This is a genomic window from Streptomyces sp. NPDC033131, from assembly GCF_055578365.1.
The window spans coordinates 1-51,064 of sequence record NZ_JBVIPA010000051.1 but is presented as its reverse complement, the minus strand read 5'-3'; the positions used below and the strand labels follow the sequence as shown (position 1 = coordinate 51,064).

Annotated in this window: 38 protein-coding genes and 1 pseudogene; 23 read left to right on the top strand and 16 right to left on the bottom strand. The window is 71.4% G+C overall.

Annotation, left to right across the window (positions count from 1 at the left end):
* The first annotated feature begins 381 nt into the window (after positions 1–381).
* Both ACZ5XS_RS39775 and ptsP read left to right on the top strand, forming a co-directional pair.
* Positions 382–831 (top strand): PTS sugar transporter subunit IIA, encoded by a 450-nt coding sequence (locus ACZ5XS_RS39775; protein ID WP_468659850.1) that lies wholly within the window; start codon positions 382–384, stop codon positions 829–831.
* A 79-nt stretch (positions 832–910) separates the two neighbouring features.
* Positions 911–2,581: a phosphoenolpyruvate--protein phosphotransferase gene (ptsP, locus tag ACZ5XS_RS39770; protein ID WP_468659848.1), complete on the top strand. Its 1,671-nt coding sequence runs from the start codon at positions 911–913 to the stop codon at positions 2,579–2,581.
* 70 nt (positions 2,582–2,651) lie between these two features.
* On the opposite strand, the gene ACZ5XS_RS39765 is transcribed toward ptsP, so the two are convergent.
* A complete protein-coding gene (locus tag ACZ5XS_RS39765; RefSeq protein WP_468659846.1) occupies positions 2,652–3,545 on the bottom strand; it encodes a hypothetical protein in 894 nt (297 codons plus the stop codon).
* Between the two features lie 110 nt (positions 3,546–3,655).
* A complete protein-coding gene (locus tag ACZ5XS_RS39760) occupies positions 3,656–5,623 on the bottom strand; it encodes an acetoacetate--CoA ligase (protein WP_468659844.1) in 1,968 nt (655 codons plus the stop codon).
* A 212-nt stretch (positions 5,624–5,835) separates the two neighbouring features.
* On the opposite strand from ACZ5XS_RS39760, the gene ACZ5XS_RS39755 reads away from it, so the two are divergent.
* Positions 5,836–8,202, top strand: a complete 2,367-nt coding sequence (locus tag ACZ5XS_RS39755) for a glycoside hydrolase family 31 protein (RefSeq protein WP_468659842.1) — start codon at positions 5,836–5,838, stop codon at positions 8,200–8,202.
* Positions 8,203–8,204: 2 nt separating this feature from the next.
* On the opposite strand, the gene ACZ5XS_RS39750 is transcribed toward ACZ5XS_RS39755, so the two are convergent.
* Positions 8,205–8,741, bottom strand: coding sequence for an NUDIX domain-containing protein (locus ACZ5XS_RS39750; protein ID WP_468659840.1), 537 nt, complete (start codon positions 8,739–8,741; stop codon positions 8,205–8,207).
* A 68-nt stretch (positions 8,742–8,809) separates the two neighbouring features.
* On the bottom strand, positions 8,810–9,619 hold the full coding sequence (locus ACZ5XS_RS39745; protein ID WP_468659838.1) for a M15 family metallopeptidase: 810 nt from the start codon (positions 9,617–9,619) through the stop codon (positions 8,810–8,812).
* A 172-nt stretch (positions 9,620–9,791) separates the two neighbouring features.
* On the opposite strand from ACZ5XS_RS39745, the gene ACZ5XS_RS39740 reads away from it, so the two are divergent.
* The 5 genes from ACZ5XS_RS39740 (at position 9,792) to glpK (ending at position 15,888) form a co-directional block, all read left to right on the top strand.
* The gene (locus ACZ5XS_RS39740; protein ID WP_468659854.1) at positions 9,792–10,217 is read left to right on the top strand and encodes a Zn-ribbon domain-containing OB-fold protein; all 426 of its coding nucleotides are present in this window, start codon (positions 9,792–9,794) and stop codon (positions 10,215–10,217) included.
* A complete protein-coding gene (locus ACZ5XS_RS39735) occupies positions 10,214–11,404 on the top strand; it encodes a lipid-transfer protein (RefSeq protein WP_468659836.1) in 1,191 nt (396 codons plus the stop codon). Before ACZ5XS_RS39740 ends, ACZ5XS_RS39735 begins: the two co-directional genes overlap by 4 nt.
* Before the next feature lie 147 nt (positions 11,405–11,551).
* Entirely contained in the window at positions 11,552–13,177 is a 1,626-nt protein-coding gene (locus ACZ5XS_RS39730) for an EAL domain-containing protein (protein WP_468659834.1), read from the top strand.
* Positions 13,178–13,535: 358 nt separating this feature from the next.
* A complete protein-coding gene (locus tag ACZ5XS_RS39725) occupies positions 13,536–14,285 on the top strand; it encodes an MIP/aquaporin family protein (protein ID WP_468659832.1) in 750 nt (249 codons plus the stop codon).
* Between the two features lie 85 nt (positions 14,286–14,370).
* Positions 14,371–15,888, top strand: a complete 1,518-nt coding sequence (gene glpK, locus ACZ5XS_RS39720; protein ID WP_468659830.1) for a glycerol kinase GlpK — start codon at positions 14,371–14,373, stop codon at positions 15,886–15,888.
* 113 nt (positions 15,889–16,001) lie between these two features.
* Here the strand turns inward: glpK and ACZ5XS_RS39715 are convergent, their stop codons facing one another.
* The 6 genes and pseudogenes from ACZ5XS_RS39715 to ACZ5XS_RS39690 form a co-directional block, all read right to left on the bottom strand.
* Positions 16,002–16,607 carry a GTP-binding protein gene (locus tag ACZ5XS_RS39715; protein WP_468659828.1) on the bottom strand — a complete coding sequence of 202 codons (606 nt, stop codon included), beginning with the start codon at positions 16,605–16,607 and terminating at the stop codon, positions 16,002–16,004.
* A pseudogene (locus tag ACZ5XS_RS39710) lies at positions 16,588–16,787 on the bottom strand (hypothetical protein); the annotation flags it as partial. The gene ACZ5XS_RS39715 and the pseudogene ACZ5XS_RS39710, both read right to left, overlap by 20 nt.
* A 339-nt stretch (positions 16,788–17,126) precedes the next feature.
* Complete coding sequence (locus ACZ5XS_RS39705) at positions 17,127–18,329, bottom strand: IS110 family RNA-guided transposase (RefSeq protein ID WP_468659826.1); 1,203 nt, start codon at positions 18,327–18,329, stop codon at positions 17,127–17,129.
* A gap of 462 nt (positions 18,330–18,791) precedes the next feature.
* Positions 18,792–19,187 (bottom strand): DUF742 domain-containing protein, encoded by a 396-nt coding sequence (locus tag ACZ5XS_RS39700; protein WP_468659824.1) that lies wholly within the window; start codon positions 19,185–19,187, stop codon positions 18,792–18,794.
* Positions 19,188–19,196: 9 nt separating this feature from the next.
* A complete protein-coding gene (locus ACZ5XS_RS39695; protein WP_468659822.1) occupies positions 19,197–19,631 on the bottom strand; it encodes a roadblock/LC7 domain-containing protein in 435 nt (144 codons plus the stop codon).
* The gene (locus ACZ5XS_RS39690) at positions 19,628–22,651 is read right to left on the bottom strand and encodes a sensor histidine kinase (protein ID WP_468659820.1); all 3,024 of its coding nucleotides are present in this window, start codon (positions 22,649–22,651) and stop codon (positions 19,628–19,630) included. Before ACZ5XS_RS39690 ends, ACZ5XS_RS39695 begins: the two co-directional genes overlap by 4 nt.
* 416 nt (positions 22,652–23,067) lie before the next feature.
* On the opposite strand from ACZ5XS_RS39690, the gene ACZ5XS_RS39685 reads away from it, so the two are divergent.
* Complete coding sequence (locus ACZ5XS_RS39685) at positions 23,068–23,649, top strand: hypothetical protein (protein WP_468659852.1); 582 nt, start codon at positions 23,068–23,070, stop codon at positions 23,647–23,649.
* A gap of 61 nt (positions 23,650–23,710) precedes the next feature.
* Here ACZ5XS_RS39685 and ACZ5XS_RS39680 read toward each other — a convergent pair whose 3' ends face one another.
* Complete coding sequence (locus ACZ5XS_RS39680; RefSeq protein WP_468659818.1) at positions 23,711–24,895, bottom strand: NAD(P)/FAD-dependent oxidoreductase; 1,185 nt, start codon at positions 24,893–24,895, stop codon at positions 23,711–23,713.
* Complete coding sequence (locus tag ACZ5XS_RS39675; protein WP_468659817.1) at positions 24,892–25,215, bottom strand: bifunctional 3-phenylpropionate/cinnamic acid dioxygenase ferredoxin subunit; 324 nt, start codon at positions 25,213–25,215, stop codon at positions 24,892–24,894. The genes ACZ5XS_RS39680 and ACZ5XS_RS39675 overlap by 4 nt, the downstream gene beginning before the upstream one ends.
* 478 nt (positions 25,216–25,693) lie before the next feature.
* Here ACZ5XS_RS39675 and ACZ5XS_RS39670 point away from each other — a divergent pair, with 478 nt between their 5' ends.
* The 9 genes from ACZ5XS_RS39670 to ACZ5XS_RS39630 all read left to right on the top strand — a co-directional run bounded on the left by ACZ5XS_RS39670 (position 25,694) and on the right by ACZ5XS_RS39630 (position 38,155).
* On the top strand, positions 25,694–26,521 hold the full coding sequence (locus tag ACZ5XS_RS39670; protein ID WP_468659815.1) for an IclR family transcriptional regulator: 828 nt from the start codon (positions 25,694–25,696) through the stop codon (positions 26,519–26,521).
* A 283-nt stretch (positions 26,522–26,804) separates the two neighbouring features.
* Positions 26,805–27,890: an S-(hydroxymethyl)mycothiol dehydrogenase gene (locus tag ACZ5XS_RS39665; protein WP_468659813.1), complete on the top strand. Its 1,086-nt coding sequence runs from the start codon at positions 26,805–26,807 to the stop codon at positions 27,888–27,890.
* A 29-nt stretch (positions 27,891–27,919) separates the two neighbouring features.
* A complete protein-coding gene (locus tag ACZ5XS_RS39660) occupies positions 27,920–28,549 on the top strand; it encodes an MBL fold metallo-hydrolase (RefSeq protein ID WP_468659811.1) in 630 nt (209 codons plus the stop codon).
* A gap of 67 nt (positions 28,550–28,616) precedes the next feature.
* Complete coding sequence (locus ACZ5XS_RS39655) at positions 28,617–31,073, top strand: GcvT family protein (RefSeq protein WP_468659809.1); 2,457 nt, start codon at positions 28,617–28,619, stop codon at positions 31,071–31,073.
* A 61-nt stretch (positions 31,074–31,134) separates the two neighbouring features.
* The gene (gene solA, locus ACZ5XS_RS39650) at positions 31,135–32,289 is read left to right on the top strand and encodes an N-methyl-L-tryptophan oxidase (RefSeq protein WP_468659807.1); all 1,155 of its coding nucleotides are present in this window, start codon (positions 31,135–31,137) and stop codon (positions 32,287–32,289) included.
* A 12-nt stretch (positions 32,290–32,301) separates the two neighbouring features.
* Positions 32,302–33,477, top strand: a complete 1,176-nt coding sequence (locus tag ACZ5XS_RS39645) for an aromatic ring-hydroxylating oxygenase subunit alpha (protein WP_468659805.1) — start codon at positions 32,302–32,304, stop codon at positions 33,475–33,477.
* Entirely contained in the window at positions 33,458–34,924 is a 1,467-nt protein-coding gene (locus tag ACZ5XS_RS39640; RefSeq protein WP_468659803.1) for an aldehyde dehydrogenase family protein, read from the top strand. Before ACZ5XS_RS39645 ends, ACZ5XS_RS39640 begins: the two co-directional genes overlap by 20 nt.
* 107 nt (positions 34,925–35,031) lie before the next feature.
* Positions 35,032–36,588, top strand: a complete 1,557-nt coding sequence (locus ACZ5XS_RS39635) for an APC family permease (protein ID WP_468659801.1) — start codon at positions 35,032–35,034, stop codon at positions 36,586–36,588.
* A 16-nt stretch (positions 36,589–36,604) separates the two neighbouring features.
* Positions 36,605–38,155, top strand: a complete 1,551-nt coding sequence (locus ACZ5XS_RS39630; protein ID WP_468659799.1) for a GMC family oxidoreductase — start codon at positions 36,605–36,607, stop codon at positions 38,153–38,155.
* A 75-nt stretch (positions 38,156–38,230) separates the two neighbouring features.
* On the opposite strand, the gene ACZ5XS_RS39625 is transcribed toward ACZ5XS_RS39630, so the two are convergent.
* The 4 genes from ACZ5XS_RS39625 to ACZ5XS_RS39610 form a co-directional block, all read right to left on the bottom strand.
* Complete coding sequence (locus ACZ5XS_RS39625) at positions 38,231–42,853, bottom strand: hypothetical protein (protein WP_468659798.1); 4,623 nt, start codon at positions 42,851–42,853, stop codon at positions 38,231–38,233.
* A gap of 47 nt (positions 42,854–42,900) precedes the next feature.
* Positions 42,901–43,791 (bottom strand): hypothetical protein, encoded by an 891-nt coding sequence (locus ACZ5XS_RS39620; protein WP_468659796.1) that lies wholly within the window; start codon positions 43,789–43,791, stop codon positions 42,901–42,903.
* Positions 43,792–43,894: 103 nt separating this feature from the next.
* Positions 43,895–45,421: a hypothetical protein gene (locus ACZ5XS_RS39615; protein ID WP_468659794.1), complete on the bottom strand. Its 1,527-nt coding sequence runs from the start codon at positions 45,419–45,421 to the stop codon at positions 43,895–43,897.
* Positions 45,422–45,522: 101 nt separating this feature from the next.
* Entirely contained in the window at positions 45,523–46,218 is a 696-nt protein-coding gene (locus tag ACZ5XS_RS39610) for a GntR family transcriptional regulator (protein ID WP_468659792.1), read from the bottom strand.
* Positions 46,219–46,388: 170 nt separating this feature from the next.
* Between ACZ5XS_RS39610 and ACZ5XS_RS39605 the strand changes: the two genes are divergently transcribed.
* Genes ACZ5XS_RS39605 through ACZ5XS_RS39585 form a run of 5 tightly spaced genes read left to right on the top strand, consistent with a single transcriptional unit; the run spans position 46,389 to position 50,798 of the window.
* On the top strand, positions 46,389–47,690 hold the full coding sequence (locus ACZ5XS_RS39605) for an MFS transporter (RefSeq protein WP_468659790.1): 1,302 nt from the start codon (positions 46,389–46,391) through the stop codon (positions 47,688–47,690).
* The gene (locus ACZ5XS_RS39600; RefSeq protein ID WP_468659788.1) at positions 47,687–48,532 is read left to right on the top strand and encodes a putative hydro-lyase; all 846 of its coding nucleotides are present in this window, start codon (positions 47,687–47,689) and stop codon (positions 48,530–48,532) included. Before ACZ5XS_RS39605 ends, ACZ5XS_RS39600 begins: the two co-directional genes overlap by 4 nt.
* A gap of 18 nt (positions 48,533–48,550) precedes the next feature.
* A complete protein-coding gene (locus tag ACZ5XS_RS39595) occupies positions 48,551–49,309 on the top strand; it encodes a LamB/YcsF family protein (protein WP_468659786.1) in 759 nt (252 codons plus the stop codon).
* A complete protein-coding gene (pxpB, locus tag ACZ5XS_RS39590; RefSeq protein ID WP_468659784.1) occupies positions 49,306–49,932 on the top strand; it encodes a 5-oxoprolinase subunit PxpB in 627 nt (208 codons plus the stop codon). Before ACZ5XS_RS39595 ends, pxpB begins: the two co-directional genes overlap by 4 nt.
* Positions 49,929–50,798, top strand: coding sequence for a 5-oxoprolinase subunit C family protein (locus tag ACZ5XS_RS39585; RefSeq protein WP_468659782.1), 870 nt, complete (start codon positions 49,929–49,931; stop codon positions 50,796–50,798). The genes pxpB and ACZ5XS_RS39585 overlap by 4 nt, the downstream gene beginning before the upstream one ends.
* Positions 50,799–51,064: the final 266 nt, after the last annotated feature.

The following is a 51,064-nucleotide window of genomic DNA, read 5'->3' as shown; positions in this document are numbered from 1 at the left end:
TTTTGGCACGCTGTTGAGTTCTCAAGGAACGGACGCTTCCTTTGTACTCACCCTCTCGGGCTTTCCTCCGGGCTTCCCTTCGGTCTTGCGTTTCCAACTCTAGCAGTGATTTTCCGGCCCTCTGACCACCGTCCTGCAGGCATGCAGAAGGTGACCCCGAGATAGGATCTGCCAAGTTGGGTGCTGCCAGGCAAGGACGCTAAGTGTGCGTCGCTCAGCCCCGAGCAGGAGTACGACTGTACACGGGGCCGCGGAGCAGGTGCAAATCGATTTGGAGGTGTGGTCTAGACCTCTAATCGGGAGCTACCCTGCTGATCAGCGCGCCGTCCGGGACAGGCAGTGACGGTGTCCATATAGATCTCCACCCCTGGGAGGCTTCCCATGACCACCGTGACGTCCCCTCTTGCTGGACGCGCCATCGGACTGGCAGCGGTGCCCGATCCGGTCTTCTCCGGGGCCATGGTCGGCCCCGGCACGGCCATCGACCCCGTGCGTGAGCCTTCCGAGGCTGTCGCGCCCATGGACGGAGTCATCGTCTCGCTGCATCCGCACGCTTTCGTCGTCGTCGACGAGACAGGACACGGCGTACTCACCCACCTCGGTATCGACACGGTGCAGCTCAACGGTCAGGGCTTCGAGTTGCTCGTGAACAAGGGCGACACCGTCACGCGTGGCCAGAGCGTGGTGCGCTGGAATCCGGCGGCGGTCGAGGCCGCCGGCAAGTCTCCGGTCTGCCCGATCGTGGCACTCGAGGCCACGGCCGAGGCGCTCGCCGAGCTCCGCGAGGACGGCGACGTGAAGTCCGGCGACAGTCTCTTCGTCTGGAAGTGACGTCGGCGCCGTCCGATGACGGCAAGTAGGGGACAACCACCGCGGCGGCGGGACCCGCCGCACTATCGGGACGGGTGAGATGGAGACAACGCTGCGAGGCGTCGGCGTGAGCCATGGTGTGGCGATCGGCGAGGTTCGGCACATGGGAACGGCGGTGCTGGAACCGCCTGCCAAGCAGAGCCCACCGGAGGACGCGGGGCGTGAACAGGGGCGCGCCCGCAAAGCCGTCGAGGCTGTGGCGGCCGACCTGATGGCACGCGGGAACCTGGCCGGGGGTGAAGCCCAGGCGGTGCTCGAGGCGCAGGCCATGATGGCTCAGGACCCCGAGCTGATGGCGGACGTGGAGCGGCGTATCACCGTCGGGAGCACGGCCGAGCGTGCGGTGTACGACGCTTTCGCCGCTTACCGGGCCCTGCTCGCCGGAGCTGGTGAGTACCTGGCCGGTCGTGTGGCCGACCTCGATGACGTGCGGAATCGTATCGTCGCACGCTTGCTCGGGGTGCCTATGCCGGGTGTCCCGGACAGCGACGAGCCGTACGTCCTCATTGCGCGGGACCTCGCGCCGGCCGACACCGCGCTTCTGGACCCGACGCTGGTCCTCGGCTTCGTCACCGAGGAGGGCGGGCCGACGAGCCACAGTGCGATTCTCGCCCGGGCGCTCGGCGTCCCGGCAGTGGTGGCGCTGCCCGGAGCGAGTGAGCTGGCCGAGGGCACGATGATCGCGGTGGATGGGAGCACCGGCGAGATCTTCGTGAACCCCACTGGGGAACGGAAGACGCAGATGGCGGCCGAGGCTGCCCAGCGCAAGGCCGCGCTGGCCGCCTCCACGGGGCCGGGCGTCACCTCCGACGGTCACAAGGTGCCGCTGCTCGCGAACATCGGCGGTCCGGCCGACGTGCCGGCGGCCGTCGAGGCCGGGGCGGAGGGTGTCGGTCTGTTCCGTACCGAGTTCCTGTTCCTCGACGACAGCAAGAACGCTCCGTCGGAGGAGAAGCAGGTCGACGCCTACCGTCAGGTGCTCGAGGCGTTCCCTGAGGGACGTGTCGTGGTGCGTGTGCTGGACGCGGGGGCGGACAAGCCGCTGGACTTTCTCACGCCGGCCGATGAGCCGAACCCGGCGTTGGGCGTGCGTGGCCTGCGGTCGCTGCTCGACCACCCCGATGTGCTCCGCACGCAGCTGACCGCGCTCGCCAAGGCTGCCGAGGGGCTGCCGGTGTACCTCGAGGTCATGGCTCCGATGGTGGCGGACCGTGCCGACGCGAGGGCGTTCGCGGACGCGTGCCGTGAAGCCGGGCTGCGGGCGAAGTTCGGCGCGATGGTGGAGATCCCGTCGGCCGCGCTGCGGGCGCGCTCGATTCTGCAGGAGGTCGAGTTCCTGTCCCTGGGGACCAACGACCTCGCGCAGTACACCTTCGCCGCTGACCGTCAGGTGGGTGCGGTGTCCCGTCTGCAGGATCCCTGGCAGCCCGCGCTGCTCGACCTGGTCGCGCTGTCCGCCGACGCGGCGAAGGCCGAGGGCAAGAGCTGTGGGGTCTGCGGCGAGGCCGCGTCCGACCCGCTGCTCGCCTGTGTGCTGACCGGTCTGGGCGTCACCTCTCTTTCCATGGGTGCGGCGTCGATCCCTTACGTTCGGGGGACGCTGGCGAAGTACACGCTGGCGCAGTGTGAGCGGGCCGCGGCTGCCGCGCGGGCTTCGGACAGTGCTGAGGAAGCGCGCACCGCGGCACAGGCCGTGTTGTCCGGCGAGTAACAGTCGGCCCGGCCATCCTGGCCGTGTCGTGAGGGGCGCTCCACCTGCGGGTGGGGCGCCCCTCCTGCGTTCAGTGGTGGTGTCCCGGCGTCTGCCCCATGTCACCGAGCTCGGGCGGCACGCAGTAGTCGACGTCCGATTCGGGGGAGATGAGGTCACCGGAGTCGATGTCGGTGCAGTAGGCGTCGAAGACTTCTCCGGCAGTGAGGGGTTCGAGGCCCTCTCCGCGCATGCGCCAGCCGTAGATGCGGTCCGGGGCGCCGGGGGTGCTGGTGCGCATGACGAGGCCGCCAGGTCCGTGGGTGGCGAGGCCGAGGGCAAGGACGGTGGTGAATTCGAGGGCTTCGGCCTCGTCGAGGTGCGTGGTGCCGTCGCTCTCCTTCTCTGTGCGGAGAACGGACACGAGTGCTTCCGGGGCGCCCGTGACGTTGCAGACGAGGTGGCGGTCTCCGCTCTCGGCTGTTTCGAGGATGCGGACGAGGAGATGGGAGGCGCGGACGAAGGCTGCCCGGCCGATGTCCTCGCCGCAGGCGGCACAGGCGCCGAGGCGCGCCAGCAGGGTGCTCGCGTACTCCCAGGTCGCCTGCCGGACGGCTTCGTCGACGAGGGCCGGTACGAGGTCGGCCAAGGGCCGGCCGTCGTAGGGGATGGTCGGGCCCGTTGCCGCGAGGTCCGCTGTGAAGCGGGTGCGGCTGGACTGGACGTCCGGGTCGAGGCCTGCGGCCGTGCAGAACTCGGCGTACTCCTGTGGGTCGAAGAGGGCGACGGTGGTGTGGCTGCCCTGCGCGGCGCGGGTTTGGAGGAGGTCTTCGACTTGTCGCAGGTAGGTCCTGTGGTCGTCGAAGGTGAAGCTGGGGTAGCGCCGCATGGCGTGGAAGTCGTGCTCGTCGGTCAGCAGGCCGATGGTGCCGGCGATTTCGCGGCGCAGGACGCGTCGCATGGTCTGGTGGTCGGTGTGCGCCATGGTTCCCCCTGTGTGCGGTCGATCAATGCTCACTCACAGTAATCGGCGGCACTGACAACGGTGTCCGCGTCGGGGCGGTCGTGGACGGTCTCGGGCTGGGGATGTGTGGATCAGGCGTGTTTGTGGGCCAGGTCCTCGTAGAAGCGGAGCAGGTCGAGGTTGTCGATGGAGCCTGGGTTGATGGCCTTTTCCAAGGGGGTCCCCTGGAGCAGGCGCTTCACGGGGACCTCGATGCGTTTGCCGGTGAGGGTGTGCGGGATGCCGGGCACCTCGATGACCTCGTCGGGGACGTGGCGGGGGGAGAGCTGTTCGCGGATGGTCTGCTTGATGCGGTTCAGTAGGGTCTCGTCGAGGGTGGCTTCCGGGATCAGGTGTACGAAGAGAGGCATCCAGTAGCCGCCGTCGGGCTGTTCGATGCCGATGACGAGCGATTCCTTGATCTCGGGCAGACGTTCGACGGCTTCGTAGATGTCGGCCGAGCCCATGCGGACGCCCTGGCGGTTGAGCGTCGAGTCGGAGCGGCCGTGGATGACGACCGAGCCGCGCGAGGTGACGGTGATCCAGTCGCCGTGGCGCCACACTCCGGGATAGGTGTCGAAGTAGCTGTCGTGGTACCGGCTGCCGTCCGGGTCGTTCCAGAAGCGGATCGGCATGGACGGCATGGGATTGGTGACGACGAGCTCGCCGACCTCGTCGGTCAGGGGCTGTCCGCTGGGGTCCCAGGACTGCAGGTCCGTGCCCAGTCCGGGGGCCTGGAGCTCGCCGATGTACACGGGGAGGGTCGGTACGGCTCCGGCGAAGCAGGAGCAGACGTCCGTGCCGCCGCTGACGGACGCGATCCACAGGTCCTCGCGGACCTCGTCGTGCAGCCAGCGGAAGCCGTCGGGCGGCAGGGGCGAGCCGGTGGTGGCGACGCACCGCACCCTGGAGAGGTCGTGGTCGCGGCCGGGGTGCACGCCGGCCTTGCGGCAGGCCATGACGTACGCGGCCGAGGTGCCGTAGAGGGTGGCCTGCGTGCGTTCGGCGACCCGCCACTGGGCGCCTGTGTCCGGGTAGCCGGGGCTGCCGTCGTAGAGCACGATCGTGGTGCCCGTGAGGAGGCCGGAGACGAGGAAGTTCCACATCATCCAGCCGGTGGACGTGTACCAGAAGAAGCGGTCCTCAGGGCCCAGGTCGCAGTGCAGGCCGAGCTGCTTGAGGTGCTCCACGAGGATGCCGCCCTGGGACTGGACGATGGCCTTGGGCAGGCCGGTCGTGCCCGAGGAGTAGAGCACCCAGAGGGGGTGGTCGAAGGGGACCTGCTCGAAGACGGGCTCCGTGTCGGCGGCCGTCAGGGCCGACCACTCCAGGGCGCCTTCGGGAGCCTCGGTGCCGAGGAGGGGGATGTGGACGACGGCGCGCAGGGTGGGCAGTTCGCGGCGCAGCTCGGCGACCGTGTCGCGGCGGTCGTGCTCCTTGCCGCCGTAGCGGTAGCCGTCGACGGTGAAGAGGATCACCGGTTCCACCTGCTGGAAGCGGTCCAGGACGCTCCGGGCGCCGAAGTCGGGGGCACAGGAGGTCCACACCCCGCCTACGGCGGCGGTGGCCAGGAGGGCGACGACGGCCTGCGGGATGTTGGGGAGGTAGCCGCTGACGCGGTCACCGGGGCGAACGCCGAGCGTGCGCAGCTCGGCGGCCAGGGCGCCGACCTGACGGCGCAGTTCGGACCAGGTCACGGGGACCGGGTCGTGGGTTTCGTCGACGTGGAGGAGGGCCGGTTCGTCCGCGCGGGTCTCGGCGGCCCGCAGGGCGTGCTCGGCGTAGTTCACGGTCGCTCCGGGGAACCACCGGGCGCCGGGCATCGAGCGGTCCCCGAGTACGCGCGCGTAGGGGGTCGAGAACCGTACGTCGAACCACTCCGTGACGGCTTTCCAGAACGTGTCGAGCTCGTCGACGGACCAGCGGTGCAGTGCGGGGTAGCCGCCGTCTGAAGGGGCGCCGTGGCGTTCCGCCGCCCAGGTCTGGAATCTGGTGACCTGGGCCTGGGCGATGCGTTCCGGATCGGGCTGCCAGAGCGGCTGCGGGTTCATGGTCGGCATGGGGCGGCTCCCGGACTGTGCGCGTCGTGTGCGTCCTCCGCGCACGGGCTGGGTGTGCGCGTGACGCGGCTGACACGGACGATGCCATGTGATCAATTCCAACACCAGGGGGCGCCGCACATAGTCCGTGTCGTGAAGATGTGGTCCCGGCACGGGTGAACGGCAGTTGAACGAGACGCATATGTGGGCCGGTCGATGGCAGGCTGAGCAGCATGGACGGTCGTGACCTGGTGCGTTCGGTGAAGGCAGTCGGTTCGGCGGGGGCGGCCCAGGGGTTGCGTACCGTGCGAGCCGCGTGGCGCAGGAGGCGTGCCGATGCCTCCGGGCTGCCGCCGCGCGGGGCCGAACGGGCTCGGGTGCCCGGCCCCGTGCGGGACGTGGAGCCGGGTCCGGGAGGCGGTCTTCTCCGGTTCAGCCGTTCCGAGCTGCGGATCACCGTCGCGGTGAACGGAGCCGTGTTCTGGGGCTGGGACGGGGCCGGTCCCGAGCCGTCGTACGCGCTCGCCGACCGGTGTCCGGAGCCGGACCCGCGGGCGCTGCTGGAACCGGACAAGGACGGCGGCTGGCGGGTCGTGGCCGAGCGGGTGACGGTCGTCGTCTCGCGGCACGGCGCGATCGAGGTGCTCACGCCCGGAGGAGTGACGCTGCGCCGGGATCTGCCGCCCCGGTGGTGGGATCCGGTCGGCGGCGGGCCGGCGCGGTGGATGCAGCGCTCGGAGGTCGCCTCGGACGCGCGGTTCTTCGGACTCGGCGGGCGTGCTTCGGGGCCCCGGCTGCGGGACGGGGCGTACCGGCTCTGGAACACGGATCCGGGCCGGCCGTTCGGCCCGGACGACGATCCGCTGTACGTGACGATGCCGGTGCAGCTGGTGGTGGCCGACGCGGGGACGCATCTGGTGTTCCACGACACCTCGTGGGACGGCACGGTGACGCTGCGGGAGGGCGAGGAGGGCGCCGGGTCCGGTCATGACCGGGCAGGCACGTGCGAGCTGCGGATGGACGGGGGGCCGCTGCGTTCCTGGGTGGTGGTGGGCACCCCCGCGCGCGTGCTGCTCGCCTGGGCCTCGCTCACCGGGGCGCCGGCGCTGCCGCCGGCCTGGGCGCTCGGTCATCATCACGCGCGGTGGGGCTTCGGTGATGAGCAGGAGGTCCGACGGATCGTTTCGGGCTATCAGGAGCGGGGGCTGCCCCTCGACGCGGTCCATCTGGACATCGACCACTACGACGCGCACCAGGTGTTCACCGTCGATCAGGATCGTTTCCCCAAGTTGCCGGTGCTGGCCGATGAGTTGGGGCGGGACGGGATCCGGCTGGTGTCGATCGTCGATCCCGCCGTCAAGGCCGAGCCGGGCAGCACCGTGTTCGACAGTGGGACGGCCGAGGACGCGTTCGTGCGGGACGCGGGCGGACGGCTCGTGCGGAGTGTCGTGTGGCCCGGGGAGGCCGCCCATCCGGACTTCACGCACGCGCGCGTGCGTCAGTGGTGGGGGCGCCTCTACGAGGAGCGGCTCGCGCAGGGCTTTTCGGGGTTCTGGCACGACATGAACGAACCCACCTCGTTCACGGCCTTCGGCGAGTCCACGTTGCCGCGGTCGGCCAGGCATTTCCTGGAGGGGCGGGGCGGGGACCATCGTGAGGCGCACAACGTGTACGCGCTGTGCATGGCCCGGGCGGGATACGAGGGGTTGCGCGAACTGGCCCCCCAGAAGCGTCCTTTTGTCTTCTCGCGCTCCGGCTGGGCGGGGATGCAGCGCTACGGCGGGGCGTGGTCCGGCGATGTCGCCACGGGCTGGCCGGGGCTGCGCGCGTCGCTGTCGCTGGTCGTGGGGCTGGGGCTGTGCGGGGTGCCGTATTCCGGGCCGGACGTGGGCGGCTTCGACGGGAGCCCGTCGCCCGAGCTGTATCTGAGATGGTTCCAACTGGGCGCGTATCTGCCGCTCTTCCGCACGCATGCGAGTCTGCGGGCCGGGCGCCGGGAGCCGTGGGAGTTCGGTGCGGAGGTGCTGGAGCACGCGCGCGTGGCGCTGGTCGAACGCCGTCGCCTGTTGCCGTATTTCGTGACGCTCGCGCATCTGGCCCGCCATACGGGGGCTCCCTATGTGCGTCCCCTGTGGTGGTCGGCGCCCGAGGACCGCGCGCTGCGGGACTGTGAGGACGCGTTCGTGCTGGGCGACTGCCTGCTGGTGGCGCCGGTGCTCGATCCGGGCGCGGACCGGCGTGCCGTGCGGTTGCCGCGGGGCCGCTGGTACGACACGGCTACGGGGCGGGCCTACGAGGGGCCGGCGCAGGTCCTGGTGGACGCTCCGCTGTCTCGGATACCCGTGCTCGCGCGGGCGGGCGCCGTCATTCCGGTGCGCGGCGACGACGGCGGGCTGGAACTGGAGGTCTGGGCGCCCGCCCGGGGACGTACCGGGGGCGGGCTGGTGGTGCCGGACGGGGGTGACGGCTGGGAGGAGCCGGAGATCGAGCGCTATGTCACTCGCTGGGAGGGCTCACGGGTGGTCGTCGAGCGGGAGGGTGAGGACGGCGTGAGCGAGCCGCCTCACCCGGTGCGCGTACGCGGGCTGCAGACCGGCTGAGGTCAGAGGTACCGGCCCTCGAACCAGGCCCGGACGGCCAGCGTGTGCAGGGGGAAGGCGAGCTCCTCCGGCCGCCGCAGGAGGTGCCAGCCTTCTGTCTCGTCCGTGGCCTCGGAGGGCGCGAGGCTGTCGGCCGGGCGGTCCGGCAGAGCACCGAACAGCAGGAGGTGCCCGTCGGGCGAGCTCAGCGCGTCGACGAGTCGTACGTCGCGGCTCGCCGCGTCGATGCCGGTCTCCTCCTTGAGTTCACGGACGAGGGCGTGCCGCCAGTCCTCGCGGTCGTCGATGTAGCCGCCGGGCAACGCGATGCCTCCGCGCGCGGGGGCGACGGTCCGGGTGATGACCACCAGAGCGGAGCCCTGGGTGTCGTACACGGGCTGGAGGGCCACCGCGACGGGGAGCGGGTTGCGGTAGGCGACGGTCTTGCAGGCCGGACAGGTGCGGGGCCAGCCGGAGACGCCCGCTCCGTAGGGAGCTCCACAGGCGGAACAGTGGGAGCCGGGCGGGGAGTTGGGGATGGAGTGCTGAGTTTCGGACACGCGGCGGACTGTATCCGATCATCGGAAGGGCGTCTTCCGGAGGTGGCCTCATTGCGGTCGGTCCGGGTTCAACGGCTGTTGGTCAGCGACTTCGCGGACACCGGGAAGTCGAAGTAGGTGTCCGGATAGGGCTCGGGCTTGTAGGTGTAGTGCCACCACTCCTCGGCGAGGTTCACGAAGCCGAGGCTCTCCAGGGTGCTCTTGAGGAGCAGCCGGTTGGTCCGCTGTTCGCCCTGGATGCGCGGGTCGAGGGTGTGCGAGAGGGTGTCGAAGCAGTCGAAGCCGGTGCCCATGTCGACGGAGTTGTCCGGGAAACGCTCGCTCTTGGGGGCGTAACAGGGCGCCAGGGGCTCCCCCGGGACGTACGGCCTGGTCGGCTTCGCGGGGAGCTTCACGATCGTGAGGTCCATGGTCGAGCCGCGGCTGTGACCGGATTTCTCGGCGATGTAACCGTCCTCGAACAGCCGGGTCTTGTCGACGTCCGGGTAGAACTCGCTCTTCATGGCCTGGTCGTCGAGGTCCTTCGCCCAGCGCACGAAGTGGTCCACGGCGTGCTGCGGCCGGTAGCAGTCGTACACCTTGAGGGTGTAGCCCTGGCGCAGGAGGTTCACCTGTGCCCGGTGGAGTGCCTCGGCGGCGGGGCGGGTGAGGATGCACAGCGGTTGGCGGTAGCCGTCGATGCGCTCGCCGACGAAGTTGTGCGGGGTGAAGTAACGCATCTCCTGGAGGATCGTCGGGTCCACGGTTCGCAGGGCCACGAAGGTGTCCGGCGCCTTCGGGTCGGTGCTCGCCCGGGCTGTGGCGGACGCGGTGGCCACGGCCAGCAGGGCGGTGCACAGGGTGACCAGCCCGCGCAGTGTGCTCGTCAGTCGTGTCATGTCTCCTGCGTCTATCAGGAGTGTGTTCCGTGGGGGAAGCGATCGGATGCAGTCCGCCTCGAAGGGAGCACTGCGACGGCGCCCCTGCCCATGCGGCGCCGCCCGTGGCACACTTCTGACGTTCCGTCAGATTCGGTGTCGGGGAGGGACCTTGTCGCGCACTCATACGCCGGTGGTCGAGGGGTGGTTCGCCGGCGACGGGGACGACTTCAGGCTGCTCGGCACGCGTTGCCGCGCATGTGCCTCGGTGTTCTTCCCCCGCGAGGACGACCACTGCCGCAATCCCGGGTGTCCCGGCGGCGACCTGGAGGCGGTTCCGCTCTCCCGGCGCGGACGCATCTGGTCGTACACGGACAGCCAGTACCGACCTCCGTCACCCTATGTGACCGATCCGGAACTTCCGTGGGAGCCGTGCACGTTGATCGCTGTGGAGCTGGAGGCAGAGCGGATGGTGGTGCTGGGACAGGCGGTCCCCGGGATCACCGTCGGTGATCTGGCGGTGGGTATGGAGGTGGAGGTCGTGCCCGGGGTGCTCCATGAGGACGCGGAGACCATCTGGACGACCTGGAAGTGGCGGCCGACGGGGGTGACGGAGTGACAGGTGAGGTGGCGGTGCTCGGCGCGGGCATGCACCCGTGGGGCAAATGGGGGCGCGGCTTCGTCGGGTACGGAGTGGTGGCGGCCCGCGCGGCGCTTGCCGACGCCGGGCTGGAGTGGCGGGACGTCGGCTCGATCGTCGGCGCGGACACCGTGCGCGGGGGCTACCCGGGATATGTGGCGGGGGCGACGTTCGCGAAGGCGCTGGGCTGGCAGGGGGCGCGGGTCACGAGCGTGTACGCGGCGTGCGCGTCCGGGGCGCAGGCCGTCGACGTCGCGCGCGGGCAGATACTGTCCGGTCTCGCGGACGTGGTGCTCGTGGTCGGCGCCGATGCCGCACCGAAGGGGTTCTTCCGGCCGGCGGGCGGAGACCGGCCCGATGATCCGGACTGGCTGCGCTTCCGGGTCCTCGGAGCGACCAACCCCACCTACTTCGGGCTGTACGCGCGCCGACGGATGGCCGTGCACGGCGACACCACGCAGGACTTCGCGCAGGTCAAGGTGAAGAACTCCGCCCTGGGCGCACTCAATCCGCATGCCCGCTACCGCAAGCGGGTCACCGCCGAGGAGGTCGCCGTCTCCGCCGTGGTCGCCGATCCGCTGCGGCTGCTCGACATCTGCGCGACCTCCGACGGCGGCGCAGCCGTGGTGCTGTCCAGCATGGATTTCGCGCGCCGTCACGGGGCGGCCGATCCGGTGCGGATCCGGGCCGTGTCCACGGTGACGCCGCGCTACCCCCAGACCGTGCTGGACCTGCCGGATATCGCGACGGACTCCGCGCCGGCCGCAGGACCCGACGCCGAGACCTTCCGGTCGTCCCTCGCCCGGGCGGCCTACGAGGAGGCCGGCATCGGGCCCGAGGACGTCTCCCTCGCCGAGGTGTACGACCTTTCCACCGCGCTGGAGTTGCAGTGGTACGAGGATCTGGGGCTGTGTGGAGAGGGTGAGGGGGCGAAGCTGCTGCGGGAGGGGACGACGGCCCTGGGCGGGCGTATACCGGTCAACACGAGCGGTGGGCTGGCCTCCTTCGGAGAGGCCGTGCCGGCGCAGGCGATCGCCCAGGTCTGCGAGGTGACCTGGCAGTTGAGGGGGGTGGCGGGTGACCGGCAGGTCGCGGGCGCACGGGTGGGGATCACGGCGAACCAGGGCTTGTTCGGGCACGGTTCGGCGGTGATCGCGGTGCGGTGAGCGGCGAGCGGCCGGAGTCCGGGCGGCCGTCAGCGGGCCACGGTGGGTGCAAGGGCTTTCCCGTACGCTGCGTGACCGGCCGGGAATGCTGTGTGAACGTCTCATGAACTGGGCCTGGGCGTGCGCCGGCGGCGCCATCATGCTCCCGTGCACTCCTGGACGGATACTCTCCGCTTCGCCTTCCAGCCGGTGGTCAATCTGACGACAGGCGGGGTCGCGGGGCTGGAGATACTCGCCCGCCCGGAGTCCGGGGACGTTCTGGCCGAGGCCCGTCGTGACCCCGAACTCGACGGCCGGCTCGCGGTGTTGGCGATGCGTTCGGCGGTTCGCAGGGAGACACTGCTGCCGCTGCACGTCAACGTGTTCGCCGGCACGCTCGCCGACCTCGGCGGACTCACGCCGCTGCACGACGCCGTGCGCCAGGCGGGGCGGCTGCCGTGGGAGGTGACGATCGACGTCGGCCCGCCGTACATCCACGTACCGCAGCGAGCGCTGCTGGAGGCGGTGGCCGGGCTGCGCCGGCAGGGGTTCCGGATCAGCGCGGACGGCGTCGGTGACGGGGACGTACCCCTGCGGCTGCTCACCGACATGGGGCCCGACCTGGTGAAACTCGACGCGTCACTGCTGGCGCGGCCGGCGGCGGTGCGGGCGATGCGGACCCTGTGCGACGAGGTGGGTGCGTTGCTGTGCGTCGAGGGGGTGGAGACCGAACTGCAGTGCGCCGGGGCGCTGGCGGCCGGTGCGCAGCTCGCGCAGGGCGAGTTGTTCGCGCCGCCGTCCAGGCTGCCCGTCGCGGAGGTCTACGTCCCGCCCCGCTCCCCCGAGGTCGTCGGGGCGCCGCGTTCGGGGCCGACGGTTCGGGAGTTCGTACGGCCCGCCGCACTGCTGCCCGTCACCGCGTCCGCGAGCCGGGTGCGGGCGCTGCTGACGGGGTCGCCGGACGTGTCCGGGGTGCTGCTCGTGGACCAGGACGGGGTGCCGGTGCGGTCGGTGCACAGGTCCCGCTTCCTGCTGTCCATGTCGGGGCGCTACGGTCATGCCCTGTACGCCGACCGGCCCGCCGCCAAGCTCGGCGACCCGCCCAGGACGGTGGGCGTGGACGCCACCGCGTGGGAGGTCCTGGACGTGCTGGCGGTCGGCGACCGGGACCGTACGTCGGACGACGTGGCGGTCGTCGACCGGTACGGCCGGTGCGTGGGCGTCGTACGGCTCGCGGACCTGGTCCGGGCGCTGGCCGAGAGCCGGGTCGAGGAGGCGGCCGGGCTCAATCCGCTGACCCGGCTGCCCGGTTCGGACGCGATCACCGGCGAGGTGGACCGGCGGATCGCGGACGGGCGGACGGTCGCGCTGAGTTGGCTGGACGTGGACCACTTCAAGCAGGTCAACGACGGGGCCGGCTTCGCGGCCGGCGACGAGCTGATCCGGTCCGTGGGCCGGGCGCTGCTGCACGCCGTGTCCGGCAGTGCCCGGGTGGGCCACATCGGCGGCGACGACTTCCTGGTGCTCGCCGATCCGGACGGGCTGGAACCGCTGGCCGCCTCCGTGCTGGACGTCCCCTGGTCGGCGGGCGGGCGTGCCGTCACGCTGTCCCTGGCCACGGTGCTGTGCGTGCCGGGCAGTGTGACGGACCACCGGGAAGCGGCGGCCTGTCTGGCACCGCTGAAACGGGCCGCGAAGTCGCTGGACGGGGCGAGTTGGGTGGTGGGGCGCGCCGGGATGCCGGGGCACGAGATCCGTCGGGGGGCGGGTGTGACGGCTGTGCGAGCGGTGTAGGTGAGGGGGAGCGGGGACGGTCGGCGGCGCGTGGGAGGCGGCCGGCAGTCGGTGGCCGCATGCCCCCTCAACCGTTGTCGTCGGCGACCTTGACGCTCTCTGGGCTCCGGTGAACACTTCCGGTGTCAGTCGACATCGCCGTACATTCTCGGCGTATTCAGGCACTGCGCTGCGCGGGCCCATCCGAGCCGAGGCCCGAACCCCGTGGGCGATTCGGCTGCGACGGCACGCTCGTCGCGGACGCCGGGCGGGGCGCGGGACTCTCCCTGCCCTCGGCAGTTCGCCAAGGGAACCGCATCCTGCACGGAGGGCCGGGGCCGCTCGTCACGGGCCCACGGCCCAGGGCCTAGGAGCCGCCATGAGCAACGGAGACATTTTCGTCGGCGAGACCATCGGTACCGCGATCCTGATCCTGTTCGGTGCCGGCGTCTGCGCCGCCGTCACCCTGAGATATTCCAAGGCGAGAGCCTCGGGATGGATCGTGATCGCCTTCGGCTGGGGATTCGGTGTGCTGGCGGGCGCGTACACCGCCGCTCCCCTGTCCGGCGGGCACCTCAACCCGGCCGTCACGCTCGGCATCGCCGTGGACACCGGCGAGTGGGGCAAGGTCTGGGTCTATCTGCTGGGCCAGATGGCGGGCGCCATGCTCGGCGCCGTCCTGTGCTATCTCACGTACTTCGCCCAGTTCCAGGCCAACGTCCGGGAGACGGGGACCACCGAGGGCACGGCGGAGGAACCGCTGCCGACGCTCGGCATCTTCTCCACCATCCCGGAGATCCGGAACCCGGTCGCCAACCTGGTCACGGAGATCATCGCGACGGTCGCGCTCGTCCTGCCGATCCTCGCGTTCGGGCTGACCACGGGGCTCGGTGAGTCCGGGACCCTCGTGCTGATCGTCTCGCTGCTGGTCGTCGGCATCGGTCTGTCCCTCGGCGGGCCCACCGGCTATGCCATCAACCCGGCGCGCGACCTCGGCCCGCGCCTCGTGCACACCTTCCTGCCGATCCCGAACAAGGGCGGCTCCGACTGGGGTTACGCCTGGATCCCGGTCGTCGGCCCGCTGATCGGCGGAGCGCTCGCGGGCCTCATCTACAACGCAGCCTTCTGAGCGGTTTCCGGATGGAGCAGCTTCCGAACCAGCAACCACCGAACAGCTTCGAGCAGCATCCTGAATCCCAGCCCAAGGGGTAGCCATGACGGACAACGCCGCGAAGTACGTCGCCGCAATCGACCAGGGCACCACCTCCAGCCGCTGCATCGTCTTCGACCACGACGGCGCGATCGTCGCCGTCGACCAGCGTGAGCACCGCCAGATCTTCCCCAAGCCGGGCTGGGTGGAGCACGACGCCACCGAGATCTGGTCCAAGGTGCAGGCGGTGGTCGCCGGGGCGATCGCCAAGGCCGGTCTGCGCGCCGACCAGCTCAGTGCGCTGGGAATCACCAACCAGCGCGAGACGACGGTCCTGTGGGACCGCGCCACCGGCAAGCCGGTGCACAACGCGATCGTGTGGCAGGACACGCGTACGGCCGCGCTGTGCAGCCAACTGGGCGGCCCGGACGGGCAGGACCGTTTCCGCGAGCAGACGGGGCTGCCGCTGGCCAGCTACTTCTCCGGGCCCAAGGCGGCCTGGCTGCTCGACAACGTGCCCGGCCTCAGGACACGTGCCGAGCGCGGTGAGATCGCCTTCGGCACGATCGACTCCTGGCTGATCTGGAACCTCACCGGCGGCACGGACGGCGGACAGCACGTCACCGACGTGACCAACGCCGGGCGGACCATGCTGATGAACCTGGAGACCCTTCAGTGGGACGCCTCCATCCTGTCCGCGATGAACGTGCCCGAGGCCGTCCTGCCCGAGATCAGGTCGTCCGCCGAGGTGTACGGCACGGCCGTCGGCCAGCTCGCGGGCGTGCCGGTCGCCTCGGCGCTCGGCGACCAGCAGGCGGCGGTGTTCGGTCAGGCCTGCTACGACGTGGGCACGGCGAAGAACACGTACGGCACGGGCAGCTTCCTGCTGCTCAACACGGGCAACCGGCCGGTGCCCTCGAAGAACGGCCTGCTGACGACGATGGGGTACAAGATCGGCAGTGAGGCGCCGGTGTACTGCCTGGAGGGGTCGATCGCCATCACGGGTGCGCTGGTTCAGTGGTTCCGGGACCAGCTCGGCATCATCCGTACCGCCGACGAGATCGAGCCGCTGGCGGCGAGCGTCGAGGACAACGGCGGCGCGTACATCGTGCCCGCCTTCTCCGGCCTGTACGCGCCGTACTGGCGGTCCGACGCCCGCGGTGTCGTCACCGGGCTCACCCGGTACGTCACCAAGGCGCACCTGGCCCGCGCGGTGCTGGAGGCGACGAGCTGGCAGACGCGGGAGGTCGTGGACGCCATGTTCCAGGACTCCGGGGTGCAGATCACCACCCTGAAGGTGGACGGTGGCATGACGAAGAACAACCTGCTCATGCAGCACCAGGCGGACGTGCTCGGCGTGCCGGTGATCCGGCCCATGGTGTCCGAGACGACCTGTCTGGGCGCCGCGTACGCGGCCGGCCTCGCCACCGGTGTGTGGAACGACCTGGACGAGCTCAAGACGCACTGGCGGAAGGACGTCGAGTGGACGCCCGCCATGGAGGCGTCGGCCCGCGACCGTGAATACCACAACTGGCGCAAGGCCGTTGAGAAGAGCTTCGGCTGGCTGGAGGACGAGAACTGACGGCACCCGCGCGTGGACGACGACGAGGCACACACGCGCGTGCGTCGCCCCCATACGCGGCCCACGGACAGCGGCTCGTACCCCGGTCGGCGGGGGTACGGGCCGCGCCCGTGTCACGTCGTGACGGCCTGGCGGCGCTCCGCCGCGTACGCCATCGCGTGCTGGACCACTCCGATGAGGATCTGCTTGACGGACTCCCGGTCGCGGGCGTCGCACAGCAGGAGCGGTACGCCGTCGTCGAGGTCGAGGGCCTGGCGTACGTCCTGGGCCGGATAGCGGGCCGCTCCCTCGAAGCAGTTGACGCCGACGACGAAGGGTATGGAGCGCCGCTCGAAGTAGTCGACGGCGGCGAAGCAGTCCTCCAGGCGGCGGGTGTCGGCGAGCACGACGGCTCCCAGGGCGCCTTCGGACAGCTCGTCCCACATGAACCAGAACCGCTCCTGGCCGGGCGTGCCGAAGAGGTACAGCACCAGGTCCTCGCGCAGCGTGATGCGGCCGAAGTCCATGGCCACGGTGGTGGTGTTCTTGCCCTCCACGCCGCTCGTGTCGTCGACCGGGCGTCCTGCCTCGGTGAGCAGTTCCTCGGTGCGCAGCGGCCTGATCTCGCTGACCGCACCGACGAGGGTGGTCTTGCCCACGCCGAATCCGCCGGCCACCAGGATCTTGAACGTGACGGGCTCGACCGGGGGCTTGCCGCGCTCAGAACGCCCGAAGATCATCGATCTCTACTCCTGCTTGATGGGGGTCGGGCGGCAGAGGGCCGTAGCCTCCGCCGCCGGGGGTTGCGATGACGAGCGCATCGCCGGGCCGACGTCCGCCGCGTCGCCTCCGGCGAGGCCGCCGCCGGCCGAACCGGCCGCGCGTTCCACGCCGTTGGCGCCCACCGCACCGGGTCGGCCGAGGGCGCTGGTGGCGACGGTCGTCCCCATGCGAACGGCCTCGACAGGCTCCCGGGCGGTGAAGGTGCCGCCTCGGTCGACCCGGAACTGCCAGCCTCTCGTCACGTCTGTCTCTCCGATGGCACTGCTCGGCACCGTGTCCGCAGGCCGGTGGGGGAACTGCTGCGGATGGTCGTCGACGATCGGTCAGATCATAACGGGAGTGCGGTTTCCGTGCCCCGCCCTGTGCGGTGCCCGCCCTGTATCCGGTGGCCGGTCCGCATCCGGTGGCCGAGCGCCTCGGGCAGGGCTGGTCGTGCCTTCACCTCGAGACGCGGGGGGGTGCCTCTATGTCTTTCGTCAAGCGAGGCGTGGGGTTCGGGGCTCGTAGAAGGCGCCGTCGCGGAGCATCGCGAACAGCACGTTGATCCGCTGGCGGGCCAGGCGGAGGAGGGCTTGGGTGTGGGTCTTTCCGCGGGCTCGGCATTTGTCGTAGTAGGTGCGGGAGGCGGGGTCATGCAGGGCGGCGAACGCGGACAGGAACATCGCCCGTTTGAGTTGCCGGTTTCCGCCTCTGGGTGCGTGTTCGCCGTGGATGGAGGTGCCCGAGGACTTCGTCGTAGGGGCGAGGCCGGCGTAGGAGGCCAGGTGGGCGGCGGTGGGGAAGCTGGTGCCGTCGCCGACGGTGACCAGCAAGGTGGCGGCGGTCCTGACCGCGACTCCCGGAATCGAGGTCAGGACCGGGGAAAGAGGGTGAGCCTCCAGCAGCTGCCCGATCTGCGCTTCCAGAGCTCGTCGTTGCTCGTGGACGGCGGCGAGCGAGCGGGCCAGCGACGGGATCACGACGTCGAGGGTGCCGGTCCCGGGGACGACCACGGTCTGTTCGTCGAGCGCGTCGAAGACCTCGTCGATCAGCCGCTGGGCCATGCGCGGGGCCCTGGGCCGGGTCACCTCGACGAGCCGGCGGCGGCCGGCTTTCCGCAGTGCGGCCGGGGATCCGTAGCGTTCCAGCAGCCAGGTCACGGCGGGGTGGTCCAGGCGGGGGCCGAGGACGCGTTCCAGGCTGGGGTGGAACTGGGTGAGCAGGCCGCGTATCCGGTTGGAGGTGCGGGTGGCCTCGGCCGCGAGGTCCTGGTCGAAGCCGACCAGCACGGTCAGTTCGGCGGTGATCTCGTCGGTCAGTTCCAGCGAGCGCAGTGTGTGCGGCATCGTCCGGGCGGCGTCGGCGATCACGGCGGCGTCCTTGGCGTCGGTCTTCGCCTCACCCGGGTAGAGATCGGCGATCCGCCGCATCGAGAGTCCGGGCAGGTAGGCGATCTTGCAGCCGGCGTCGCGGGCGACTGTCAGGGGCAGGGCGCCGATCGAGGCGGGCTGGTCCACGATCACCAGGACGGTGCCGAACTTCGCAGCGAGCTTGTCGATGACGGCCCGCAGCTTCGGCTCGCTGTTGGGCAGCTGCTTGTCGAAGACCTTCTTGCCGGCCGGGGTGAGTCCGTGGCCGTGGTGAGCGGTCTTGCCGACGTCCAGGCCGAGGAACACGCCCACGTCTTCGGTGTCGAACATCGCGCCCTTTCGGAAGAGTTGTACGTGCTGGCCTTGGCAGCGGTGTCGTACTCGCGCATCCACGTTATGCAGACCTGCCGCCCGCGAGCTGTCCGGCATTGCGCCGGACCGGGCGGTGGCCGGGCCTCTCATCAGCGTCTCGGACGGCACCTCCCGGGCCCGGTGACACCACCCCCCAGGTCATACGTTCGACAGGGGGGACCAGTCATGCCGGGCCCGGAGGCCAGCGGCCCTCTTGCAGGACCGCGAAGAAGATAACGGGGGGTCACGTGGCGCGGTGGCTGGGCGGAGGGTGACCCGACGGAACGGGCGCCGAACGCGACCGGGGCATCAGAGCGGTCCTGCGCACCACCGGCCGGCTCCGGTCCGCACCCGCCGGCCGTGCGACTCCCTTCCCCGACGCCGTCCGTGAGCGCCTCGCGGCGCTGACGGAACCGGCTTCCTCGTGGGCGGGGCGGTCGGTCACAGCGCCCTGAGGCCGTTGATCACATCCCGCAGAATGCCTTCGTCCGGCAGTTCGGCAGGGGGCACGGGCCGGTTGACGTGAACGAACTCCCCGGTCACGAGGTCTCCCACGAGGACCCGCACCACGCCGATGGGCAGGTTGAGTTCGGCGGCGAGTTCGGCGACCGACTGAGGGGTGTCACGGCACAGGTCGACGATGTCCACGTGTTCGGGGGACAGCGTGTGATCGCCTTCGGGGTCGTCCGCCTGGGGTTCCGTGACGACCACCGCGATGAGGTCGAGGCGGTGCTGCCCCGTACTGGTGGTGCGGCCGCGCGTCATGGCGTACGGACGGACGACCGGTCCGGCCTCGTCGTCGAACCAGTGACTTCTTCCCTGACCGTCTGAGCTCATGTCATCCCACTACCCGCTCTGAGGCAGATCGGTGCGCGGAGCGGCACCCAGATGCACGCCGACCCGCTTCACCAGGAGCGTCATCTCGTACGCCACCAGGCCCACGTCCGAATCCGCGTCCGAGAGGACGGCCAGGCAGCTGCCGTCGCCGGCCGCCGTGACGAACAGGAAGGCGTCGTCGAGCTCGACGACCGTCTGCCGGACGCTGCCCGCCTCGAAGTGGCGGCCCACGCCCTTGGCGAGGCTGTGGAAGCCGGAGGCGACGGCGGCCAGGTGCTCGCTGTCCTCCCGGGTCAGGTCTTGGGACACGCCGGTCGGCAGGCCGTCTCCGGAGAGCACGAGGGCCTTGCGGATGCTCGCGACGCGGTCCACCAGGTCGTCGAGGAGCCAGTTGAGCTCGCCGTTGTTGCCCGCGGTGTGGCCGGTCGCCTTCGGTGCGGTCATCGACCGTCCCCCTTTGTTCCTTGTGGTGCTGTGCCGCTGTGGGCGTCGTCGCCCGCGGCGTTCTCCTCGCGGCCGCGCTGCCAGCCACGCTGGAGCGAGGCCATACGGCTGCGTACCTCGTCGGCGTCCCGCTCCTCCGGCTCCGCCCTGACGTCGGTGCGCCGCCCGGCGCTCTGCTTCAGCTGCGGGGCGAGGCTGGCCTGGCGTACTCGGCGGGGCAGCGGAGCGGTGCTGGAGCCGGAATCCGGGCTGGAGCCGGAGTCCGTGCCAGGGCCGGATCCGGTTCCCCGTGCCGCGGTGCCGGGGCGCCCGGCGGACGTGCTCGGACCGCTCGACGTGATCTCGGCGCGCCGGGTGCGCCTGGGGAGGCCGGAGGGCTCGGGACGCTCGGCGGACGGAGAGTCGGTGTGGTGTCCGCCGGTTTCGCGGCCGAAGTCGGTCGGTGCTCCGGTGCGGTGGTCGTCGCGTTCACGGCCCGCGCCGGTCGCGGACCCCGTGCGGCGGTCGTCGAAGCCGGGGCCCGCGCCCGTCGGGGAAGCGGTGTGCTGGTCGTCGAGGCGGTCCGTCGTGCCGGGGTTCCGGCGCAGTGCGCTCGCGCCGCGGTGGCGGGTGGGCAGGGGGGCCGGGCCCAGGGGGACGGCCGGCTGGGGGCGCGAACGGCTCGGGCCGGCCGGCTGTTCCCCGTCCGCCTCTTCGCGCCGGCCGCGCTGGTCGGTGACCGGGCGTCCGTGGGAGCTGACCAGCTTGGGTGCGCGGCGGGCGGGCAGCGGGACCGGGGCGTTGTGATCGTCGTCGGCCCGGCCGGCGTCGCGCGGCTCGGCGGACGCGTGCTGCTGCTCGCCGGGCCGGGAGGCCGGCTCGTCGTCCGTACCGGTGAGGGAGCGGCGCGGGCGGAACAGTCCGCCGCGTTCGCTGTCCTCGTCGTCCAGGACACCCGGGAAGCCGGCGAGGTCGTCGAGGTCGACCGGCGCCTCCAGTTCGACCGGGCCGTCCAGGAGTGCGGCCGGCAGGCCGGGCAGCTGCGCCGGCGCCTGGGAGAGGGGGGTGCGGCGGGCCTCCGCCAGCTCGGCCTCCTTGGAGGGCCGGGGCCGGTCGAGGCGGAAGCCGAGGCCGTTGGTGTCCGGGACGTCGTCCGTCAGCAGGGTGTCGGGGATGAAGACGACGGCCGTGGTGCCGCCGTACGGGGACGGCTGCAGGGAGACCCGGACGTGCTGCCGCTGGGCGAGCCGGCTGATCACGAACAGGCCCAGCCGGTCGGTGTCGGAAAGCTCGAACTCCGGTGTCTCGGCGAGCCGGAGGTTGGCGTCCAGGAGGGCGTCGGCGGCCATGCCGAGGCCGCGGTCGTGGATCTCCAGGGTGAAGCCGTTGGCGACGCGCTCGCCGAGCACCTGGACGGCGGTGTGCGGCGGGGAGAACACCGTGGCGTTCTCGAGGAGTTCGGCGACCAGGTGCGTGAGGTCCGCGACCGCCGGGCCGGTGACGGCGACGCGGGGCAGCCGGCGGACCTCGATGCGCTCGTAGTCCTCGACCTCGGCGACGGCGGCGCGTACGACGTCCATCAGCTGGACGGGTTTGCGCCACTGCCGGGAGGGCGCGGCGCCGGAGAGGATCACCAGGCCCTCGGCGTGGCGGCGCATCCGGGTGGTCAGGTGGTCGAGGCGGAAGAGGTCGGCGAGTTCGTCGGTGTCCTCGGTCCGCCGCTCCATGGCGTCGAGCAGGGTGAGCTGCTTGTGCAGGAGGACCTGGCTGCGGCGGGCGAGGTTCACGAAGACCTCGGAGACACCGGCCCGGAGTTCGGCCTGTTTGACGGCGGCCTCGACGGCGGCGCGCTGCAGCGTGTTGAGGGCCTGGCCGACCTCGCCGATCTCGTTCTTGTCGTATTCCAGGCGCGGGACCTCGGTCTCCACGTCGACGTGTTCGCCCGTGGACAGGCGGCGCATCACGCTGGGCAGTCGTACGCCGGACGCCTCGTGGGCCTCCAGGCGCAGTTGCCGCAGGTCGCGGATGAGGCTGCGGCCGACCCGCACGGACAGGAGAAGGGAGAAGAGCAGGGCGACGAGGCCGAGGACGCCGGCGACGGCCGCCTTGACGATGACACCCATGGCGTCGGGGCGGACGCGGTCCTGGTAGCGGTCGCCGGCCTGGTCGTTGAGCGTGGCGAGCTCGTCGAGGGCGCTGCCCGCGGCGGCGTCCCAGCTCTTGGCGCTCACCGCGCCGGGGGTGGTGCCGGGTCCTGCGGAGATGACGGCCTGTTCCGCCGACCGCAAAGGGGCGGTCGTGGCGTTCTTCCAGAAGCGTTCGTAGCGTTCGCGCTCCGCCGCGGGCAGGACCGGCAGGCTGATGTCGTACAGCAGCGTGCGCTGGGCGGAGAGGTCGGAGACCTCGCGGACCTCGTCGCGGGTGAGCTTCCCGACCACCAGGGCGGATCCCAGCAAGGCGTCCTCGCGGGACAGCAGTTCGCGGGCCCGGGTGATGTTCACCAGGGCCCTGGCCTGCTTGTCCAGCTCCACGCTGTCGACTCCGTCGACGGAGGCGAGCAGTGCGTAGCAGGGGTCGACGAGACGGTTGTACTGGTCGAGGGCATAGGACCGGTCGACCGTGCCCTCCTCGACGCTGCGGCGCAGGGAGTCGATGCCGTCGAACGCGTCGAGGACGGCGGTGAGGTGTTCGTCGTCGTCCGGGTCGAGTCCGTCGCGGACGTCGGGGTCCTTCGCGTTCTGGCGGATCTTGACGATGGCCTCGTCGGTGGCACTGCGCGTGCTGCGCAGCGCGGACAGCGCGTCCGAGGCCCGGGGGTCGGCGAGGTAGACGAGGGTCTGCCGGCGTTCCTGCTGGAGGACCCGGACGGTGTCCTCGGTGGGGTAGCCGAGCTTCTCGACGATGGACGACACCTGGAAGAGCTGGGCGACTTCCCGGCCCGTCAGTACCGTGGCGAAGCCCCAGATCGCGATCAGGGACACCAGCGGCACGAGGAGCAGCGCCACGATCTTCCGGCGGATCGACTTCCCGCGAAAGCGCATGGCCTCCCCCAGCTCGACCCCCACCGGCAGGGGTACAGATGTGCGTCAACAAACGGCGCGAGCCTACTACTGACGCACGGGTAACTCGAAGACCCGTCCGGAAGCTGAACTTCCGCGCCGTGGGCGAGACATGGTGAGAAGTCCGCTCATGACAGGAGATTGCCTCCTGTCTTTCCCAGGCAGCTGCCGGTGCGGACGCGATCGGCCCTCCCGGCCAGTTGGCCGGAATTTTGCTTTCGTTGGGAATCTTGGAGGGGATTCGTTCGTCTTCTCCATGGGAGTCGGGACGGAATCGGCCACAGGAGCCGCGACCCGCACCCGGGCGGCGTAAATCAGCGCAAGCCGGGCAGCCACTGGAGAGCCGGGTGTTCGGATCCGGGGCGAGCGGTCTGCAGGCGGTGGGGAGTGACACGGTGATGGGCACGGCGGAGCGACAAGAGACGCTGCCGGACAGCAGGGTGGCGCACGTGGTGGCGCAACGCGCCACCGAGGCGCCGGATCACGACATTCCGACGGACAAGGGCGGGGCGGTGGCGTACCCGAGCGCGGCCGAGCCGGCCGAGCCCGTCGAGCGCGCCGAGGGCCGCGCGGCACAGGAACAGTCCTCCTACCGGCCGTTGTGGATCGAGGAGCCTGCGCAGCGGCGCCGGTTGCCCGATCCCGTGCGGACCTCGGCGGTGCGGGCGGTGCTGATCATCGCCGTGACGCTGATCCAGGCCATGGTGGCCTTCCTGTGCACCGTGGCCGGTTCCTGGCTGGCGTTCCCGATGGTGCTCAGCAGCGTCGCCAGCACGGTGGTGGCCACCTGGGGCGCCCTGGACGTCTGGGTGACCCGTCAGGTGTGGAACCAGCGCCACGGCGTGGTGTCGACGCCCAGCAGCAGTGCGCGTGCCCTGCGACGCGAGCGGCGCAAGGCACGGCGACAGGCACGGGGCGCCGAGCGGGCCCAGGAGCGGATACGCAGGCAGGACGGCGCGGGGCGGCTGTCGCACTCCTGACGATCTGGAAGGCCGGTCCGGCAGTCCGGCGAACGGCCCCGGCCTCCGAGCCCGGTGGCGTTCAGAGTGCGGCCGGCTGGGGCCTGCTCCCTCCGCGTGCGAGTTCCCGTCGCGCCCGCATGAAGGGGCGCGGCCGGTTCACGGAGAGCACCGCGGTCGTACGGCCGTCCCGCTCGTACAGGGCGAGGAAGCCGCCCTCCCCGGGTGCGCCGTCGGTGAGTTCGCCCTCGGCGATGCGGACACCGTCCCCGTCCTGCCGGCGGCCGGCGAACTGGATGCGCGCGCCGTACTGGTCCGACCAGAAGTACGGCAGCGAGCCGGCGGTCTCCCGCGTGCGTCCGGCGAGCAGGTTGGCCACGGCTACCCGGGGTTGTTCCGTCGCGGACGTCCAGTGTTCGGCGCGGGTGCCGCCGACGCGGGCGACATCGCCGACGGCGACCACCTGCGGCAGGGCCGTCGCACAGCCGTCGTCGCACAGCACGCCGTCGTGCAGGGCGAGCGTCGAGCCCGCCAGCCAGGCGGTGTTGGGAGTGGCGCCGATGCCGACGATCACCGTGTCGGCGGGCAGGACACGGCCGTCGGACAGTTCGACGCCGGTGACGGCGCCCGTGCCGCGCAGTGCGGCCACCCCGATGCCCGCGACCAGGACAGCGCCGCCCCGCCGGTGCAGTGCGGCGCACACGGCGGCCATCTCGGGACCGAGTTGGGGCACGAGCGGGAGCGGAGCGGCCTCCACGACGGTGACGCTGTGGCCGAGCGCGGCGCAGGAGGACGCGGTCTCGGCTCCGATGAAGCCTCCTCCGATGACGACGACCTGACGTGGGCCGCCGCCGAGTTCGTCCCGCAGGGCGCGCGCGTCGTCGAGGGTGCGCAGGGTGTGGACCCCGGTGAGGCCGGAGCCGGGAAGGCGGCGGGCCGAGGCGCCGGTGGCGATGACGACGCCGTCGGTGGACACCGTACGGCCGTCGTCGAGCAGTACGGTCCGGCCGCGGGCGTCGAGGCCGCGGGCCCGGGTGCCGAGCAGCCACTCGGCGTCGAGCTCGGTGCTCTCCTCGGCGTCGGTGAGAGCGAGCTGGTCCTCGCCCACGCGGCCGGTGAGGAAGTCCTTGGAGAGGGGAGGCCGGTCGTACGGGCGGTGGGGTTCGTCGCCGACGATCACCAGGCGTCCGTCGAAGCCCTGGGAGCGTAGTTCCCGGGCCGCGTACAGACCGGCCAGGGAGGCGCCGACGACGGTCACGGTCCTCATGCGGCGGTGCCCTCCTCCGCGGCGAGGTGGACATGGATCATGCCGTCGTCGACGCTGACCCGGTGGGTGCGGACCGGCCGCCGGGCCGGGAGGCAGGTCGGTTGTCCGGTACGGAGATCGAATGAAGCCGCGTGCAGCGGGCATTCGACCAGACAGCCCTCCAGCCAGCCCTCGGAGAGGGAGGCGTCCTGATGGGTGCAGGTGTCGTCGATGGCGTACAGCTCGCCGCCCTCGGTGCGGAACACGGCGATGGGCGGTGTCGTCGCGACGCGGACGGACTCGCCTTCGGGGAGGTTCTCGAAGCGGCAGACGGGAATCACGGGCCCCCCTCTCGGTCCGGGACGCTCGGTCCGGACCTGTCTGGTCCAGGTTGATCAGGGAGTGCGGACCGCCATTGGTCCGGCAGCAGAGAGTGCGAAAACGAGAACTGCGCAAGCGAGGAGATCTGCTCAAGTGAGGAGTTCTGCTCGAGCGGGTGGTTCACTCAACGCCGGATCTTCGGCGAACTATGTCGGGGCGTCGCGGATCCTTGTCGGATCTCGTGGGACCCGGTCGGACCTCCTCGGACCCGTCGGAGCTCGCCGGGCCCTCGTCGGATCTTCTTCGGTCCGCGTCGGGTCCGCGCTGATCGGTACCGTTCGGCACCCTCCCGGGCGCCGGACCCTTGGGTAACATGATGTTTCGCATGACGCACGGAAGAGCGTCATGCGCAACAGAATCCGGGCGGGACGACCGTCGCGTCAAGGGTTTCCCGCAGATGCGGCCCGAATAGGGCCCACAGGTGGTGAGAGTTGAGCCATGACCCGCACGCAGAAGCAGTCCGACCGTAGCGAGGAGAAGGCCGCGAACCCGGAGAAGAACGGCAGAGGAGCGGCCAGCGCCGTCCAGTCGGTGGACCGCGCCGTGAGCGTGCTGGAGATCCTGGCCCGGCTCGGTGAGGCGGGGGTCACCGAGCTCGCAGACGAGCTGGACGTGCACAAGTCCACCGCGTTCCGGTTGCTCGGCGTCCTGGAGAACCGCGGCCTGGTGGCCCAGGCCAAGGACCGCGGCAAGTACTACCTGGGTGCCGGCGTCCTCCGGCTGGCGGGGGCGGCGGCGGTACGGCTGGACATCTCGCAGGAGGGCGTCCCGGTCTGCCGGGAACTCGCCGACGAGCTGGGCGAGACGGTGAACATCGCGGTCCTGGACGACGACGCGGCGGTCAACATCATGCAGGCCCGCGGCACCGCGTCCGTGACCGCGCAGAACTGGCTGGGCAGACGCACCCCGCTGCACGCCACCTCCAGCGGCAAGGTGCTGCTCGCGCACATGCCGCCCACCCTGCGCGAGGGCCTGCTCGCGCGCTCCCTGCCGCGCTTCACCGAGCGGACGATCACCGGCGCCTCCGTGCTGCGGTCCGAACTGGAGGCCGTGGTGGAACAGGGCTACGCCCTCACCATCGAGGAACTGGAGCTGGGCCTGGCCGCCGTGGCCGCCCCGGTCCGCTCGCACGACGGCAAGGTCATCGCCGCCCTCAGCGTCTCGGGACCGGTGTACCGCCTGAACAGCGACCGGCTGCCGGAGCTGGCCAAACGCACGGTGGCGGCCGGGTCCGAGCTGTCGCGCCGTATGGGATACGGCTTCTGACGGACCCCTGAACAGACGGACAGGACCAGACCCGCAAGGACCAGACCCGCAACATCAGACCAGCGAGACGGATACGCACGACCAGGTGGCGCACGGCGCGAACCGCGGCGCGGGACCGGGAATCCCCCAGGTCCCGCGCCGCCGTGTGTCCGGCACGTTTCGCCCCTCACGTTCCTTTTGCCAAGGGTTAACTCGCACCTCTTGACGGCCCCCCGAGGCGTTCTCAGTATGTTCCTCATAGCGCAACCCATCGTGCATTGCGCAACAGCAGAGGAGCTTGGTCGTGCCACACGAGGTCCGTGCCGTAGTCGCTGTGAAGAAGGGCGCACCCGTCGAGGTGCAGACGATCGTCGTCCCCGACCCGGGCCCCGGAGAGGTACTTGTCGCCGTGCAGGCCTGCGGGGTCTGCCACACGGACCTGCACTACCGGGAGGGCGCGATCAACGACGACTTCCCGTTCCTGCTCGGCCATGAGGCGGCCGGCACGATCGAGGCGGTCGGAGAGGGCGTCACCGACCTCACACCCGGCGACTACGTGGTCCTCGCGTGGCGCGCGCCCTGCGGCTCCTGCCGTTCCTGTCGCCGCGGCCGCCCCTGGTACTGCTTCGACTCCCGCAACGCCGTCCAGCCGATGACCCTGCTGGACGGCACCCCGCTCAGCAACGCCCTGGGCATCGGCGCCTTCGCCGAGAAGACCCTGGTCGCGGCGGGCCAGGCGGTGAAGATCGACCCGGCCGCCCGCCCCGAGGCCGCGGGCCTGATCGGCTGCGGCGTGATGGCCGGTTACGGCGCCGCGGTCAACACCGGCAAGGTCGGCCGCGGCGACTCGGTGGCCGTCATCGGCTGCGGCGGCGTCGGCAACGCGGCCATCGCGGGCGCCTGCCTCAACGGCGCCATGAAGGTCATCGCCGTCGACATCGACGACAAGAAGCTCGACCAGGCGGAGAAGTTCGGCGCCACGCACACCGTCAACTCCCGCGGCACTGACCCGGTCGAGGCGGTCCGCGCGCTCACCGACGGCCACGGCGTGGACATCGCGATCGACGCGGTGGGCCGTCCGGAGACCTTCAAGCAGGCCTTCTACATGCGCGACCACGCGGGCCTGCTGGTCCAGGTGGGCGTGCCCTCCCCCGAGATGAAGGTCGAGCTCCCGCTGATCGACGTCTTCTCGCGCGGCGGCGCCATCAAGTCGTCCTGGTACGGCGACTGCCTGCCGAGCCGCGACTTCCCCTTCCTGATCGACCAGTACCTGTACGGGCTGCTGGACCTCAACGCCTTCGTCAGCGAGACCATCGCGCTCGACCAGGTCGAGGAGGCCTTCGCCAAGATGCACCGCGGCGAGGTACTGCGCTCGGTGGTGGTCCTGTGAGCGACGAGGGCCACCCGGCTGGTGGTCCGATGAGCGACAGGGGCCACGCGGTACGCGTCGACCGGGTCGTCACCAAGGGCACCTTCAGCCTGGACGGCGAGACCTTCGACGTCGACAACAACGTCTGGCTCGTCGGCGACGACGAGGAAGTGCTGATCGTGGACGCCGCCCATGACGCCCACGCCATCCACGAGGCGGTCGCGGGCCGTCATGTCACCGCCATCGCCTGCACCCACGCCCACGACGACCACGTCGACGCGGCGGCGGAACTCTCCCTCCTCACCGGGGCGCCGGTCCTGCTCCACGCCGGCGACCACGAGCTCTGGTCCCGCATCCACCCCCGCCGCAAACCGGACGGCGAGCTGACCGACGGCCGGATCCTCACCGTCGCCGGCATCGAGGTCCACGTCATCCACAGCCCCGGGCACACCTGGGGCAGTTGCTCGCTGTACGTCCCGTTCCTCGACGCCGTGTTCACCGGCGACACCCTCTTCCACGGCGGCCCCGGCGCCACCGGCCGCTCCTACTCGGACCGCCCCACCATCGAGGCGTCCCTCCGCAACCGGCTGCTCACCCTGCCCGGCGACACAATCGTCCACACCGGGCACGGCCAGGACACGACGATCGCCGCCGAGCGGCCCAACGTGCCCGCCCTCTGAGCACGTCCCCTCAAGCGCCTTCGCTCCGCCTCAAGCGCGTTCACCTCCGTCCCCGGCAAGGAGGGGCATGTCCAGCACGCCCGAAAACCACCCTCACTTCCCCCGCGTGGTCATCGTCGGCGCCGGCATCGTCGGCTGCTCCCTCGCCGACGAACTCACCTCCCGCGGCTGGAGCGACGTCACCGTCCTGGAACAGGGCCCGCTGCCCGCCCCCGGCGGCTCCACCTCGCACGCCCCCGGCCTCGTCTTCCAGACCAGCCCGTCGAAGACGCTCGCCGAGTTCGCCAAGTACACCGTCGAGAAGTTCGTCTCCCTCGAAGTGGACGGTCTCCCCTGCTTCAACCAGGTCGGCGGCCTGGAGCTGGCCACCACCCCGGAGCGCCTGGCCGAACTGCACCGCAGGGCCGGTTACGCCGCCGCCTGGGGAATCCGCGGCGAGGTCGTCAGTGCTGCCCGCTGCAAGGAACTCTGGCCGCTCCTCGACGAGTCCGTGGTGCTCGGCGGCTTCCACACCCCCGACGACGGCCTCGCCCGCGCCCTGCTCGCGTCCCGCGCCCAGATCGCACGGGCCACCGGGAGGGGCGCCCGCTTCCTGGAACGCCACACGGTCACCGGGATCGAGCAGGAGGGCGGCAGGGTCACCGCCGTCGTCACCGACCAGGGCACGTTCCCCGCCGACCACGTCGTCTCCGCGGCCGGTTTCTGGGGCCCGGTCATCGGCCGCATGGCGGGCATCGACGTCCCCCTGCAGCCGCTCGCCCACCAGTACGCGAAGACCAAGCCGCTCCCCGAACTCCGGGACCACCAGGCGGAGGCCTCCAGGCCGATCCTCCGCTTCCAGGACCGCGACCTGTACTTCCGCGAGCACACCGACCGCTTGGGCATCGGCTCCTACGCCCACCGGCCCATGCTGGTCGACCCGTTCGCCGTCCTGCCGTACGACGAGGCCCGCGCCCGGAACCTGGACATGCCCTCCTCGCTCCCCTTCACGGAGGAGGACTGGGCGCCCAGCTGGGACGACTGCCGCCGCCTGGTCCCGGCCCTGCGGGACGCCGAGATCGAGGCCGGCTTCAACGGTGTCTTCTCCTTCACCCCGGACGGCATGCCCGTCCTCGGCGAGTCACGGCAACTGCGCGGGTTCTGGCTGGCCGAGGCCGTGTGGGTCACCCACTCCGCCGGTGTGGCGAAGGCCGTCGCCGAGTGGATGGTCGACGGGCGGCCCGCCCTCGACCTGCACGAGTGCGACCTCACGCGTTTCGAGGAAGCGCAGCGTTCACCGTCGTACATCCGTGAACGCGGTTCACAGCAGTTCGTCGAGGTGTACGACGTCCTCCACCCGCTCCAGCCGATGGAGCAGCCGCGTCCTCTGCGCGTCAGCCCCTTCTACGCCCGGCAGCAACAGCTGGGCGCGTACTTCCTGGAGGGCGGCGGCTGGGAGCGTCCGCACTGGTACGAGGCGAACGCCCCCCTGGTCGACTCGCTCGGCCCGCTCCCCGAGCGCGACGCCTGGTCGGCCCGCCACTGGTCCCCCCTCGCCGCCGCCGAGGCCAAGGTCACCCGCGAGAAGGTCGCCCTTTACGACATGACCCCCCTGCGGCGTCTCGAAGTGACCGGCCCCGGGGCCCTGGACTTCCTGCACCGCATGACCACCAACAACCTCCGCAAGAAGCCCGGCGCGGTCACCTACACGCTCCTCCTGGACGAGACCGGCGGCGTCCGCTCCGACCTCACCGTCGCCCGCCTCGCCCCCGACCGCTTCCAGGTCGGTGCCAACTCCCCCGCCGACCTCGACTGGCTCACCCGGTATGCCCCGGACGACGTCCACATCAAGGACATCACCTCCGGCACCTGCTGCATCGGCGTCTGGGGGCCCCTCGCCCGGGACCTCGTCCAGCCGCTGACCCGCGACGACTTCTCGCACGAGGCCTTCGGCTACTTCCGCGCGAAGGAGACCTACCTCGGGCATGTCCCGGTGACGGCGATGCGTCTGAGTTACGTCGGCGAGCTCGGCTGGGAGCTGTACACCACCGCCGACCTGGGCCTGCGTCTGTGGGACACGCTGTGGGAGGCCGGCCAGGAGCTCGGCGTGGTCGCCGCCGGCCGCTCCGCCTTCAACTCCCTGCGTCTGGAGAAGGGTTACCGGGCCTGGGGCACCGACATGACCGACGAGCACTCCCCCTATGAGGCGGGCGTCGGCTTCGCGGTCCGCACGGACAAGGAGTTCGTGGGGCGCGCGGCACTCACCGACGCGCCCCTGACCCGCAAACTCACGCCCCTCCTTCTCGACGACCCCGCCGCCGTGGTCCTCGGCAAGGAACCGGTCTACGTCGACGGCACCCCCGCCGGCTACGTGACAAGTGCCTCGTACGGCTACACGCTCGGCCGCTGCGTCGCGTACGCCTGGCTGCCGGCCGGGCTCACCACCGGCACCGGCGTCCACATCGAGTACTTCGGCGAGAAGGTCCCGGCGACGGTCGCCGAAGAGCCCCTCTTCGACCCGAAGATGACCCGCATCCGCCGATGACGACCGGTGATCACCGCTGACCATCGCTGTCGATGACTGACGCACCCCCAGGAGGCATGGAGTGTCCCCCACTTACGACGTGATCGTCATCGGTCTCGGCGGTATGGGCAGCGCCGCCGCCCACCACCTCTCCGCGCGCGGTGCCCGTGTGCTGGGCCTGGAGAAGTTCGGCCCGGTGCACAACCGCGGCTCCAGCCACGGCGGTTCGCGGATCACCCGCCAGTCGTACTTCGAGGACCCGGCGTACGTCCCGCTGTTGCTGCGCGCCTACGAACTTTACGAAGACCTGGAGCGGGCCACCGGGCGCGAGATCGCGATCCTCCCCGGTGGCGTGATGATCGGCCACCCCGACTCCCGGACCGTCTCCGGTTCGCTGCTCTCGGCCCAGCAGTGGGACCTGCCGCACGAGATGCTGGACGCCAAGGAGATCCGCCGCCGCTTCCCGACGCTCTCGCCCAAGGACGAGGAGGTGGCGCTGTTCGAGAAGAAGGCCGGTCTTCTGCGGCCCGAGAACACCGTCGCCGCGCACCTCCAGCTCGCCACCCGGCAGGGCGCCGACCTGCACTTCGAAGAGCCGATGACCCGCTGGGAGCCGTACAGGGACGGTGTCCGCGTCCACACGGCGGAGAACACCTACACCGCCTCCCAGCTGGTGATCTGCCCGGGCGCGTGGGCGCCGCAACTGCTCACGGACATCGGGGTGCCGTTCACCATCGAGCGGCAGGTCATGTACTGGTTCCAGCCGGCCGGCGGTGTCCAGCGGTTCGTCCCCGAGAACCACCCCATCTACATCTGGGAGGACGCCGCCGGCGTCCAGGTCTACGGCTTCCCGTCCATCGACGGCCCCGGCCTCGGCGCCAAAGTCGCCTTCTTCCGCAAGGGCGAGGTCACCACACCGGAGACCATCGACCGGACGGTCCACGAGGACGAGATCAAGGCGATGGCCGACCACATGGCCGGCTGCATCCCGGACCTGCCCGGCACCTTCCTCAAGGCCGCGACCTGCATGTACTCCAACACCCCCGACGAGCACTTCGTCATCGCCCGGCACCCCGCGCACCCGGAGTCGGTCACCGTGGCCTGCGGGTTCTCCGGGCACGGCTTCAAGTTCGTGCCCGTCGTCGGCGAGATCCTCGCGGACCTGGCCCTCACCGGCACCACCGAGCACCCCATCGGCCTGTTCGACCCCTCCCGCCTCGCCGCCGCGCCCGCCTGAGGAGCCCGCCCCGTGACGACGACCCCCGCCCCCCAGACCCCGCTCTCCGAGGCCCCCCGGATCTCCCCGAGCCTGATCGCCACCCTCCCCGGGGACTACTACACCGACCCCGAGATCTTCCGGCAGGAGCAGGAGCACCTGTTCGAGTCCATGTGGTTCTGCGCGGTCCGCGGCGCCGACCTGGCCACCCCGGGCGCCTTCCGCACCGTCCAGATCGGCCGCGAGAACGTCCTCATCACGCGTGGCCGCAAGGGCGAGCTGCGCGCCTTCCTGAACGTCTGCCGCCATCGCGGTGCCCGGCTGTGCACGGAGGAGTCCGGCGAGGTGCGCCGCAACCTCCAGTGCCCGTACCACGCATGGACGTACGACCTCGACGGCAAGCTGATCGCCGCGCCCAACCTGATCAAGATGCCCGACGTCGACCGGGTCGCCTACGGATTGATCAAGGTGTCCCTGCGTGAATGGCTCGGCTACGCCTGGGTGTGCCTCGCCGACGAACCGCCCTCCTTCGAGCAGACGGTCATGCACGCCGCCGTGGAACGGCTCGGCGACGTGGCCGCCATCGACCACTACGGCACCGAGAACCTGGCGCTCGGCAAGCGGATCGTCTACGACGTGAAGGCGAACTGGAAGCTGATCGTCGAGAACTTCATGGAGTGCTACCACTGCGCGACGATCCACCCCGAACTCACCGACGTCCTCCCTGAGTTCGCCGACGGTTACGCGGCCCAGTACTACGTGGGCCACGGCGCCGAGTTCGGCGAGGAGATCAGGGGCTTCACGGTCGACGGCAGCGAGGGGTTCGCCAAGCTGCCCTCGGTCTCCGAGGACCAGGACCGCCGCTACTACGCCATCACGGTGAAGCCGACGGTCTTCATCAACCTCGTACCGGACCATGTGATCCTTCACCGCATGTTCCCCCTGGCCGAGGACCGCACGGTCGTAGAGTGCGACTGGCTGTACGCGCCGGACGTGGTGGAGTCCGGGGCGGACGTGTCGAAGTCGGTGGAGCTGTTCCACCGGGTGAACGAGCAGGACTTCGAGGCCTGTGAACGCACGCAGCCGGCGATGGCGTCGCGTGCGTACCGCAGGGGTGGTGTGCTGGTCCCCACCGAGCACCACATCGGGATCTTCCACGAGTGGCTCGTGGAAAAACTGGGAGGCAGTCATGCCGGACCTGTTCATTGACGGCACCTGGCGCAGTGCGGTCGACGAGCGCACCCGCGAGATCCGCTGTCCCGCCGACGGTTCCCTGGTGGGGGTCGTGGACGAGGCGGGCGGCAAGGACACGGTGGAGGCGATCGCCGCCGCCCGCCGGGCCTTCGACGAGGGGCCGTGGCCGCGCACGTCCCCGAACGAGCGCGGTGACCTGCTGCTGCGGGTCGCCGGCCTCCTGATCCGGGACAAGGACGCACTCGCCCGCGCCGAGTCCCTGGACACCGGGAAGCGGCTCGTCGAGAGCGAGTACGACATCGACGACATCGCGAACTGCTTCCGCTACTTCGGGCGGCTGGTCGCGAGCGAGACCGGCCGGGTCGTGGACACGGGAACGGAGGGCGTCGACAGCCGGGTGGTGTACGAGCCGGTCGGTGTCTGCGCCCTGATCACGCCGTGGAACTACCCGCTCCTGCAGACGGCCTGGAAGGTCGCTCCGGCGATCGCCGCCGGCAACACCTTCGTGCTGAAGCCGAGCGAGCTGACCCCGCACACCGCGATCCACCTCATGCGGCTCCTGACGGAGGCCGGACTGCCCGCCGGGGCCGGCAACCTCGTCCTCGGCGCCGGCCCGGAGGCGGGTGCACCGCTCGGCGACCATCCGGACGTGGACCTCGTGTCCTTCACCGGAGGTCTGCAGACCGGTCGCCGCCTGATGGTGGCCGCGGCCGCGACCGTGAAGAAGGTGGCACTCGAACTCGGCGGCAAGAATCCCAACATCGTCTTCGCCGACGCCGACTTCGAGGCGGCCGTGGACATGGCGCTGACGGCCGTGTTCCTGCACTCCGGGCAGGTCTGCTCGGCGGGAGCCCGGCTGCTGGTCGAGGACTCCCTGCACGACCGGTTCGTGGACGAGGTCGTACGCCGGGCCCAACTGATCCGCCTTGGCGGGCCGTTCGACGAACAGGCGCAGACCGGGCCGCTGATCTCGGCCGCGCACCGCTCGAAGGTCGAGGCGTATGTCGCCAAGGGCCTGGAGGAAGGAGCGGTGCTGCGATGCGGGGGTGCGCGCCCGTCCGGACCGGGTCTCGACGACGGTTTCTACTATCCGCCGACCGTGCTGGACGAGTGCACCGCCCAGATGTCGGTCGTCCAGGAGGAGTCCTTCGGACCGGTGCTCACGGTCGAGCGCTTCACCGGCGAGGACGAGGTGGTGCGCGTCGCGAACGACACCATCTACGGCCTCGCCGGCGCCGTCTGGACGACCGACGAGGGCAAGGCGGCCCGGGTCGCGGGGCGGCTGAGGCTCGGCACGGTCTGGATCAACGACTACCACCCCTACGTGCCGCAGGCGGAGTGGGGCGGCTTCAAACAGTCCGGCTTCGGGCGCGAACTCGGGCCGTCGGGCCTCGCCGAGTACCGCGAGACGAAGCACATCTGGCGCAACACGGCCCCCGTGTCGCAGGGCTGGTTCGCCTGACTCTCCTGTAACACCATGCACATGGCGTGCGCGTATAACCCCCCTCATTGATCCCGGCACCCGCAGCAGCCGCTCCTCCCCTCCTCCGGCCCACCAGGAGTCCGCTCATGACGACGACCGAGCAACCACCGTCCGGACAAAGAGACGACGCCGAGCTCGCCGAGTTCGGATACAAACCCGAACTCAAGCGCACCCTCGGCAGCTTCCACACCTTCGCCGCCGGAATCAGCTACATCTCGATCCTCACCGGCACCTTCCAGCTGTTCTACTTCGGCTACGGCAGCGGCGGCCCCGCCTACTGGTGGTCATGGCCGATGGTCTTCGTCGGCCAGTTCATGGTCGCCCTGTGCTTCGCGGAACTGGCCGCCCGCTATCCCGTCGCCGGCTCCGTCTACAACTGGTCGAAGAAGATAGGCAATACGCATCTGGGCTGGCTGGCCGGCTGGATGATGTTGATCGCCTCGATCGTGTCGATCTCGGCGGTGGCGCTCGCCTATCAGTTGACGCTCCCGCAGATCTCGTCGGCGTTCCAGTTCGTGGGTGACGGCTCCGGCAAGTACGACGTGGCGACGAACGCGGTCGTGCTCGCGACCGTGCTGATCCTGTTCACGACCCTGGTGAACGCCTTCGGTGTGAAGCTGATGGCCACCATCAACAGCACGGGCGTGCTCATCGAGCTGATCGCCACCGTCGTCCTCATCGTCATGTTCGCCGTCCACATCACGCGAGGACCGCAGGTGGTGACCGAGACGGCGGGCACCGGCGCCGGGCACCAGGCGGGCTACATGGGGGCGTTCCTGGTGGCCTCGCTGGCGTCCGCGTACGTCATGTACGGCTTCGACACGGCCGCCTCGCTCGGCGAGGAGTCCCTGGACCCGTCCCGCAACGCGCCGCGCGCCATCATCCGCGCCATCGTCGCCTCGTTCGTCCTGGGCGGCCTGATCCTGCTGCTCGCGCTGATGAGCGTCTCCAGCCTGAAGGGCGACAAGCTGTCCACGGACGGTCTGCAGTACATCGTGCTCGACGTGCTCGGCTCGACGGCCGGCAAGGCGATGCTGTGGTGTGTGCTGATCGCGGTCACGGTGTGCGCGCTGGCCGTCCACACGGCGGCGATCCGCCTCACCTTCGCGATGGCCCGTGACAACAACCTGCCCTGGTCCTCGAAGCTGGCCAAGGTCAGCCCGCGCTTCCAGACGCCGGTGCTGCCCGCGGTGATCATCGGAGTCCTCGCCGTGGCGATCCTCGTCGTGAACATCCGTCAGCCGCAGATCTTCACCGTCGTCACCAGCATCGGCATCATCATGATCTACCTCGCCTACCTCGGCGTCACCGCGCCGATGCTGGTGGCCCGGCTGCGCGGCAAGTGGCAGCCCGCGGGCGACGGCAAGTTCTCGCTGGGCCGCTGGGGACTGCTGGTCAACATCGTCGCCGTGGTCTGGGGCACGGCCATGACGATCAACCTGATCTGGCCGCGGGCCGAGGTCTACAACGCGGCCGCTCCGTACCACTGGTACCTGCGCTGGGGTGCCGTGCTGTTCGTCGCGGTCATCATGGGCGGCGGCTTCGCCTACTACTGGTTCGTCCAGCGGCACCGCACCGGTGTGCTCGCCGAGCACCAGCTGCAGGCCACCACGACTCCCCTCGCCGCCCCGGCGGCCGACTGACGGAGGTCCACCACTCATGAGTACCGACGAGTTCGACTATGTGGTGGTCGGCGGCGGCACCGCGGGCAACGTGGTGGCGGCCCGCCTCTCCGAGGATCCCTCGGTCACGGTGTGCGTCCTGGAGGCGGGTCCGAGCGACGTCGGCGACGACGACGTCCTCAGACTCGAGCGCTGGATGGGCCTGCTGGAGTCCGGCTACGACTGGGACTACCCCATCGAGCCGCAGGCGAGCGGCAACAGCTTCATGCGGCACGCCCGCGCGAAGGTGCTGGGCGGCTGTTCGTCCCACAACTCCTGCATCGCCTTCTGGGCACCGGCCGAGGACCTCGACGGCTGGGCCGCCCAGGGCTGTACGGGCTGGAGCGCCGCCGACCTCTTCCCGCTCTACCGGCGGCTGGAGAACAACGACGCTCCCGGCGACCACCACGGCCGCACCGGCCCGGTGAAGCTGCGCACGCTCAAGAGCGACGACCCGTGCGGCACGGCCCTGCTGGAGGCGTGTGCCCAGGCCGGAATCCCGACGACGCCCTTCAACACGGGCTCGACGGTGGTCCGGGGCGCCGGCTGGTTCCAGATCAACTCCGACGAGAACAACATCCGCCAGTCGTCCTCGGTCGCCTACCTCCACCCGGTCCTGGGCAAGCGGCCGAACCTGGAGGTACGGACGGGGGTGCGGGCGAAGAAGCTGGTGCTCGACGGCCGGCGCTGCGTGGGCGCCGAGTACCTGGACCCGGACCTGATCCACACCCGTACCGTACGGGCCCGGCGCGAGGTGATCGTGTCGTGCGGGGCGATCGACACCCCGAAGCTGCTGATGCTGTCCGGCATCGGACCGGCCGAGCACCTGCGCGAGGTCGGCGTCGAGGTCGTGGTGGACTCGGCCGGGGTCGGCGAGAACCTTCAGGACCACCCCGAGGGCGTCATCATGTGGGAGGCCGCGCAGCCCATGCCCACCTCGTCCAGCCAGTGGTGGGAGGCGGGCATCTTCTACGACACCGAGGAGGGCCTGGACCGTCCCGACCTGATGTTCCACTACGGGTCGGTGCCGTTCGACATGAACACGGCCCGCTGGGGATATCCGACGTCCGAGAACGCGTTCTGCCTCACGCCGAACGTCACGCGGGCCAGGTCGCGGGGGACGGTCCGGTTGCGCACCCTCGACTACCGGGACAAGCCGAAGGTCGATCCGCGGTACTTCACCCACGAGCACGACGTGCGGGTGATGACGTACGGCCTGAAGCTGGCCCGTCGCATCGCCTCGCAGCCGGCGCTGAGCGGCTGGGCGGGGGCGGAACTGGCCCCCGGCCCGCACGTGCGCACCGACGAGGAACTGCTCGACTACATCCACAAGACCCACAACACCGTCTACCACCCGTCGTGCACTGTGAAGATGGGCGCGGACGACGATCCCTCGGCCCCGCTCGACGCGCGGCTGCGGGTCAAGGGGATCGACGGGCTCAGGGTCGCCGACGGGTCCGTCATGCCGGACCTCGTCACGGTCAATCCGTGCATCACGACGATGATGATCGGCGAGAAGTGCGCCGACCTCGTGAGGGAGGACGCGTAGACAAGTGCCCCGTCAGGGGCGCGGGGAACTGCGCGACCAGCCACGACGGTCCCGCAGTTCCCCGTCCGCCGTCGGCTACGGCGCGCTCGGCGCCGGGCGCTTGAACATCCGCGTCGCGGTGATCTCGCTGTGCCCGGCTTCCCCGGCGGGAGCCTCACGGGGCAGTCCCGGCCGGAGGTGTTCCTCCACCCTGATGTACTTCAGCCCGGCCCTCAGGTCGGCGTCGTTGCGCAACCGGATGACCAGCGGGAACTCGGCGAGCGCGGTCGTGTCGAACAGGCCGGTGGTGTAAAGGAGCTGGACTCCGAGCGCGTCCGACACGGCACGCTGGAGTTCCAGCAGATAGGTCGCGTTGGCGCGCCCGATCGGGTTGTCCAGGAACAGCGTGCCGGCGTGGCGGTGCTTGTCGCGTCCGCGGTCGTTCGAACGCAGCGCCGCCATCGTGCAGTACAGGGCGATGGCGGCCGTCAGCAGCTGACCGCCGGAGAACACGTCACCCATCTGTCCGACGGGCACGCGCTCGGCGCGCAGGACGGCGTCCGGCTTGAGGATCTCGACGGCGACGCCCTTGGGGTGGAGTGCCGCGCCGACCCCGCGCAGCAGCAGGGACATGCCGTCGCGGCGCAGGTCGGAGTTCTTCTTGACGGCGGCCCTGGTCGCCTCGTCGACGACCTCGCCGAGCCGCTCGGTGAGGGTGGCCTGGTCGGGCTCCTCGAAGCGGATGCGCAGGAACTCCTGCCCGGACCACTCGCCGAGTCCTTCGGGCAGCCGGGACAGCCGCTGGGCGGACCTGAGCGTGGCCAGTGCCGACTCCACGAGCCCGCGCAGCCGGTCCACGATCGAGTCGCGGTTGCGCTCCAGCTGCTCCAGCTCGTCGGTCAGGACGCGCAGTCGGGGCGCGAAGGCGTCGGCCCACTTCTGGGCGTGCTCGGGCAGCGCGGACGCGGGCAGCTCGCGGATCTGCTGCCGGGCGGGTGTGCGGACCTGCTCGTAGCGCGTGGAGTTGGCGTGCCGGACGAGGATGTCGCTCGCCTCGCGCACGGCGGCCTCGGTGGCCGACAGGTCGGCGGCGCAGCCGCGCAGGGACCGGCGGGCCTCGGCGGCCGACTGCCGGGCCTCCTCCGGGCTGCCCGGGTATGCCTCGGTCTCCTCCGGCTCCTCCTCCGAGGCGGGTTCGCGCAGCAGGTCGCGGAGCATCGCGGCGATCTCGTCGAAGCCGCCGGCCGCGTCCTCGGCGGCGCGGTGGGCGTCGAGCAGTCCGGCGTGCGTCTCCCGGGCCTGGCTCAACGCCTCGGTGTGCGAGGCGAGTTCGGACGTGGCCGTCCGCAGCAGCGCCTGTGCGTGCTCGGCGTCGCGCGGCTGGACCTCCTCGGGCAGTTCGGTGTGCGTCTCGCCGTCCTCGGGCGCGTGCCGCTCGGCCTCGCCGCGCAGCCGCCCGAGCTGCTCGCTCGCGCCGGACATCCGGGTCTCCAGGAGCTGCACCAGCTCCTCGGCGCGTACGACGGCGGCCTGCCGGGACGGGCCGTCGGATCCGTCGGGCGACTGGAGCAGCTGCTCCGCGCGCGTGCGGACCTTGTTGCTCAGCCGGTCCAGATCGGTGCGCGCCGCGCTCTCGTCGCTCTCCGCCCGGGCCTGCTCGGCCCGCAGGTCGGCGCCGACGCCGACCTTCTCGTAGACCTGGGAGGCGGCCCGGTATGCCTCACGCAGGGCCGGCAGGGATGCGGTGGGATCCGCCGCGTCGTTCTGCGGTACGTCGTCGGGGGCGCCCGCGATCTCGGCGCGCTCGGCGCGCAGCGCGCGGGCGGTGCGGCGGGCGTCGTCGGCCGCGCGCTGGGCGGCGCGCCGGTCCTCGTCGGCGGCGCGGGCACGGTCCAGGCAGGTCTGGGCGCGGGCCTCCGACTCGGACGCCTCGTCGGCGAGTTCGCGCACCTTGACCTGCCAGCCGGCCCGCTCCCGGAGCCGGAAGGCGAGCCCGGCGAGGGCGTCGGCGGCGCGCCGCGCCTTCTGGGCGGCGTCCTGCCGTTCGTCACGGACCTGCGCGGCCTCGGCGGCGGCTTCGTCGGCCTCGGCCCGTACGGTCCGCGCCTCGGCGAGTTCGGCCTCGGTCTCCTCGGCGAACTCCCGCGTCTGGCGGGCGGCCCGGCCCAGTTCGACGAGGTGCCCGGCCGGGCAGCCGGTGCGCCAGGAGGCGAGCCGAGCCGCCAGCTCCCGGTCCTTGCCGAGCCGTGCCGCGAGGTCCCGGATCTCCTCGTCCCGCTCGGTGGCCCGCGCGCGCAGCGCCTGCCGCTCCTCGTCGGCGGCGTGCTCGTCGTGCATGGCCGGGTTGGGCGGGACGAGGAAGACGTCGCCGTTGTCGGAGTCGGGCGCCGGAGTCGGCGCGAGGAGGGCGGCTGCCGTGCCGACCGCCACGGCGGACCGCGGCAGCAGCGCCGCCTCGCTCAGCGCCTCGCGGGCACGCGCGTGCGTGCCGGGGTCGGTGATGATCACACCGTCGACCAGTTCGGGCCGCGCGGCCAGCACGCGCGCGTGGTCGGCCGGGTCGACGGCCTGCGCGAGATAGCGCCAGCCGGGCAGCGCGGGGATGCCGTGCTCGCCGAGGTACTCGACGGTCGCCAGCACGTCCGGGCCGGGCGGCAGCAGTCCGCCGTCGCCGAGCGCGCCGAGGATGCGGGAGTCGTCGGCGGCGGCCGTGCGCAGGTCGAAGAGCTGCCGTTCGGCGGAGGCGACGGCGTCGTCGAGCAGTTCGCGCAGCTCGTCGGCGAAGCGGTCGAGGTCCTCGGGGGTGAGCGCCCCCCGGTCCTTGTCGTCCGTCTCCTGTCGGGGCTGCGGAACCACCGAGGAGCGGGGGCCGCCACCGGTCAGGCTCAGCAGCTCGGCCAGTCGTTCCTCGGTGGCCAGCGCCTCGGCGAGGCGTCGCTCGGCCGCGTAGGAGCGTTCGGCGGCGGCGGCCGCGTCTTCCGCGCGGGCCGCGGTCAGTTCCGCGCGGGATTCGGCCGCCGCCGCTTCACGCGCGTGCTCGGTGGCTCGGCCGGCGGCCTCCCGTGCGGTGTCCCAGGCGGCGACCGCGGCCTTCTCGGCGTCGCTGGCGGCGAGGGCCGCGCGCGCGGGGTCGGCGTCGGGCGCGCTGTCGTCGAGCCAGCCCGCGCGCACCGCTTCGGCGGTCTCCTGCTCGACCTCGCTCAGCCGCTGCCGCAGATGCCCGACCTCGCTGCGGGCGCGCTGCGCCTCCGTGGCGGCGGAGGTGGAGTCCCGATGCGCGCGGTCGCTGATCTCCTGGAGGGCGGCGGAGCGCTCCTCCTCCTCGTCTGCGAGGGTTTCGGCGCCCGCCGCGGCCGCGTGCAAAGCCCGTACGAGATCGACGGCGGCCCGGGCCCGGGCGGCCAGCGCGGGGGCCGCGTCCCGCTCGGCCTCCTGGATCGCGACGGCCACACGGGCCACCCGGTCGGCGGCGGCGCGGTGGCGCAGCACGGCCTCGGCGGCCTGCCAGGCGGAGTGCAGCGTGCGTGCTTCGGCGAGTTCGCGCTTCTGCGCGGCGGCCGACTTCTCGCCGGCGGCGAGCGCCAAGGAGGCGTGTTGGTAGGCGAGTTCGGCCGCGATCAGCGCGCTGCGCTCCCGGGCCCCCTCGGCCCGCGTGACGGCGTCCATGGCGGCGGTGACCCCCTGGGCGAGGTCGGCGGCTCGTACGCGTTCCCGGGCGCCGCGCGCGGACAGCCGCCGCGCCAGGGTCCGCGTGCGGCGCTCGGCCCCGGTGTGGATGTCACGGGCGCGGGAGCGGGCCTCGGCGGCCTCGACGATCCGGCCGAGCAGGTCCACCGACCCGGCGGTGAAGTCCCGTTCGGCGATCAGCTCGGCGCGTCGCCCCAGCTTGTTGCCGAAGCCGCTGACCAGGTCGGCGAGGCCGTCGGTGTCGCGGGTGTCGGTCACCGCGCGCAGCAGCAGGTCGGTGAAGTCGGAGTCCTTCTTGACCGCGAAGAGGCCGGCGGCCTCGCCCTCGTCGGCGTTCATCTCCCGCTGGTAGCGGAAGAGTTCGGGGTCCAGGCCGAGCTCGCCGAGGTGCTCGATCCACCGGTCGTGGATCTCCTCCCAGTGCACCTCCAGATGCGGGTAGGCCTTTCCCGCCTCGGTGAGGGCGTCCCGGAAGCCCTTCATCGTGCGCCGACGGCCCTGCGCACCCGACTGGCCCTCGACGGACGACCGTACGGCGGTGGACTCGGCGACGGGCAGGTTGTCCAGGCTCAGACCGGGCCCGGGCCGGAAGGAGTACCAGGCCTCGGCGAACTTCCGCGGGTCGTTGGACACCTGGCGCCCGCGCCACTCGCTCACCTTGCCGACGACGACGCTCTCGCCGGTCAGCACGTGCTGCCACTCCAGCGCCACGTGACCGCAGTCGTCCGCGAGCAGGAACTTGCGCAGCACACCGGAGCTGGCGCCGCCGAGGGTGTTGCGGTGGCCCGGCAGCATCACGGAGAAGATCAGCTTGAGCAGCACGGACTTGCCGCCGCCGTTCTCCAGGAAGAGCACACCGGCGGGTGCCGGCCGGCGCGGCGGGCCGACGGGCTCCTCCTCGAAGAACTCCGCCTGGGTGGGCGCGGGGTCGGGCACGGGCCGGCCCACACCGCGCAGGTCAAGCACGGTGTCGGCGTAGCGCGCACCGGCGGGCCCGATGGAGTAGAGGCGGACCCGGGACAGCTCGTACATGGCGGACTCTCGTAAGTCTTCGGCAGGTGAGGGGATTCAGGACGGTTTCAGGACCGGGCCGGCGCGTGGAACGGCAGCCCGGCGTCGGCCACCAGTTCCAGGTCGTCGGTGTCCTCGGCGGGCAGCAGGGTCGGCGTCCCGTCGGTGACGGGAACGACGCCCAGCTCCAGCAACTCGGCCATCGCCGCGCTCCCCGCCATGTCCCGCACCTGGAGCTGGTAGCGGGCCGTGGTCCGGTAGGTGCCGCCGTTGTCGTCCCCGGTCCGCTGCAAGAACCCGGACTCGGTGAGGAAGGCGACGGCCTTGCCGACGATGCCGGTCGTCGAACCGGCGAGCCGGCGCGCGTCCTTGGTGGCGCCGGTCGCGCTGCGTCTGACCCAGATCCGCCAGGCGGCCTCCAGACCGGGCGCGTCGGTCGCCGGGTCGGTGTTCTCGCCCTGCTCCTCGGCACGCTCCTCCAGACGCCGGCAGGCCTGCCGGACGAACGCGTCGACGCCGTTGACCGAGACGCGCCCGATGTAGCCGTCGTCGGCGAGGTCCTCCGGCCGCGGGAACGCCATGGCGGCGACGGCGAGGTGCGCCAGCCCGTGCAGGAACCGGTCGCCGCCGTCGGCGGACGTCCGGCGCGCGTAGTCGCCCATCCGGACGGCGAACACCGAGTCCTCCGCGGCGGTCACGGCCATTCCCGCGCGCGGGGACACCTCCAGCACCACCAGTCCCAGCCCGGCCGCCACGGCGTCGGCGAGCCGTGCGAACGGCGGATCCTCGCGGTAGCGCCGCAGCAGTTCCGTGTACTCCTGGTCCCGGGCGGGCTGCAGTTTGGGCTGCAGCCCGAAGGCGACGAGCCGCGCCGCGTCGGCGGCGTCGGCGGGTGTGACGGCGGCGGTCACCGGCGGCGCACCGGCCTCCGGCTCACTCCACTCGACGTGCTCAGTCACGACTGCAACTCCCTGGACTCGAAAACGGAGAGACTGATTACCCACCTGGGGGCGCGGGGAACTGCGCGACCAGCCACAGACGGCCGGCAGCCGAAACCCAACATCAAGCGGCCTCCGTCCTGCCCGCAGCCATCCCCACCGCGTCCAACAAGGCCGTCCCCACGATCAAATCGGCCCCGCCGAACTCGGGGTCGTCCAACTCCACCCCGTCGTCCACGGCGAACAACAGCTTCTCCTCGCCCTGCCGGTACGCCGTGCCGACCGGCGGGCTGGCCGCGTGCACCGCCAACAGCGCGACGAGATAGGGCAGATCAGGATCCTGGCGCCGCGCCTCGGCGAGCAGCCCCGAAAGCCTGCGCGGCGCGTCCGCCGGCAGATCGAGCAACACCATGGCGCAGGCCAACTGCTCCTCGCTGAACCGGCTGTCGTCCGGCGTGGCGATGAGATCCGGCTCCGGCATCTCCGCACCCAGATGCTCCCGCTCCATCGGCGGCGTCAGCAGTATGTCGACGAGGTCCCCCACCCGCACCGACACCGGCGTACGCAACCCCGTTCCGCTCGCGAAGAACGCGTCGGTGACCCGGACCGCCTGCTCCAGGGCCAGCGGCAGGACCGGCGCGAGCAGATGCCCGTACAGGTCGGTGCCCGACGTCGTCATGGGCGTGGCGAAGGCCTGCCGGTCCTGCTCGGCGCGGAAGAGCGGCCCGGCCTCCAGCAGCCGGGACTGCAACTGGGTGTGCCGTCGGATGCAGTCCTTGACGATGTCCACCAGCTCGGCGGCGCGCCGCTTCTGCTCCGGGTCCTCGGACTCGTCACGCGCCTTGCGGATGTTCGTGAGGATCGCGTTCTCGTGGCGGTACCGGTCGGCGACGTGGTCGAGGGCCTCGGCGATCATGTCGGGGACGGTGTTGAGCCAGTCCACCGCGCGGACGTTGCGCCGGGTCGCGTCCAGTGCTCTGCGCAGCGTCTCCGAGTACTGCACCGTGCGGTAGCGGGCCTGTTCGGCGGCCAGTTGGGCGTCGGCGAGGCGGCCCCGGCTGATCAGCACCTCCAGCTTGACCTCGGCGGCGATCTGCGCGCTGGTGACATCGGTGTCCAGGGCGCCGACGAGGACGTTGACCGCCTCGTCCGTCGTCCGGAGATACACCGAGCCGCCGGGGCCGGGCACCTCCTCGATCAGCTTGAAGTCGTAGTCACGGCGCACGTACGTGCCGTCCTGCGCGAACGTGCCGTACACCGCGCGGAAGCCGCGGTCCACGCTGCCGACGTTGATCAGGTTCTCCAGGACCCAGCGGGCCACCCGCTCGTGTTCCGCGACGGGCCGCTGCGGGGCCTGGGCGGCGATGCGCGGGACGAGCCGGGCGACGATCTGGTCGTGGTCGGCGCCGGTGTCGAAGTCCATGTTCAGGGTGACCAGGTCGATGGCCGCGAGGGCCACCTCCGCCATGCCGTACACCGAGTACTCGCCGGCGAGGTTGGCCTTGCGGGCGTCGAGGTCGTGCAGCGGCGCGGTGCAGGCGAGCGCGCGCAGCCGCCGCGCCAGTCCCTCGTCGGCGGCCGGCCCCGGTGCGGGGCGCGGCCCCGCGCTGAGCTGGGGCGGAACACTGTCCGTCGATGCAGGCGAAGTCACGGTGCACAGACTAGGTCCTCGGTCTGACAACGACCCAAACGACGCAGATGCGACCCGGCCGGCCCGGCGTCACTGTGGTCACACCATGTGCGGCGGCCCCGCTAGCCGTCCTCGCCGACCCGCCGCCGGTACACCTCGACGATTCGCTCCAACGAGTCGGCGAGGTACACGGCGAGCAATTCCTCGGCCTCGTCCTTGTTCCCCGCCTGCAGCGCCCGCAGGATCTGCTGGTTGCGCGCGAGGTACGGCTCGTGCAGCCGGTGCGGGTCGTCGACCACGTGGAAGGCGAGGCGCAGTTCGGCGAAGACGCTGCGCATCAGCTCGTCGGTGCGGTTGCTCGCCGCGAGCGCGACCAGCTCCCGGTGGAAGTGGATGTTGGCGGTACCGAGCACTTTCCAGTCGCCGTCACGGGCCGCGCGCTGCCCTTCCGCCACGGCCTGAGCGAGACCGTCCAGAGCGTACGGCGGCTCACCGAGACCCCGTACGACGGCACACTCGACGAGGCCGCGGGTCCGGTAGATGTCCTCCACGTCCTCGACGGTCAGGACCCGGACGAAGACGCCCCGGTTCAGCTCGTGGACGAGCAGGCGCTCGTGTGTGAGCAGCCGGAACGCCTCGCGCAGCGTGTTGCGGGAGACGCCGAGGGCGCCGCCGATGCTGTCCTCCGACAGCCGGGTACCTGGCGGGAAGAACCCCTCGGCGATCCGGCTCCTGAGGATGTCCGCGACCCGCTCGGCCGTACTCGTGCGGCCCAGGAGGGCGCGGTCGTCGGCCAGTCCCGCCAGCTGCTCTGCCATGCCCGGATTCAATCGTAGATACAAGAACGAAACAACACGGGTATTGAAGGATTGTTCAACGATCCTCTACCTTGCTACGAACGGCGCATCACCTCACCGCGGCGTCCACCGCCCCCGCACGGCACGGCTCAGTCCCCAAGCACCCTCCGTCCTCCTTCTGCGAGGTGCCCATGAGCACGACCCCTCCACCTCAGTCCCTGACCACCGACGCGCAGCCCACGCCGGACGAACACCTCGACGACGACGGGGCGTTGGGCTGGCTGCGGGCCCTCGGGCCGCGCGGCCGCCGCGCCTTCGCCGGCGCGTTCGGCGGCTATGCCCTGGACTCCTACGACTACTTCACGCTGCCGCTCAGCATGGTCGCCCTGGCCGCCTACTTCGGCCTGGACAGCGGCCAGACCGGCCTGTTCACCACCGTCACGCTCGTGGTCTCCGCGGTCGGCGGCGCCCTGGCGGGCGTGCTCGCGGACCGGATCGGCCGCGTCAAGGCGCTGATGATCACGGTGATCACCTACGCGGTCTTCACCGTCGCCTGCGGTTTCGCGCCCAACTACGAGACCCTGCTGGTCTTCCGCGCCCTCCAGGGCCTCGGCTTCGGCGGCGAGTGGGCGGTCGGCGCGATCCTGGTCGCCGAGTACGCCAGTGCCAGGCACCGGGGCCGCACACTCGGCGCGATCCAGAGCTCGTGGGCCGTCGGCTGGGCGCTCGCCGCGATCATGTACACGCTGGTGTTCTCGTTCGTCGGCGACGACTGGGCGTGGCGGATCATGTTCTGGACCGGCGCGCTGCCCGCGCTGCTGGTCATCTGGATGCGGCGCCGGGTGCAGGACGCACCGGAGGCGATCGCCGTGCGGGAACAGCGGACCGAGAAGGCCTCGTTCTCGGCGATCTTCAAGCCCGGTCTGCTGCGCACCACGTTCTTCGCGGTCCTGCTCTCCACCGGCGTCCAGGGCGGCTACTACACCCTCGCCACCTGGGTGCCGACGTACCTGAAGACCGAGCGCGGTCTCTCCGTGGTCGGCACCGGCGGCTACCTGACGTTCCTGATCTCCGGCGCCTTCCTCGGCTATCTCACCGGCGGCTACCTCACCGACCGGCTCGGCCGCCGGCGCAACATCTGGCTCTTCGCCCTGCTGTCGGCCCTGTGCATCCTGGCGTACGCGAACATCCCGAGCGGTTCCAACACCCTGCTCCTGGTCCTCGGTTTCCCGCTCGGGTTCTGCATGTCGGCCATCTTCAGCGGCTTCGGGTCCTTCCTGAGCGAGCTGTACCCGACGGCGGTACGCGGCACGGGGCAGGGCTTCACGTACAACACCGGTCGCGCGGTGGGCGCCGTCTTCCCGACCACGGTCGGCTTCCTGGCCGACAGCTGGGGTGTGGGCGGCGCGCTGGTCTTCGGCGCGATCGGCTACGGCCTCGCCGCCCTGGCACTGCTGGGGCTGCCGGAGACGCGCGGAAAGGAACTCGCGTGAACCGCACGGAAGACCGAGCCCTCACGGTGACGAACGACCGCCCCCTGACCCTCCTCGACGAGCACGCGCACGCGTGGCGGCCGGCAGACGCCCGGATGCGCTTCCGCGCAGGGCTCGCGGGCCCCACCGCCGGGGTCGCGGCGGGCCACACCCAGGCCAACCTGATCTCGGTGCCCGCCGACTGGGCGTACGACATGCTGCTGTTCTGTCAGCGCAACCCCAAGCCCTGTCCGGTGCTGGACGTGACGGACGCCGGCTCCTGGACCACCGTCCTCGCGGACGGCGCCGACCTGCGCACCGATCTGCCGCGCTACCGGGTGTGGCGGGACGGCGAGCTGGTCGACGAGCCGACGGACGTGCGGGCGCACTGGCGCGGCGACCTGGTGTCGTTCCTGATCGGCTGCAGCTTCACCTTCGAATGGGCGCTGTCCGAGGCGGGCGTCCCCATCCGCCACGTGGACCAGGGCCGCAACGTGCCGATGTACGTCACCACCCGCCAGTGCCGTCCGGCGGGGCGACTGCACGGCCCCATGGTGGTGTCCATGCGCCCGGTGCCGCCGGAGCACGTGGCGACGGCGATCCGGGAGAGCAGTCTGCTCCCGGCGGTGCACGGCAGCCCCGTGCACTGCGGTGATCCGTCCGCGCTCGGCATCGACGATCCCGGACGCCCCGACTTCGGCGACCCGGTGGACGCCGAGCCGGACGACATCCCGGTGTTCTGGGCCTGCGGAGTGACCCCGCAGGCCGCGGTGATGGCCTCGCGCCCGCCGTTCGCCATCACGCACGCACCGGGACAGATGTTCCTCACCGACGCCCGCGACGAGCAGTACCGCGTGGCCTGAGCAGGAGACACTGGATACATGACCTCGATCGACCTGAACGCGGACCTCGGCGAGGGCTTCGGCCGCTGGCGGCTGACCGACGACGAGCAGTTGCTGACCGTCGTCACCAGCGCCAACGTGGCCTGCGGCTTCCACGCCGGGGACCCGGCCACCATGCGGCGGGTGTGCGAGCTGGCGGCCGCGCGCGGGGTCCGGATCGGCGCCCAGGTCTCCTACCGGGACCTGGCCGGGTTCGGGCGGCGCGCGATGGACGTGCCGCCCGCCGAACTGGCGGCCGAGGTGGCATACCAGATCGGCGCCCTGGAGGTCTTCGCGCGCGCGGCGGGCTCTCGGGTGTCGTACGTCAAGCCGCACGGCGCGCTCTACAACCGTGTCGTGCACGACCAGGAGCAGGCCGGCGCGGTCGTCGCCGGCGTGCTCCTGGCGGGCGGCACCCTGCCCCTGCTGGGGCTGCCCGGCTCCCGCCTGCTGGAACTGGCCCGGGAGGCGGACCTTCCGGCCGTCACCGAGGCCTTCGCGGACCGCGCGTACACCGACACGGGCACGCTCGTGCCGCGCGGCCTGGACGGTGCCGTGCTCACCGACCCGGAAGCGGTCGTGGAGCGCTCGCTGGGCCTGGCCCGCGCCGGTACCGTCATCTCTCATTCCGGGAAACCGATCGAGGTACGCGCGCGTTCTCTCTGCATGCACGGGGACACGCCCGGCGCGGTGGACCTCGCCCGCCGGGTCCGCGAACGGCTCGAGTCGTCCGGCGTCAAGGTGGAGGCCTTCGTATGAAGGCCCTGCCCGTCGGTGACAACGCCCTGCTCGTCGAGGTGGCCTCGGGCGAGGAGGCCCAGGCCCTGCACGCCGAGCTGGTGCGCCGCCGCGCGGAGGGCTCGCTGGCGGTCCGCGAGATCGTCCCCGCGGCCCGCACGGTCCTCCTCGACGGCCTCGACGACCCGGCCCGCCTGGCGTCCGAACTGGCCGCCGCCGAAGTCCCGCCCGAGCCCCCGCGCGCGGGGCACGTGATCGAGCTGCCGGTGCGCTACGACGGGCCCGACCTGGCCGACGTCGCCGCTCTCTGGGGCGTCCGTGAGGCGGAGGTGGCCCGTATCCACGCGAGCACCGAGTTCCGGGTCGCCTTCTGCGGGTTCGCCCCCGGCTTCGGCTACCTCGCCGGCCTGCCGTCGCGCTACGACGTGCCGCGCCGGGCCACGCCGCGTACGGCCGTCCCGGCGGGCTCGGTGGGGCTGGCGGGCCCGTACACGGGCGTGTACCCGCGCTCGTCGCCGGGCGGCTGGCAGCTGATCGGCACCACGGACGCCGTGCTGTGGGACCACGCGCGCGTGCCCGCCGCCCTGCTGTCGCCGGGTACGCGCGTGCGCTTCGTCGCTGCGGGGCCGGAGCGGACGTCATGACGGACCGCGCCCTGTCCGTCGTACGCGCCGGAGCGCTCACCACCGTCCAGGACCGGGGACGCCCGGGGCACGCACACCTGGGTGTGCCCCGCTCCGGCGCGCTGGACCAACCGGCGGCCGGCCTCGCCAACCGGCTGGTCGGCAATCGCCCCGAGGCCGCCGTTCTGGAGACCACGCTCAACGGCTGTGCGGTACGCCCCCGTTCGACGGTCACTGTGGCGGTGACGGGCGCGCCCTGCCGGGTGACCATGGACGGACGCCCGGTCGCCTGGGGCGCGCCGGTGCGCGTACCCGCCGGTGCGCTCCTGGAGGTCGGAGCGGCCGTCCTCGGAGTACGCAGCTACGTGGCCGTCTCCGGCGGCGTCACCGTGGAGCCGGTGCTCGGCAGCCGATCCACGGACCTGCTGTCGAGGCTCGGCCCGCCGCCCCTCAGCGACGGCGCGGTGCTGCCGCTGGGGAGACCGGAAGAGCTCCGCACGCGCGTGGACGTCGGCCCGCAGCCGGCTCCCCCTGCCGAACTCGTCCTGCGCGTGACGCCGGGTCCGCGCGACGACTGGTTCACGCCGGAGGCGGTACGGGCCTTCACCACCCGCACCTTCCGGGTGTCCTCCGCGAGCAACCGCATCGGACTGCGCACGGAGGGACCCGCCCTGGAGCGGGCCCGGTCCGGCGAACTCCCCAGCGAGGGCATGGTGCTGGGGGCCGTCCAGGTCCCGCCCGACGGCAGGCCGGTGGTGTTCCTCGCCGATCATCCGACCACCGGCGGCTATCCGGTGATCGGCGTCGTCCGCACGGCCGACCTCCCGGCCGCCGCACAGGCGGTACCGGGCACACCGGTGCGCTTCGTGGCCGTACGCCGCCGGTAAAACCCCTAGGGTCTGGCGCGTCGAGCTGCAAGGCGGAGGAGGGCGTCGACGCGATGGGGGTCCCCCCGCTCGAGCGGAGTCGGGAGTGGGGGAGTCGGCAACCGACGACAACGCCGCGGATCGGCGTGCCAGGCCCCGCGTCCGCGGCATGATCCGCCGGACAGGCCCTATTAGTGCTTCGTTAGGTCTTTGCGTTCTCACTGATCAAGAGCATGTTGGGAGTGTGGACAAGCATGAAGTGAACCGATTACGGGCTGCGTTGGGGC

Excerpts from the sequence above, each read along its gene's own strand:
- ACZ5XS_RS39755 (WP_468659842.1), top strand. The coding sequence starts at position 5,836 with ATGGACGGTCGTGACCTGGTGCGTTCGGTGAAGGCAGTCGGTTCGGCG.
- ACZ5XS_RS39635 (WP_468659801.1), top strand. The coding sequence starts at position 35,032 with ATGACGACGACCGAGCAACCACCGTCCGGACAAAGAGACGACGCCGAG.
- ACZ5XS_RS39765 (WP_468659846.1), bottom strand. The coding sequence starts at position 3,545 with ATGGCGCACACCGACCACCAGACCATGCGACGCGTCCTGCGCCGCGAA.
- ACZ5XS_RS39660 (WP_468659811.1), top strand. The coding sequence starts at position 27,920 with ATGAGCGACAGGGGCCACGCGGTACGCGTCGACCGGGTCGTCACCAAG.
- ACZ5XS_RS39690 (WP_468659820.1), bottom strand. The coding sequence starts at position 22,651 with ATGCGCTTTCGCGGGAAGTCGATCCGCCGGAAGATCGTGGCGCTGCTC.
- ACZ5XS_RS39715 (WP_468659828.1), bottom strand. The coding sequence starts at position 16,607 with ATGATCTTCGGGCGTTCTGAGCGCGGCAAGCCCCCGGTCGAGCCCGTC.
- ACZ5XS_RS39680 (WP_468659818.1), bottom strand. The coding sequence starts at position 24,895 with ATGAGGACCGTGACCGTCGTCGGCGCCTCCCTGGCCGGTCTGTACGCG.
- ACZ5XS_RS39700 (WP_468659824.1), bottom strand. The coding sequence starts at position 19,187 with ATGAGCTCAGACGGTCAGGGAAGAAGTCACTGGTTCGACGACGAGGCC.
- ACZ5XS_RS39595 (WP_468659786.1), top strand. The coding sequence starts at position 48,551 with ATGACCTCGATCGACCTGAACGCGGACCTCGGCGAGGGCTTCGGCCGC.
- ACZ5XS_RS39705 (WP_468659826.1), bottom strand. The coding sequence starts at position 18,329 with ATGTTCGACACCGAAGACGTGGGCGTGTTCCTCGGCCTGGACGTCGGC.
- ACZ5XS_RS39725 (WP_468659832.1), top strand. The coding sequence starts at position 13,536 with ATGAGCAACGGAGACATTTTCGTCGGCGAGACCATCGGTACCGCGATC.
- ACZ5XS_RS39610 (WP_468659792.1), bottom strand. The coding sequence starts at position 46,218 with ATGGCAGAGCAGCTGGCGGGACTGGCCGACGACCGCGCCCTCCTGGGC.
- ACZ5XS_RS39760 (WP_468659844.1), bottom strand. The coding sequence starts at position 5,623 with ATGCCGACCATGAACCCGCAGCCGCTCTGGCAGCCCGATCCGGAACGC.
- ACZ5XS_RS39655 (WP_468659809.1), top strand. The coding sequence starts at position 28,617 with ATGTCCAGCACGCCCGAAAACCACCCTCACTTCCCCCGCGTGGTCATC.
- ACZ5XS_RS39640 (WP_468659803.1), top strand. The coding sequence starts at position 33,458 with ATGCCGGACCTGTTCATTGACGGCACCTGGCGCAGTGCGGTCGACGAG.
- ptsP (WP_468659848.1), top strand. The coding sequence starts at position 911 with ATGGAGACAACGCTGCGAGGCGTCGGCGTGAGCCATGGTGTGGCGATC.
- ACZ5XS_RS39630 (WP_468659799.1), top strand. The coding sequence starts at position 36,605 with ATGAGTACCGACGAGTTCGACTATGTGGTGGTCGGCGGCGGCACCGCG.
- ACZ5XS_RS39670 (WP_468659815.1), top strand. The coding sequence starts at position 25,694 with ATGACCCGCACGCAGAAGCAGTCCGACCGTAGCGAGGAGAAGGCCGCG.
- ACZ5XS_RS39745 (WP_468659838.1), bottom strand. The coding sequence starts at position 9,619 with ATGACACGACTGACGAGCACACTGCGCGGGCTGGTCACCCTGTGCACC.
- ACZ5XS_RS39585 (WP_468659782.1), top strand. The coding sequence starts at position 49,929 with ATGACGGACCGCGCCCTGTCCGTCGTACGCGCCGGAGCGCTCACCACC.
- pxpB (WP_468659784.1), top strand. The coding sequence starts at position 49,306 with ATGAAGGCCCTGCCCGTCGGTGACAACGCCCTGCTCGTCGAGGTGGCC.
- ACZ5XS_RS39685 (WP_468659852.1), top strand. The coding sequence starts at position 23,068 with ATGGGCACGGCGGAGCGACAAGAGACGCTGCCGGACAGCAGGGTGGCG.
- ACZ5XS_RS39695 (WP_468659822.1), bottom strand. The coding sequence starts at position 19,631 with ATGACCGCACCGAAGGCGACCGGCCACACCGCGGGCAACAACGGCGAG.
- ACZ5XS_RS39605 (WP_468659790.1), top strand. The coding sequence starts at position 46,389 with ATGAGCACGACCCCTCCACCTCAGTCCCTGACCACCGACGCGCAGCCC.
- ACZ5XS_RS39625 (WP_468659798.1), bottom strand. The coding sequence starts at position 42,853 with ATGTACGAGCTGTCCCGGGTCCGCCTCTACTCCATCGGGCCCGCCGGT.
- glpK (WP_468659830.1), top strand. The coding sequence starts at position 14,371 with ATGACGGACAACGCCGCGAAGTACGTCGCCGCAATCGACCAGGGCACC.
- ACZ5XS_RS39775 (WP_468659850.1), top strand. The coding sequence starts at position 382 with ATGACCACCGTGACGTCCCCTCTTGCTGGACGCGCCATCGGACTGGCA.